53 protein-coding genes (2 of these 53 cut by a window edge) are annotated in these 57671 nt (G+C 48.0%); 22 read left to right on the top strand and 31 right to left on the bottom strand.

From position 1 onward, the window contains the following. From thrS to rplT, 4 genes are all read left to right on the top strand, one after another. Nucleotides 1-253, top strand: the final stretch of a protein-coding gene (gene thrS, locus BZG75_RS02060) for a threonine--tRNA ligase (RefSeq protein ID WP_077576016.1). The gene continues 1676 nt to the left of window position 1, outside the view; only the last 253 of its 1929 coding nucleotides appear in the window; the start codon falls outside the window, past its left edge; it ends in the stop codon at nt 251-253. A gap of 3 nt (nt 254-256) precedes the next feature. Continuing rightward, on the top strand, nt 257-802 hold the full coding sequence (gene infC / locus BZG75_RS02055) for a translation initiation factor IF-3 (RefSeq protein WP_077460504.1): 546 nt from the start codon (nt 257-259) through the stop codon (nt 800-802). Between the two features lie 95 nt (nt 803-897). Next, nucleotides 898-1092 (top strand): 50S ribosomal protein L35, encoded by a 195-nt coding sequence (rpmI, locus tag BZG75_RS02050; protein ID WP_025673304.1) that lies wholly within the window; start codon nt 898-900, stop codon nt 1090-1092. 36 nt (nt 1093-1128) lie between these two features. Next, complete coding sequence (gene rplT / locus BZG75_RS02045) at nt 1129-1482, top strand: 50S ribosomal protein L20 (protein WP_025673305.1); 354 nt, start codon at nt 1129-1131, stop codon at nt 1480-1482. Between the two features lie 146 nt (nt 1483-1628). Here rplT and BZG75_RS02040 read toward each other — a convergent pair whose 3' ends face one another. Next, nucleotides 1629-3017, bottom strand: a complete 1389-nt coding sequence (locus tag BZG75_RS02040; protein WP_077460505.1) for a peptide MFS transporter — start codon at nt 3015-3017, stop codon at nt 1629-1631. Between the two features lie 322 nt (nt 3018-3339). Further along, nucleotides 3340-4368, bottom strand: coding sequence for a lipoate--protein ligase (locus BZG75_RS02035; protein WP_077460506.1), 1029 nt, complete (start codon nt 4366-4368; stop codon nt 3340-3342). A gap of 310 nt (nt 4369-4678) precedes the next feature. Here BZG75_RS02035 and pheS point away from each other — a divergent pair, with 310 nt between their 5' ends. The 6 genes from pheS to BZG75_RS02005 all read left to right on the top strand — a co-directional run bounded on the left by pheS (nt 4679) and on the right by BZG75_RS02005 (nt 11878). Next, the gene (gene pheS / locus BZG75_RS02030) at nt 4679-5662 is read left to right on the top strand and encodes a phenylalanine--tRNA ligase subunit alpha (protein ID WP_025744396.1); all 984 of its coding nucleotides are present in this window, start codon (nt 4679-4681) and stop codon (nt 5660-5662) included. Between the two features lie 19 nt (nt 5663-5681). Further along, nucleotides 5682-8084, top strand: coding sequence for a phenylalanine--tRNA ligase subunit beta (gene pheT, locus BZG75_RS02025; RefSeq protein ID WP_077576015.1), 2403 nt, complete (start codon nt 5682-5684; stop codon nt 8082-8084). Between the two features lie 404 nt (nt 8085-8488). Continuing rightward, nucleotides 8489-8785 (top strand): integration host factor subunit alpha, encoded by a 297-nt coding sequence (gene ihfA / locus BZG75_RS02020; protein ID WP_077460508.1) that lies wholly within the window; start codon nt 8489-8491, stop codon nt 8783-8785. Between the two features lie 170 nt (nt 8786-8955). Next, nucleotides 8956-9987 carry a succinylglutamate desuccinylase gene (locus BZG75_RS02015; RefSeq protein ID WP_077460509.1) on the top strand — a complete coding sequence of 344 codons (1032 nt, stop codon included), beginning with the start codon at nt 8956-8958 and terminating at the stop codon, nt 9985-9987. 104 nt (nt 9988-10091) lie between these two features. Beyond that, nucleotides 10092-11075: a vitamin B12 ABC transporter permease BtuC gene (btuC, locus tag BZG75_RS02010; protein ID WP_077460661.1), complete on the top strand. Its 984-nt coding sequence runs from the start codon at nt 10092-10094 to the stop codon at nt 11073-11075. Further along, on the top strand, nt 11075-11878 hold the full coding sequence (locus BZG75_RS02005) for an ATP-binding cassette domain-containing protein (protein ID WP_077576014.1): 804 nt from the start codon (nt 11075-11077) through the stop codon (nt 11876-11878). The genes btuC and BZG75_RS02005 overlap by 1 nt, the downstream gene beginning before the upstream one ends. A gap of 13 nt (nt 11879-11891) precedes the next feature. On the opposite strand, the gene BZG75_RS02000 is transcribed toward BZG75_RS02005, so the two are convergent. Continuing rightward, nucleotides 11892-12356: a tellurite resistance TerB family protein gene (locus tag BZG75_RS02000; RefSeq protein WP_077576013.1), complete on the bottom strand. Its 465-nt coding sequence runs from the start codon at nt 12354-12356 to the stop codon at nt 11892-11894. 228 nt (nt 12357-12584) lie between these two features. On the opposite strand from BZG75_RS02000, the gene hrpA reads away from it, so the two are divergent. The 3 genes from hrpA (at nt 12585) to BZG75_RS01985 (ending at nt 18239) form a co-directional block, all read left to right on the top strand. After that, nucleotides 12585-16421, top strand: a complete 3837-nt coding sequence (gene hrpA, locus BZG75_RS01995; protein WP_077576088.1) for an ATP-dependent RNA helicase HrpA — start codon at nt 12585-12587, stop codon at nt 16419-16421. 181 nt (nt 16422-16602) lie between these two features. Further along, nucleotides 16603-17238, top strand: a complete 636-nt coding sequence (locus tag BZG75_RS01990; RefSeq protein WP_077576012.1) for a murein L,D-transpeptidase catalytic domain family protein — start codon at nt 16603-16605, stop codon at nt 17236-17238. A 149-nt stretch (nt 17239-17387) separates the two neighbouring features. Further along, complete coding sequence (locus tag BZG75_RS01985) at nt 17388-18239, top strand: DNA ligase (RefSeq protein ID WP_158009950.1); 852 nt, start codon at nt 17388-17390, stop codon at nt 18237-18239. 30 nt (nt 18240-18269) lie between these two features. Here BZG75_RS01985 and dld read toward each other — a convergent pair whose 3' ends face one another. Both dld and BZG75_RS01975 read right to left on the bottom strand, forming a co-directional pair. Beyond that, nucleotides 18270-20081, bottom strand: coding sequence for a D-lactate dehydrogenase (gene dld / locus BZG75_RS01980; RefSeq protein ID WP_077576010.1), 1812 nt, complete (start codon nt 20079-20081; stop codon nt 18270-18272). 99 nt (nt 20082-20180) lie between these two features. Next, entirely contained in the window at nt 20181-21872 is a 1692-nt protein-coding gene (locus BZG75_RS01975) for an L-lactate permease (RefSeq protein WP_077576009.1), read from the bottom strand. A 178-nt stretch (nt 21873-22050) separates the two neighbouring features. On the opposite strand from BZG75_RS01975, the gene BZG75_RS01970 reads away from it, so the two are divergent. Further along, nucleotides 22051-22953 (top strand): LysR family transcriptional regulator, encoded by a 903-nt coding sequence (locus tag BZG75_RS01970; protein ID WP_077460515.1) that lies wholly within the window; start codon nt 22051-22053, stop codon nt 22951-22953. Nucleotides 22954-23058: 105 nt separating this feature from the next. On the opposite strand, the gene BZG75_RS01965 is transcribed toward BZG75_RS01970, so the two are convergent. Continuing rightward, a complete protein-coding gene (locus BZG75_RS01965; RefSeq protein ID WP_077576087.1) occupies nt 23059-23766 on the bottom strand; it encodes a DUF3581 family protein in 708 nt (235 codons plus the stop codon). A gap of 191 nt (nt 23767-23957) precedes the next feature. On the opposite strand from BZG75_RS01965, the gene cobB reads away from it, so the two are divergent. Further along, a complete protein-coding gene (gene cobB, locus BZG75_RS01960) occupies nt 23958-24674 on the top strand; it encodes a Sir2 family NAD+-dependent deacetylase (RefSeq protein ID WP_077576008.1) in 717 nt (238 codons plus the stop codon). A 45-nt stretch (nt 24675-24719) separates the two neighbouring features. On the opposite strand, the gene BZG75_RS01955 is transcribed toward cobB, so the two are convergent. The 4 genes from BZG75_RS01955 to potA all read right to left on the bottom strand — a co-directional run bounded on the left by BZG75_RS01955 (nt 24720) and on the right by potA (nt 28549). Then, nucleotides 24720-25763 carry an extracellular solute-binding protein gene (locus tag BZG75_RS01955; RefSeq protein WP_077576007.1) on the bottom strand — a complete coding sequence of 348 codons (1044 nt, stop codon included), beginning with the start codon at nt 25761-25763 and terminating at the stop codon, nt 24720-24722. A gap of 62 nt (nt 25764-25825) precedes the next feature. Further along, entirely contained in the window at nt 25826-26596 is a 771-nt protein-coding gene (gene potC / locus BZG75_RS01950) for a spermidine/putrescine ABC transporter permease PotC (protein WP_077460517.1), read from the bottom strand. Then, entirely contained in the window at nt 26593-27447 is an 855-nt protein-coding gene (potB, locus tag BZG75_RS01945) for a spermidine/putrescine ABC transporter permease PotB (protein WP_077460518.1), read from the bottom strand. The genes potC and potB overlap by 4 nt, the downstream gene beginning before the upstream one ends. Further along, on the bottom strand, nt 27434-28549 hold the full coding sequence (potA, locus tag BZG75_RS01940; protein ID WP_025744391.1) for a spermidine/putrescine ABC transporter ATP-binding protein PotA: 1116 nt from the start codon (nt 28547-28549) through the stop codon (nt 27434-27436). The genes potB and potA overlap by 14 nt, the downstream gene beginning before the upstream one ends. Before the next feature lie 272 nt (nt 28550-28821). Here potA and BZG75_RS01935 point away from each other — a divergent pair, with 272 nt between their 5' ends. Together BZG75_RS01935 and BZG75_RS01930 are read left to right on the top strand one after the other, a co-directional pair. Further along, nucleotides 28822-29646, top strand: coding sequence for a membrane protein (locus BZG75_RS01935; RefSeq protein ID WP_021023198.1), 825 nt, complete (start codon nt 28822-28824; stop codon nt 29644-29646). A 29-nt stretch (nt 29647-29675) separates the two neighbouring features. Then, entirely contained in the window at nt 29676-30326 is a 651-nt protein-coding gene (locus BZG75_RS01930; protein ID WP_077460519.1) for a DUF2987 domain-containing protein, read from the top strand. Nucleotides 30327-30447: 121 nt separating this feature from the next. On the opposite strand, the gene ttcA is transcribed toward BZG75_RS01930, so the two are convergent. From ttcA to ccoN, 11 genes are all read right to left on the bottom strand, one after another. Beyond that, nucleotides 30448-31377 (bottom strand): tRNA 2-thiocytidine(32) synthetase TtcA, encoded by a 930-nt coding sequence (ttcA, locus tag BZG75_RS01925; protein WP_077460520.1) that lies wholly within the window; start codon nt 31375-31377, stop codon nt 30448-30450. 181 nt (nt 31378-31558) lie between these two features. Further along, nucleotides 31559-32506, bottom strand: a complete 948-nt coding sequence (uspE, locus tag BZG75_RS01920; protein ID WP_077576006.1) for a universal stress protein UspE — start codon at nt 32504-32506, stop codon at nt 31559-31561. 148 nt (nt 32507-32654) lie between these two features. Then, nucleotides 32655-33404, bottom strand: coding sequence for an FNR family transcription factor (locus BZG75_RS01915; RefSeq protein WP_077460521.1), 750 nt, complete (start codon nt 33402-33404; stop codon nt 32655-32657). Nucleotides 33405-33468: 64 nt separating this feature from the next. Then, the gene (locus BZG75_RS01910) at nt 33469-34143 is read right to left on the bottom strand and encodes a sulfite exporter TauE/SafE family protein (protein WP_077576005.1); all 675 of its coding nucleotides are present in this window, start codon (nt 34141-34143) and stop codon (nt 33469-33471) included. Then, a complete protein-coding gene (gene ccoS, locus BZG75_RS01905; protein ID WP_021023204.1) occupies nt 34130-34342 on the bottom strand; it encodes a cbb3-type cytochrome oxidase assembly protein CcoS in 213 nt (70 codons plus the stop codon). The genes BZG75_RS01910 and ccoS overlap by 14 nt, the downstream gene beginning before the upstream one ends. Before the next feature lie 10 nt (nt 34343-34352). After that, complete coding sequence (locus BZG75_RS01900) at nt 34353-36725, bottom strand: heavy metal translocating P-type ATPase (RefSeq protein ID WP_077576004.1); 2373 nt, start codon at nt 36723-36725, stop codon at nt 34353-34355. Nucleotides 36726-36727: 2 nt separating this feature from the next. Further along, complete coding sequence (locus BZG75_RS01895) at nt 36728-37213, bottom strand: FixH family protein (RefSeq protein ID WP_021023206.1); 486 nt, start codon at nt 37211-37213, stop codon at nt 36728-36730. Nucleotides 37214-37278: 65 nt separating this feature from the next. After that, nucleotides 37279-38259, bottom strand: a complete 981-nt coding sequence (gene ccoP / locus BZG75_RS01890) for a cytochrome-c oxidase, cbb3-type subunit III (RefSeq protein ID WP_077460524.1) — start codon at nt 38257-38259, stop codon at nt 37279-37281. Continuing rightward, the gene (locus BZG75_RS01885) at nt 38259-38441 is read right to left on the bottom strand and encodes a cbb3-type cytochrome oxidase subunit 3 (RefSeq protein WP_077460525.1); all 183 of its coding nucleotides are present in this window, start codon (nt 38439-38441) and stop codon (nt 38259-38261) included. Before BZG75_RS01885 ends, ccoP begins: the two co-directional genes overlap by 1 nt. A 12-nt stretch (nt 38442-38453) precedes the next feature. Beyond that, complete coding sequence (ccoO, locus tag BZG75_RS01880; protein WP_077460526.1) at nt 38454-39065, bottom strand: cytochrome-c oxidase, cbb3-type subunit II; 612 nt, start codon at nt 39063-39065, stop codon at nt 38454-38456. Between the two features lie 13 nt (nt 39066-39078). After that, entirely contained in the window at nt 39079-40506 is a 1428-nt protein-coding gene (gene ccoN / locus BZG75_RS01875) for a cytochrome-c oxidase, cbb3-type subunit I (protein WP_077460527.1), read from the bottom strand. Nucleotides 40507-40783: 277 nt separating this feature from the next. Between ccoN and BZG75_RS01870 the strand changes: the two genes are divergently transcribed. Continuing rightward, entirely contained in the window at nt 40784-41203 is a 420-nt protein-coding gene (locus BZG75_RS01870) for a hypothetical protein (RefSeq protein ID WP_077576003.1), read from the top strand. An 87-nt stretch (nt 41204-41290) separates the two neighbouring features. Here the strand turns inward: BZG75_RS01870 and BZG75_RS01865 are convergent, their stop codons facing one another. Beyond that, the gene (locus BZG75_RS01865) at nt 41291-41851 is read right to left on the bottom strand and encodes a hypothetical protein (protein WP_077576002.1); all 561 of its coding nucleotides are present in this window, start codon (nt 41849-41851) and stop codon (nt 41291-41293) included. A 144-nt stretch (nt 41852-41995) separates the two neighbouring features. Here BZG75_RS01865 and BZG75_RS01860 point away from each other — a divergent pair, with 144 nt between their 5' ends. Beyond that, nucleotides 41996-43186 carry an FIST signal transduction protein gene (locus BZG75_RS01860; RefSeq protein ID WP_077576001.1) on the top strand — a complete coding sequence of 397 codons (1191 nt, stop codon included), beginning with the start codon at nt 41996-41998 and terminating at the stop codon, nt 43184-43186. Between the two features lie 5 nt (nt 43187-43191). Continuing rightward, nucleotides 43192-45303, top strand: coding sequence for an ATP-binding protein (locus BZG75_RS01855; protein WP_077576000.1), 2112 nt, complete (start codon nt 43192-43194; stop codon nt 45301-45303). A gap of 282 nt (nt 45304-45585) precedes the next feature. Here the strand turns inward: BZG75_RS01855 and BZG75_RS01850 are convergent, their stop codons facing one another. Both BZG75_RS01850 and matP read right to left on the bottom strand, forming a co-directional pair. Further along, nucleotides 45586-45876: a DUF3634 family protein gene (locus tag BZG75_RS01850; RefSeq protein WP_021023215.1), complete on the bottom strand. Its 291-nt coding sequence runs from the start codon at nt 45874-45876 to the stop codon at nt 45586-45588. Between the two features lie 29 nt (nt 45877-45905). Further along, entirely contained in the window at nt 45906-46355 is a 450-nt protein-coding gene (matP, locus tag BZG75_RS01845; protein WP_077575999.1) for a macrodomain Ter protein MatP, read from the bottom strand. 187 nt (nt 46356-46542) lie between these two features. Between matP and BZG75_RS01840 the strand changes: the two genes are divergently transcribed. After that, complete coding sequence (locus BZG75_RS01840) at nt 46543-48198, top strand: AAA family ATPase (RefSeq protein ID WP_077575998.1); 1656 nt, start codon at nt 46543-46545, stop codon at nt 48196-48198. A 68-nt stretch (nt 48199-48266) separates the two neighbouring features. Next, nucleotides 48267-48782, top strand: coding sequence for a bifunctional 3-hydroxydecanoyl-ACP dehydratase/trans-2-decenoyl-ACP isomerase (fabA, locus tag BZG75_RS01835; RefSeq protein ID WP_077460553.1), 516 nt, complete (start codon nt 48267-48269; stop codon nt 48780-48782). A gap of 238 nt (nt 48783-49020) precedes the next feature. Here the strand turns inward: fabA and rmf are convergent, their stop codons facing one another. The 7 genes from rmf to BZG75_RS01800 all read right to left on the bottom strand — a co-directional run. After that, nucleotides 49021-49191: a ribosome modulation factor gene (gene rmf, locus BZG75_RS01830; protein ID WP_077460554.1), complete on the bottom strand. Its 171-nt coding sequence runs from the start codon at nt 49189-49191 to the stop codon at nt 49021-49023. Nucleotides 49192-49371: 180 nt separating this feature from the next. Further along, entirely contained in the window at nt 49372-51294 is a 1923-nt protein-coding gene (uup, locus tag BZG75_RS01825; protein ID WP_077575997.1) for an ATP-binding cassette ATPase Uup, read from the bottom strand. Then, nucleotides 51281-51535 (bottom strand): glutaredoxin family protein, encoded by a 255-nt coding sequence (locus tag BZG75_RS01820; protein ID WP_077460555.1) that lies wholly within the window; start codon nt 51533-51535, stop codon nt 51281-51283. Before BZG75_RS01820 ends, uup begins: the two co-directional genes overlap by 14 nt. After that, on the bottom strand, nt 51532-53664 hold the full coding sequence (rlmKL, locus tag BZG75_RS01815; protein ID WP_077575996.1) for a bifunctional 23S rRNA (guanine(2069)-N(7))-methyltransferase RlmK/23S rRNA (guanine(2445)-N(2))-methyltransferase RlmL: 2133 nt from the start codon (nt 53662-53664) through the stop codon (nt 51532-51534). Before rlmKL ends, BZG75_RS01820 begins: the two co-directional genes overlap by 4 nt. Before the next feature lie 647 nt (nt 53665-54311). After that, nucleotides 54312-54866, bottom strand: a complete 555-nt coding sequence (locus BZG75_RS01810; protein WP_021023222.1) for a cell division protein ZapC — start codon at nt 54864-54866, stop codon at nt 54312-54314. A 139-nt stretch (nt 54867-55005) separates the two neighbouring features. Further along, nucleotides 55006-56019, bottom strand: a complete 1014-nt coding sequence (pyrD, locus tag BZG75_RS01805; RefSeq protein WP_077575995.1) for a quinone-dependent dihydroorotate dehydrogenase — start codon at nt 56017-56019, stop codon at nt 55006-55008. A 66-nt stretch (nt 56020-56085) separates the two neighbouring features. Beyond that, on the bottom strand, nt 56086-57671 hold the 3' portion of the coding sequence (locus BZG75_RS01800) for an NAD-glutamate dehydrogenase (RefSeq protein WP_077575994.1). Its footprint extends 3235 nt past the window's final position; only the last 1586 of its 4821 coding nucleotides appear in the window; its start codon lies beyond the right edge, outside the window; it ends in the stop codon at nt 56086-56088.

The following is a 57671-nucleotide window of genomic DNA, read 5'->3' as shown; positions in this document are numbered from 1 at the left end:
GAAAAAACTGCAAAAAGCTGGATTTAGAGCCTCTGCGGACTTGAGAAACGAGAAGATTGGCTTTAAAATCCGCGAACACACTTTGAAGCGTGTACCGTATATGCTCGTTTGTGGTGACCAGGAAATGGAAGCTGGCGAAGTAGCAATACGTACCCGTAAAGGTAAAGATTTGGGTAAAATTAAGATTGATGACTTCCTTGCTCAATTGCAGCAAGAAGTGCAAGATCGAACACTCAATATTGTGGAGGAATAAGGTATTAAAGGCGCAAGAAAAGCCCCGGCAAAGAAAAACGCTCATCGTCTAAACAACGAAATTCGTGGTGTCAAAGAAGTTCGATTGTCTGATGACAGCGGCGAACAACTCGGTATCGTCCCTTTTGATGAAGCACTCGCCAAAGCAGAAGAGGCGACTCTTGACTTGGTTGAGATCAGTCCGAACGCTGAGCCGCCGGTTTGTCGTATCATGGATTACGGCAAATTCCTTTACGAGAAGAGTAAAGCTGCGAAAGAGCAGAAGAAAAAGCAAAAGACTATTCAGGTTAAGGAAGTTAAATTCCGTCCTGGCACAGATGTAGGCGACTATCAGGTAAAACTACGCAACCTGGTTCGCTTCATTGAAGAGGGCAACAAGGTCAAGGTCACTATCCGATTCCGCGGGCGCGAAATGGCGCACCAAAGCATCGGTGTTGACGTGCTGAACCGCTTGAAGGAAGACACTGCTGAAATCGCTTCAGTAGAAAGTTTCCCGACTCGCATCGAAGGCCGTCAAATGATCATGGTCCTGGCCCCAAAGAAGAAGTAATTCTGGCTTCCAAGTAACAAGCGGCTGCGCCTGTTAGGTGCAGCCGCTTTGTTCGCCAAATTGCTATATTATTAACACAATGCGGAGTTATCATCATGTCTAAGATGAAATCCAACAAAGGTGCTGCTAAGCGTTTCAAGAAAACTGCTGGTGGCTTTAAGTACAAGCGTGCAACCAAGCGTCATATCTTGACTAAACGTACTACTAAGAACAAGCGTCAGCTGCGTCCAAATGCTGTTCTGCCTGCGTGCGAAAACGCGCAAGTAGCTCGCATGCTGCCATACGCATAAGTTTTTAGTTTTATAATTTAGTTTAGGAGAGAGATAATGGCTCGCGTAAAACGTGGTGTACAAGCTCGTGCACGTCACAAGAGTGTAATGAAGCAGGCGAAAGGTTACTATGGTGCGCGTTCACGCGTCTACCGCGTAGCTTTTCAGGCGGTAACGAAAGCAGGTCAATATGCTTATCGTGACCGTCGCAACAAGAAACGTCAATTCCGTCAACTGTGGATCGCGCGTATTAACGCAGCGGCTCGCCAAAACGGTATGTCATACAGCCGTCTGATTAACGGTCTTAAAAAGGCATCTATCGAAATCGATCGTAAGATCCTTGCCGATATCGCGGTATATGACAAAGCAGCATTCTCTGTGCTGGTAGAAAAAGCGAAAGCTTCACTGTAAGTTTTACAGTAAAGAATTGCTAAAAAAGGAGAGCCTCGGCTCTCCTTTTTGCTGCCTAATTAGAGCTGGGGTTGATCATCGAAGGGGATGTGATATTAAAAAAGAGGCCAATCGGCCTCTTTTTGATTTAACTATCACCATAAAGGTTAGGCAATTTGTACTTGTTGTTGCTCGATTTCTTCACTGGGCGTGGCATTGGATTCAGCGCCGTGCATCCAACGGATCAGCGTACCGGATAGAGTCAGCAAGATCAGACCTGAAATCGCTGCTGTCGCGGCAATGCCACCGAAGATCGCCATGGCACCATAGTCACCCACATGCGAACCAATGATACCTGCAACATAGTTAGCAATCGCGTTAAAGCCAAACCAGGCGCCCATCATTAGAGAGGCCAAACGCAGTGGTGCAAGTTTGGTGACCAGCGATAAGCCAATTGGAGAGAGGCAAAGTTCGCCTAACGTGTGGAAGAAGAACGCGCCCACTAGCCAGAACATCGAGGTTTTCACCGTGGTGTCGCCGCCTTGCTCTAACACGGCCCCGATCATGCACAAAAAACCAAGCGCCAGCATAAATAACGCCATGGCAAATTTGACCGGTGAGCTAGGCTCTTTAGAACCCAGTCGCACCCACAATGATGCCGCTATAGGCGCACAGACAATGATGAAGAAGGGGTTGAGTGACTGGAACCATGCCGCTGGGATTTCAAACCCACCCACCATGCGATCCGTGTACTCCTGGGTGTAAATATTCATCAACCCGCCAGCCTGTTCAAAGCCAGCCCAGAAAATGATCACGAACAAACCCATCAATAAGATGACTTTAAGGCGATCGATTTCTTGCTTGGTCAATGGTGCATTGGTCTTAGAATGATTGGCATCTCGTGCTTGTTGTGCTGCGGGAACACGACCGATATTACCTAGCCAAGTGTTGGCCATGGTTAGCTGGATGATCAAGCTAATCACCATACCAATACCGGCAGCAAAAAAGCCATATTGCCAGCCGTAAGCGCTACTCACCGTGCCCGCAACAAAGCCGGCTAATAATGAGCCAATGTTGATGCCCATATAAAAGATGGTAAACGCACCATCACGACGATGATCGCCTTCATGATAAAGGTCACCCACCATCGTCGAGATGTTGGGTTTAAATAGGCCAGAGCCCGCAATCAGTATGGCTAAGCCAGCATATAAAGTGTGTACCGTATCTAAGCCATATTGGTGAGCAGGGAAAGCCAGAGTAAATTGACCAATGGCCATTAATGCACCACCTAGAATCACGGCTCGACGCTGACCGACAAAGTTATCGGCAAACCAACCGCCGATGAGTGGCGTGATATAAACGAGGCCGGTGTAATAGCCATACAGCTCTAGCGCGTCTTTGGTGGACCAGCCTAAACCGCCATTGATGGTTTGATCGGTGAGGTAAAGCACCAAAATCGCACGCATCGCGTAGTAGGAAAAGCGCTCCCACAGTTCCGTGCCGAAGAGTAAAAAAAGTCCCCGAGGGTGACCGAGTATTGTTTTTTGGTTTTCCATAACTATCTAATTATTCGTGAGTTTTGTTGGGCCTGCATTTCTTCAATCGGCGTGCAGTACATTGCCGAAACGTTTGTTGGAAAGATCACCTCGCTACAGTTTGTAACAAAATATGTAAAACTAGATTAATGCTTTTTTATCAAAATTAAAAACTATTATTCAAGCAATAATGCCGTCATTAATGATGGGTTTTATCCGAATGATGAAATTTTGTCGCACTGAACAGCTGTCACCTATAGTGACGTGACAGCTGAGTGCGTCTTTGCGTGGGATCAAAAAGAGAGGGAATTATGTGATGGGGGTCACTGTTAATGTGTGCCTATCAAGCGAGAGCGTGGCGCAGCCAAAGGGCAATATCCTGATACATGGCCTGGTGGCTTGGATCGACTTCTGCCTGATTGGTGACAAATTGATAGAGTGTTTCCGAGTGATAGGTTTGCCCGATCAACTGGCTTGCCAGTATTTCTATCGGCCCTGGCGTTAAGCTATCGGTGAATAGCTGACAGTCGGCTATTTCGCCATTTTTCACATCTAAATGCAGCTCAACGCCCCCCCATTCGAAGCGTTCATCAAACGTATGCATAAATTGTGGGCTCTTGCCAAAATTCCATTCCCAACTGCACTGTTTTTCATAGATGGCGTTAAAGCCTTCGACATCGGGTTTGACCTCAGGAGAAATGTATTCAATCTCAGCGGTATTGCCATAGTGGTTAAAGAATGCAGCTTTGATCGCATCACACAGAGCTTGGTGGGTGATCTCCGGGACATAATCGGAAATATTCGCTACTCGCGCGCGTACAGAGGTAATGCCCTTGGCTTGCAGCTTTTTGGGATCAGGGTTGAGGTAATCGCCCAGTCGCGACAAGTTGGCATTAATCAATAGGGTGCCGTGATGAAATCCACGATCTTTTGTCTCTTTGTAGGCTGACCCTGAGATTTTGCGAGCGCCTTCAGGGGTATCCATGGTGAGATCATTGCGTCCACTGGCCGTTGCCTCAATACCGAGTGTTTTCAGCGCATTCAACACAATTTGTGTTGATACCGACTTGTCATAACCGGGCTTGCCGGCCATAAAGGTAAAGTTAGTATTGCCGAGATCATGAAACACGGCGCCACCACCGCTTTGGCGTCGGGCTAACACAACGCCGTCTTGTTCCATTTTACGAGTGTTGCATTCGCGCCATGCATTTTGACCACGCCCGATCACCACCGTATTGTCGTTACGCCAAAGAAAGAGCACATTTTGCGCTGATGACATGGTACGGAAAATCGTATCTTCCACCGCCAAATTAAACCAAGGGTGGGTCGAGGTGGATACAAACACGCGTAAAGGATGATTGTTGTCTTGCATAGTGGCTCCAAATTCGTCGAGATCTCGGCTCGTAGCATAGCAAACTCTTCATCTATGCCAACAAAATGGATAAACCGGTAGCTGATGGCGAGGAAAAATGACTTAAATGCCGTTTAGCGTTTGGCATTAGTCGTGGCATTAATTAGTATGTAAGGTCAATTTATTACCTGTTCTCTCAGTCAATTGGCATTGAGGCGTATAACAAGACGACTCTGTCAGTTTGCTCAGACAATGGGTGAAACCATGATGTCAGCAGGTATTGTCATACACCTACCTGGTTTGGACTGCCCAACGGGTCGACGAGGAAACAATGCAACAATTAGAAGAAATTCTTGCGAATGCAACCAATGCGGTGGCCGATGCTGCCTCTGTGGCTGCATTGGATGAAGTCCGGGTAAAATACCTAGGAAAGAAGGGTGAGCTAACCGCACAGCTTCAGGCTTTAGGCAAATTGCCTCCTGAAGAACGCCGCGAAGCGGGTCAGAAGATTAATCAGGCTAAGCAAACCGTGCAGCAGACGATTGCTGAACGTAAGCAAGCACTAGAACGTGCTGAGCTAGAAGCCAAACTGGCCGCCGAAACCATTGATGTGAGCCTGCCAGGCCGCCGGATTGAAAACGGTGGATTGCATCCGGTAACGCGCACCATTGAGCGTATTGAGCAATTTTTTGGTGAGCTTGGTTTTTCGGTGGAAGCTGGACCGGAAGTGGAAGATGGCTTCCATAACTTTGATGCATTGAACATCGCAGCCGATCATCCCGCGCGTACCGATCATGACACCTTCTTCTTTAACCCTGATTTGATGTTGCGTACCCATACCTCGGGCGTTCAGATCCGGACCATGGAAGCCGGCAAACCGCCATTCCGTATTATTGCGCCAGGCCGTGTTTATCGAAACGATTACGACCAAACGCACACGCCCATGTTCCACCAAGTAGAAGGCTTACTGGTCGATAAAGACATTACCTTTGCCGATCTAAAAGGTATTTTGAACGACTTCCTTCGCAACTTTTTTGAGGAAGATCTCGAAGTACGTTTCCGTCCTTCCTATTTCCCGTTTACCGAGCCCTCAGCGGAAGTCGATGTGCGCCGTAAAGGTGGCAAATGGCTAGAGATCTTAGGTTGTGGCATGGTTCACCCCAATGTCCTGCGGTCGGTGAACATTGACCCAGAGGAATATCAAGGTTTTGCCTTTGGTATTGGGGTTGAGCGCCTAACCATGTTGCGCTATGGCGTGAATGATCTTCGTGCGTTCTTTGAGAACGATCTGCGCTTTTTGAAACAATTTAAGTAATCAGTGGGGCAAGGTAATAATGAAATTCAGTGAATCTTGGTTGAGAGAGTGGGTAAATCCAGCAAACGACACCAACGCGCTTGCCCACCAGATCACCATGGCCGGTCTTGAAGTTGACGAGATTGCCCCCGTGGCTGGCGAATTTAGCGGTGTGGTTGTGGGTGAAGTGGTGGAATGTGGTCAACACCCTGACGCAGACAAACTGCGGGTCACTAAAATTAATGTCGGTAACGATGAGTTACTGGATATTGTCTGTGGTGCGCCGAATTGTCGCCAAGGCTTAAAAGTGGCGGTAGCCATGGTTGGAGCGGTATTGCCGGGTGATTTTAAAATCAAAAAGGCTAAGCTACGCGGTCAGCCATCATTCGGTATGTTGTGCTCGTTCACCGAGCTGGGTATCGATGTGGAATCGGATGGGATTATCGAATTGCCCGCTGACGCGCCGATTGGTACTGACATCCGTGATTATCTTGCACTCAACGATGTCACCATCGATGTGGATTTGACCCCAAACCGCGCTGATTGTTTGAGCCTACGTGGCTTGGCGCGTGAAGTGGGCGTATTAAACCGCACCGATGTAACAGAGCCTACCATTACGCCTGTTGCTGCCAGCATTGAAGACAAAGTATCGGTGCGCATCGATGCGCCGCAAGCGTGCCCACGTTATCTGGGTCGTGTGGTAAAAAACGTTGATCTTAATGCGCAGAGCCCGTTGTGGATGCAAGAAAAACTGCGTCGCAGTGGTATTCGTTCTATCGATCCTGTGGTGGATGTCACCAACTATGTGATGCTTGAGCAAGGTCAGCCAATGCATGCGTTTGATCTTGGCAAGATTGAAGGTGGCATCGTGGTGCGTTTAGCCGAAGAAGGCGAAGCACTGACCTTACTTGATGGCAATGAAGCCAAACTAAATACGCAAACGCTCGTTATTGCGGATGAGAAAAAAGCGTTGGCGATGGTTGGCATTTTTGGCGGCCAAGAGTCAGGTGTGACCACAGAAACCCAAGATATTCTGTTAGAGTCAGCCTTTTTTGCCCCGGAAGCGATTCGTGGTCGTGCACGTAGCTATGGTCTACACACAGATTCATCTCACCGCTTTGAGCGCGGGGTTGATCCGGCACTGCAAGCCGCAGCGATGGAGCGAGCGACTGAGTTATTGCTGGCTATCTGTGGCGGCGAAGCGGGCGAGATTGTGACGGCTGAGTCTACTAACACCTTGCCAGTTCGTGACACTGTCACTCTTCGTCGTACCAAGCTCGATGGTTTACTCGGGCATGCTATTGACAACAAGGATGTCGACGCCATTTTGACCCGCTTAGGCTGTGCGGTGACGACCACCGATCAAGGTTGGGAAGCAACGGCACCAAGCTGGCGTTTTGATATTGCCATCGAGCAAGATTTGATTGAGGAAGTGGGTCGTATCTATGGCTACGACAATATTCCGACCCGTGCGCCGAAAGCTGCGCTCACCATGCGCGAATATAAAGAAGCGGCGATGCCACTCAAGCGTGTACGTGATCTTCTGGTTGACCGTGGTTTCCATGAAGCGATCACTTATAGCTTTGTTGAGCCCAAGCAACAGGCGTTGATTGTGCCGAATGTGGCGCCGTTAATCCTGCCAAGCCCCATCTCGGCGGATATGTCCGCGATGCGCTTAAGCTTATTACCTGGTTTGCTCAATACGGTGGCTTATAATCAAAAGCGTCAACAACCGCGCGTGCGTTTGTTTGAGTTTGGTTTACGCTTCACGCCTGAAGGTGATATGAGCGGTGACATACGTCAAGATAACATTCGTCAAGAGCGGATGCTTGCCGGAGTTATTGCCGGACCAAGTAGCGAAGAGCATTGGGATCTGACCAGCTCAACGGTTGATTTCTTTGACTTGAAAGGGGATCTGGAAGCGGTGCTTGAGCTAACCGGTCAGTTGAATGATTTCCGCTTTGTGTCAGCCTCTCATCCCGCGATGCACCCAGGCCAAACTGCAGCGATTGAGTTTGATGGCAATGTTGTCGGCCATATTGGTACGCTACATCCAGAGCTAGAACGCGAGTTTGGCTTAAATGGGCGCACCGTGGTGTTTGAGCTGGAATGGCAAGCGATTGATACGCGCTTTATTCCTGAAGCGGCCGGTCTGTCCAAGTTCCCTGCAAACCGTCGTGATATTGCGGTGATTGCCGATGAGTCGCTCGCATCAGGTGATGTAGTCGCTGCGTGTTTGCAAAGTGGTAATGCGCTGATTAAAGATGCACAACTTTTCGACCTGTATACCGGTAAAGGGGTAGAAGACGGGAAGAAGAGCTTAGCGATAGCACTTATTTTGCAATCGGATAAGCGCACCCTAGAAGAGGCCGATATCAGTGACGCGGTGTCGGGTGTCGTGAACAACCTCTCAGAAAAACTGGGCGTGGTCTTGCGAGATTAGCCCCATTTAAGTGAAAAAAGCAGCGGTAACGCTGCTTTTTTTATGCCTAAATGGCCTAACATCTATGCGTTTGAAAAACTGAATAAACTCGCTATATTTGTTTATTAATTGTTCAATTATTGATAAAAGCGTCTAATATCGACCACAGAGGTTGTCCATTTATAGACGTACCGGCAGATAAACGTGTAAGGTATTGGTTTAAAAGGTCAATTTTTTGGACATGGCGCTATTTTTTTTCATGTAAAAAAGTTGGCGCAAATCAGCCAGTTGGCATACACTTGTTTTTAAGTGGTTTTCGAATGTTCCTAAAATACAAGGGCTAAAGACGCGTAGACCACGTGTAGAATGGCGGTGTCGATACTGCGGTATTGCCAATATGTTAAACAATTCTTGAGGGAAAACCTATGGCGCTCACGAAAGCCGATTTGGCTGAGAACCTGTTTGAAAATATCGGGATTAGCAAACGGGACGCCAAGGATACAGTCGAAGTGTTTTTTGAAGAAGTACGAAAAGCGCTTGAAAGTGGCGAGCAAGTCAAACTGTCCGGTTTTGGTAATTTTGATTTGCGAGACAAGAATCAACGCCCCGGTCGAAACCCTAAAACAGGGGAAGATATTCCGATCACGGCGCGTCGTGTTGTCACTTTTCGACCCGGCCAAAAACTTAAAGCACGAGTTGAAAATGCAGAAGTTGAAAAGTAAGCCTACATCAACTTGTCGGTGGTGATAGCACCACAATAGAAAGCCGTGTGCCTTTGGTTCACGGCTTTTTAATTTGTCTATACATGATCACATTGTCAGGATAAAACACTGGGGTTATTGGTTATCTCGTTGTAACGTTTTGTTGTCTAGTTGTAATAAAAGGAAGCATTATGCTGACAGCACGCCCAGGCGCCTTTATTGATGCCGCCCTGACCGCGCCTCACGCGTTCCAAGCCGACCAATGGCATCAGTCGTCTCTGACCTTCACACACCACATGCCCGGTGTGGTGCGCATCCAACCTGACAACCCCACGGTATCGCGTTGCGTGGTCTTATCTGCGGGGATCCATGGCGATGAAACCGCACCGATTGAGCTGATTGACGGGTTGCTGGCCGATATTCTCAGTGGCGCATTGATTCCGACGGTGCCGTTACTGCTCATTATTGGTCATGCAGAAGCCATTAAAGCCCATACCCGGTTTATTGAAGATAACTTGAACCGTCTTTTTGGTGGCTGGAATCAAGAAAAAAACGAAGAACACCACTTGGCCAACCAGCTACAGCAAGCAGTCAGTGACTTTTTTGCGGCGCAGCCCGCGTCAATGCAGCGTTGGCACTTGGATTTACACAGCGCTATTCGCGACTCTTTCCACTATATGTTTGGCGTGATCCCCAAGACGTCTAAAGCGACGGATGTACGCCCACTGGCGGCCTTGCTCAACGATGCGCAAATGGATGCGAGTGTTCTGTCACAATCGCCATCCCCCACATTCAGCTGGTACAGCGCCAACCATCATGATGCCTTGGCGGCGACCTTAGAAATGGGGCGTGTTGCGCCACTGTATGAGAACGACATGCGTGAGTATGCACCGCTTAATCAGACATTACGCACGCTCCTTAGCGAGACTGCGTTGCCCTCGACACTGACACCCATGCGTTTTTATCGAGTAACACGCACGTTGACGAAACACACCGAGCAGTTTGCGCTGACGTTTTCATCCTCGGCGAAGAACTTTACGCCGTTTCAGCAAGGTGAATGCTTGGCCACGGATGAATGTATGAGCATTCATGCTGAGCAAGACGGTGAGGTCGTGATCTTCCCCAATGCGAATGTGCCGGTTGGCCATCGTGCTGGATTATTAGCCACGCCTTTTCGCCCTGATGCCGACCAGCCCTTGTATGTGAATACAACATCAGCGTAATTGCGTACTCTTGCCACACGCTGGGCGTTAGCGCTTTTCAACCGTTGATTCAGTCGGTAAAGTACATTGCATTATTATGTGCTGAATAGATGGTCGAACGACCCATGCAAGTGTCATCACTCACCGCCCGCCAACATATCCGTTGGCGGCGCGCGTTATGTATTTTTTCCTGTCTTTTGTTGTTAGCCAGTGGCGCGGCGCTGAGTGTGGGAGAGCTCTGGATTAATCCGCTCGCGCCCGATTCGCCATTGGCGCAACAACTGCTGATCCAGCTGCGTTTGCCTCGGGTGTTAGCTGCATTATTGATAGGAGCGTCGCTGGCGATGGCGGGAGCCAGCTTGCAAGTATTGCTGGGTAATCCTTTGGCTGAGCCGGGTGTGCTTGGGATCTCCGGTGGGGCGAGCATTGCGGTCGTCTTACTATTACTGCTTGCGCCTACGTGGGCATCGAGCTCGCATATGGCGATTGCTGCGATGCTAGGCGCCAGTGCCTTTACCTTAATATTGGTGATGTTGGCACGCCGGGCATTAGCCACGTCCCGAATTTTATTGGTGGGGGTTGCCCTGAGCATCTTAGCCGGCTCGGGAGTGACATTGGCATTTTATTTCAGCACCGACTTTAACCTACGCCAATTAATGGTTTGGTTAATGGGATCCCTATCGGGCATGCGTTTAGAGCATGTTGCGATATTGTCGATAACCTTACCTTGTATTGCGCTATTATGGCGCTACGGGCAAAAACTCGATCAACTCATGCTTGGCGACCAACAAGCACAGCAATTGGGACTTGATACTCATCGGCTGCGTTGGCAGTTGATTGTGCTCGTGAGCATACTGGTTGGGGTATCGGTTGCGACGGCCGGTGTGATCGGCTTTATTGGTCTAATTGTGCCGCATTATTTGCGCTTATGGTTGGGCAGCCGTAATAGCTACTTGTTGCCAATGTCGGCGCTTGCCGGCGCATTATTGCTCGTCTGTGCGGATACCATTGGACGGCTTATTATTCCCTCGGCGGAGTTACCTGTCGGCGTGGTAACCAGTGTGATTGGTGCACCTTTGTTTATTTGGATGTTAGTGAGGGCGGGGTAATGGTGGTTCATGCGCAAGATGTGAGTTTGCCGCCGCGGCTTTTCCCCCTTTCCCTATCCGTTGAAGCCGGGCAGGTGGTGCATTTAATTGGGCCTAATGGCAGTGGCAAAAGTACCTTGTTACAGCTTCTCTCGGGATTAGAGATGCCAGAGGCTGGCCACATCGCGATCAATAGCCAACGTCTCGGCGGTCAAACCCGGCAAACATTGGCGCAGTGGCGCGGCTACCTGATGCAGCATCAACGTCCGGCGTTCGTCATGGGGGTGTTTGAATACCTTAATCTGGTGCTTGATAGCTTACCAAGACCAAGCTTACAAGGACAAAGCTTACAGCGAATGGCTGGCAGCGCACGTGATGAGGCGGTGAATCATATCGCCTCGCGTTTAGCTGTTTCCGATAAACTCCATCGGCGCATTGATAGCTTGTCCGGAGGAGAGTGGCAACGTGTTCGTCTCGCCGGCGCTTTGTTGCAAGTGTTGCCGTCACTTAACCCTCATGCGTGTCTGCTATTACTGGATGAACCGGCAACTGGGCTTGATGTAGCACAACAAGAAATCATCTACCAAGAAATTAGCATGATGGCAGCGACTTATGGCATTGCGATTGTGATGGCGAATCACGATCTCAACCGGACATTGGTACATGCCGGTAAGGTATTATTGCTTAACCAGGGACGCCTTGTTGCCACTGGGCGCCCTGGGCAGGTGTTAACCGATCGCCAACTTTCAGAGGTTTTTGCGACCCCGCTTGAGCAAGTCTCCACGGTAAATGGCCCCGTGATTATGCGTGCGCGAACGAGTTAACTACCACGCGTTGCTAGTCACGTTCATCGTTGTCGATAACCGTTAATTTGGCGCGAATAAAGTCAGCATGATCGACATAAAGTAGCTCGGCCGTTTTTCGAATCACGGCTTCCTCTAAGGGGTCGATGTTTTCATCAGCGTAAGCCACCGACCACATAGCTTCGATAAGCAAAATCCGTGTGTGCGGGTCGAGATCACGTAATTTATCGGTATATTCATAGAGTGACGTTGCATGCTCACTGTGTTGTCGTGCTTGCTCAAGTAACGATTCAGCTTGCGTGGCCTCAAGCGATAACAGTTGGCAGATCCGTGCTTTCTTGGTCTCCTTCTCCCTTTCATCAATATCATGATCCGCCATGGCGACTTCACTGAGCAGGCCAGCCATCGCTTGATGCCGTGATAAGCCTGCCTGATCGCCCTGTTGCCCCAGATCGGCCGCAAAGGCAGATTCTAATTTACTAAATAGCTGTTTAAGCATGGCGCTTCTCCCTACTGCGAAGTCATTTCGGTCTGTCATAGAATACGGCGCGAATCCTATGCAGGTTTGATTCTTTTTACTTTGTGATAGGATGCGACACCAATCAACCTTATTTATCGGCTGTGACACTGATAAACGCCTTAAAAGATTAAGCAGTAAGCAGGAATCGCCTTGAGTTCACGTCATCACAACACGCCAGACACGCTATTTGCAGCCTTAAACGATTGTATGCTGCAAGACCGTTTTCGCTTTAAAAAACGCATTCACGGTGCGCAGAAAATCAATAAAAACGATGCCAAACAGGCCGTTTACGATCAAATCGCCGCGGATATGGCGCAAAGCATGCAGCGCCTTTTATCACGACAAACGAGCACGCCCACCATTAGTTATCCTGAGGCATTGCCCGTTAGTCAGAAAAAAGACGATATTGCCGAGGCTATTGCCAACCATCAGGTAGTGATTATTGCCGGTGAAACGGGATCGGGTAAAACCACTCAGCTACCCAAGATTTGTATGGAATTAGGGCTGGGTGTTGCAGGGACCATTGGTCATACGCAGCCACGTCGCTTGGCGGCGCGCTCTGTTGCTTCTCGCATTGCCGATGAGCTTGATGTCGAGCTTGGCCGTAGTATCGGCTATAAAGTGCGTTTTAACGACAAGGTGTCAGATGCGACTCAAGTAAAGCTGATGACTGACGGGATCTTGTTGGCAGAAATTCAGCATGATCGTTATCTCAATCAGTATGACTGCATCATCATCGATGAAGCGCACGAACGTAGCCTCAATATCGACTTTATTCTCGGCTATTTGCGCGAGTTGCTGCCAAAGCGTCCCGACTTAAAAGTCATCATCACCTCGGCGACCATCGACCCAGAACGTTTTTCTAAGCATTTCAACAATGCCCCCATGATTGAGGTGTCTGGCCGCACTTATCCGGTTGACGTGCGCTATCGTCCGTTGGCTGAAGACGATGAAAGCGACCGCGATCAGCTTGAAGCGATTAGCGAAGCCGTCGATGAGCTTTGCACCGAAGGGCCAGGCGACATTCTGATCTTTATGAATGGTGAGCGAGAAATTCGTGACACGGCCGATCACTTGCAACGTCGCCAGTTACGGGATACCGAGATTTTACCGCTCTATGCTCGGCTTTCTGCCGGCGAACAAAATCGTGTTTTTCAATCTCATTCTGGGCGACGGATTGTACTGGCCACCAACGTCGCAGAAACCTCGTTGACGGTCCCGGGGATCAAGTATGTGATTGATCCGGGTACGGCGCGCATTTCACGCTATAGCTACCGCACCAAGGTACAGCGGTTGCCCATTGAGCCAATTTCGCAAGCCAGTGCCAACCAGCGTAAGGGCCGTTGCGGGCGTGTGTCAGAAGGGATTTGTATTCGCCTTTATAGCGAAGACGATTTTTTAGGTCGACCTGAGTTTACCGATCCGGAAATTCTTCGAACCAATCTGGCGTCGGTGATTTTGCAAATGACGGCGCTTGGTCTGGGTGATATTCAAGCCTTTCCGTTTGTTCAGCCACCTGATAGCCGTCACATTAAAGACGGTGTGCGCTTACTCGAAGAGCTGGGGGCAATTAAATCCGGACAAGTGGCCTCCAAGCGTCAGCTGACGGGAGTGGGCAAAACCCTGGCCAAGCTTCCGATTGATCCGCGTTTAGCGCGCATGGTGATTGAAGCGCCTAAGTATGGGGCACTCAATGAAGTGATGGTGATTGCTGCCGCGCTGGCGATTCAAGATCCGCGTGAGCGTCCGGCGGACAAACAGCAACAAGCCGATGAGCAGCACCGCCGGTTTGCCGATAAAGAATCCGACTTTTTAGCGTATGTCAATCTGTGGGGCTACGTGAAAGAGCAGCAACAATTGCTGTCGAATAACCAGTTCCGCAAGCAGTGTAAAACAGACTACCTCAACTACCCGCGTGTACGAGAGTGGCAAGATGTCCACTACCAAATTACCCAGGTAATGAAAGAGCAAAACAGCGCATTTAACCAAGAGCCGGCAAACTATCAGGCTGTGCATATGGCTTTACTCGCCGGCATGTTGAGTCATATTGGTTTAAAAGACCAAGAGAAGAACGATTACCAAGGTGCCCGCAATGCACGTTTCCATATTTTTCCTGGATCGGGCTTATTTAAAAAACAGCCTAAATGGGTGATGGTGGCCGAGCTGGTCGAAACCTCCAAATTATGGGGGCGAATTGCCGCGCGGATCCAACCCGAGTGGGTCGAACCCTTGGCGCAGCATCTGATTAAGCGCACCTACAGTGAGCCGCATTGGTCTCGGAAGCAGGCGGCTGTCATGGCAAGCGAAAAAGTGACCTTATACGGGATCCCGATTATTGCCAGCCGCAAAGTAAACTATGGCCCGATTGATCCTGTGCTCAGCCGCGAACTATTTATTCGCTCGGCGCTGGTTGAAGGCGACTGGCAGACTAAGCACGCCTTTTTCCGTCAAAATCAAAAGCTGCTTGCAGAGGTAGAAGAGCTAGAGCTTAAATCGCGTCGCCGCGATATTTTGGCAGACGATGACACCTTGTTTGATTTTTATGATCAGCGTCTCGATCACAGCGTGGTCAGTGGTCGCCACTTTGATAGCTGGTGGAAAAAAGCCCGTCAGGACGATCCCGATTTACTGAATTTCGAAAAAGCCATGCTGCTGCAAGGTGATGCGAGCCATGTCACCGAGTTAGACTATCCCAACGTTTGGTATCAAGATAACGTCAAACTCAAGCTCAGTTATCAGTTTGAACCCGGGCAAGATCATGATGGGGTCACGGTGCATATTCCGTTACCGATTCTCAACCAGGTATCTGAAGAGGGCTTTGATTGGCATGTGCCGGGTCTGCGTCATGAGCTGATTGTCGCATTGATCAAATCCTTGCCTAAGCCGTTACGTCGTAACTTTGTCCCGGCACCCAACTATGCCGATGCAATCTTACAGCGCGTGACGCCACTAGAGGCGCCTTTGCTAGATAGTATGGAAAAAGCCCTTAAGCAGATGTCAGGGGTGACGATTGCGCGTGAAAGCTGGAACTTCAGCCAACTGCCAGAGCATTTGCGGATGCAGTTCCGCGTCGTCGATGATAAAAATCGAACCCTCGCGGAAAGCGAAGATCTGAACGCGCTTAAAGTGTCACTCAAAGATCAGGTTCAGGCCACCTTGTCGGACGTGGCAGATGATGACATTGAGCAGCAAGGGATTACGCAATGGCACTTTGGCCGTTTGCCATCGCGTTATCAGCAAAAAAAACATGGCTTTGAAGTCAAGGCTTACCCGGCGCTGGTGGATGAAAAAGACAGCGTCGCGATTCGCTTATTTGAAACGGAAGATCAGCAACTAAAAGCGATGCAGGCCGGACAGCGCCGGTTGATTTTACTCAATGTGCCATCGCCGATTAAATATCTTCATGCACATTTACCCAACAAATCAAAGCTGGGACTGTACTTTAACCCCTATGGGCGTGTGCTGGATTTAATCGATGATTGTATTGCTTGTGGCGTCGATAAATTAATTGCTCAGCACGGCGGCCTTACTTGGGAAGAGGCCGAGTTTGAGTCGTTAAAAGAAACCGTGCGTGCAGAGCTAGGTGATACAGTGGTCGACATTGCTCAGCACGTTGAGCAAATCCTGACGCATGCGTTTACTATCAACAAAAAACTGAAAGGCAAAGTAGATTTGTCGATGGCATTTGCTATGTCTGATATTAAAGCGCAATTGGAAGGCTTGATATACAAAGGGTTTGCCACCGACTGTGGTTGGGAGCGGCTGCCGGATATTTTGCGCTATATGAAGGCGATAGAACGTCGACTAGAAAAATTACCCGTCGATCCGACGCGCGATCGTAACCATATGCTCAAGATAGAGTCGGTCATGAACGACTATAAAACGCTGTATAACAAGCTGCCAAAAGGAAAGCCGGTGCCTGATGAGGTGAAGGCGATTCGTTGGATGATTGAAGAGCTACGCGTGAGTTACTTTGCTCAGCAATTGGGTACCCCGTCCCCGGTGTCTGATAAGCGGATCAAAAACGCAATGGCTGCGCTTTAATTGTGGCAACCTTCTGCCACCGTCGACTTGCGCGTGTACGTCGGTCTGCGGTGAGCTGATTAAATTACTTAACTATCAATAGCTAATGAAACCGTGTCTTTATGGCACGGTTTTTGTTTTTGTCAATACAGGCACGCTAACTAGATAGCCTGTATTGCAGTGGCAAAACAAGGAGCACATCATGATGCGATTCATTCTTCCCTATTGGGGACTTGGGCTGTTGGGCTTACTTACGTTGAGCATCTCTCATCCCGTATTGGCCAGCTTTAAAGATGACGTCAGTGGGCTATATCAATCCCTTCACCTTGAAGGAGAGGTGTCTTATCACGCTTTTGCCGATGCCTACCGTCACTTTTCCCAGCATCACAGTGCCAAACCTGTGATGACGTTAATTGATTATGGTAAGCCGTCGACCGAGAAACGCTTTTGGGTGATTAATGTTAAAACGCGTAATGTCCTTTTTCGTTCGTACGTCTCGCATGGCAAGAACAGTGGGAATCTGTATGCCAAGACGTTTTCTAATCGCGTCAATTCGCGACAAACATCCCTCGGCATTTATCGTGCTGCGGAAACGTATCACGGCAAACACGGCTATTCGCTACGCTTAGATGGCCTCTCTGAAGGTTTGAATGATAAGGCGCGTGAACGGGCAATTGTGATTCACGGTGCTGACTATGCCAATCCCGCCATGATTGAGCAAAGCGGTCGTCTTGGACGAAGCTGGGGGTGCCCGGCATTACCCACTGATTTATCATCTCGTGTGATTGATGTGATCAAAAATGGCACCTTCATCTATGCCTTTTCCCACCAGGCATAAAAAAGCCCGCGAGTCAGTTATCACGATGTATTGCAAACCTCACTACCGAACAATAACTGTTGCTAGCTTACTGCCAAAATCATCTTCCTTTTACCGCTTAGGCTTAGATTCTGGTTAGCCTTTAGCCTTATGCGATAAGGAGGACAATGATGCGATATATTAACCGGCTCAGTATTGGTTTGCTTTCTGCTTGTGTGCTATCCCCGGCCATATCATTGAGTGCTCCATCGGCACCGGCATTGATGCACGGCGTGGATGGGCAGTTAGCGTCACAAAGCTATCAAGGCTTTTGGGCGAGTGAGAAGCTAGACGGCATTCGGGCCTACTGGACCGGCACGGAATTGTTGACGCGCCAGGGGAATCCCATTCATGCACCGCAATCGTTTCTAGCAGCCTTGCCTAATGTGCCCCTTGATGGGGAGTTATGGGCTGGGCGCGGTGAATTTCAAACCGTATTGCGAACGGTGCTTGATAAGACGCCAAATGACAGTGATTGGCAACGTATTGGTTTTTACGTGTTCGATCTTCCACAGCATCCTGGCCCCTTCGCTGAGCGCTATCTGGCATTAAAACGCCTGGCCGAGCAAGGAGGCGACGTGATCCAGTGGGTTGAGCAGCAGCCGGTGGCCAATGACCAAGCGCTGGCCGATCGCTTGGCTCAAATCACCGACGCGGGTGGCGAAGGGCTGATGCTGCATCATCCAGAGAGTTTATACCTTGGCGCGCGCGTTGATAGCTTGGTCAAGCTTAAGGCGTACCAAGAAGTCGATGTGTCTGTGGTGGGAATGAATCCGGGGCAGGGACGTTTGAGCGGAATGATGGGATCACTCCAAGTGCAGATGGCGGATGGCACTGTGTTTAACGTTGGCTCTGGTTTTACCGATCAACAGCGTCAACGCCCGCCCGAGCAGGGGCAGACCATTGTCGTACGTTACAACGGCGTGACGGATAAAGGGATCCCACGTTTTGCCCGTTTTATACGAGAAAAAGTCGCGCTCTAGGCGCGACTTGACTCGCTTGTTGTTCGGCGGTTAGTGAGATGCGGTCGTCGATGAGCCGGACGTTGCTGTCTTGGTCGCGGTATCCGAGGTTGGGTGCCGCAATTGATGGTCAAGACATTGGCAATCGGTGCTGTACTTTTTCTTGCCGGTTTTTCCGATCCCAGGGTTGAAGCTGTTGGTTGGATCAAGTTGATGATAAAAGTTGGCTAAATCGGGCTCTGCCGCATAAAGGTGCCCCACATTATGTTCTGCCGGATATTTCGCGCCGCGGGTTTCTAATTGCGCCAGCATCTTAGCTTTGATTGCTGCCACGTCTGCGCCTTTTTTTATCACATAGTCTTGGTGAAACACATGACAGAAGAAATGGCCGTAATAGAGCTTTGTCACTATGTTTTGTTCAATCTCTTCGGGCAAGTGTTCTTGCCATTCGGTTTCATTACGTTTTAGTGCAATGTCGAGAGCCAAAATGTCTTCACTATCCCGGTGGTGCATAATGTGATAGCGGATCGCTGCACCGGCGGCGGCAAAACGATGCAACATCGCTTTTTTGGCTTCATCCGCATTACAGGCAAAATAGTCACTGTCTGGGTGCTCGGCAAAAAAGCGGCTTAAAAAGGCGGATATCTCATTAATGCCCTCGTCAGAGGCTTTCACGATCAAGTGATGCTCATATCGATCGCGAAATGCCAACATGCGTTTGGGTAAATGTTGAGGAAATAATTGACTGGCATACTGCATCACTTTGTCGGGTAAGGACTTAGGCAGCAGCGGTACTTTGTCTAACCAGGCGGTGATCTGGGCTTTTAAGGCAAACATCTTGGGTATTGAATCGGTACCCAGTTGCCCAATCGCGAGAAACACGTCTTTTCCGTAACGCTCGGCGATATTAAAGGCATCACGGTGTATGTATTCACCGACCTCTGGCAAATGCGACAATTCAGACAGTACACGTCGACGCAGCGTATTGAAGACACCTGGATCATTGGTACCCAGATAAAAAACTTGCTCGCGCTCGGGGATAGGATAGGTGTCTAGTCGCACAGCGAACACAGCGAGTTTACCGGCACACCCGCTTACTTCATGCAGGCGACGTTTATCTGCGTTATAACGAGCAGGGCTGTCGGCATCGATATCACGCAAGATGTGCTCATAGTCATGGGCGGAGGCTTTACGGTCGTCAAACACAACGTCTTCGCGACGGTAATCCCCTTTTTCAACGCGAGAGAGTATGGTTTCTGGGTCGTCACCCAGGGCAATACCTAAATGGTTGACCAGTACTAATTCACCGTGTTCAGTCAGTTGCGCGAACAGCGAATATTCCGTATAAGCTGGACCACGCTTCACTAGCGCTCCCCCTGAGTTGTTCGCCACGCCGCCGACTATTGAGGCACCAATACACGACGAGCCGATGACCGAGTGAGGCGCTCGATGGTGGGGACGCAACGTTTTCTCTAAGTGATGCAGTGTGGTGCCAGGGAAACTGATCACTTGCTTGCCATCATCAATCAATTGTAATCCGTCGAGGCGGGTGGTGTTGATAATAACGACATCACGATCATAGTCATCCCCTTTGGGCGTAGAGCCCTCGGTTAACCCCGTGTTAGCCGCTTGCATAATCATGACCACATCGGCTGCAACACAAGCTTGTAGCACGCGCCATTGCATCACTAACGAGGTTGGAAAGATCACGGCCAGTGCCGATCCGCCCCCAGAGCGCCACCCCATGCGATAGTGCTGGGTTTGGCTTTTATCGGTAAGGAGGTTGTCTTTGCCCACGATGTCCGTCAACGTCGAGAGAAAAGTTTGCTGCTGGGTTGACGACAAACGTGATGGGGTATTCATAAGCGTTCCTTTCCTTCATGTTTACAAAGGCTGGGGTCAGCCTAGCTGGCCCGCTTGTGGTGAGGCAGGCCGAGAGACGCTCGGCCTGATGGATTGAGATTACGCTACAGTAAGCACATCAGCAAATTGCAGTATGTTCACCAATATAATGCCAATAATGCCGGCCGCGACTAAATAATACAGCGTGGGTAAAATCGTTTTTCTGAGCGTCGCGCCTTCTCGCCCAAGTAAGCCAACGGTTGCAGAGGCAGCGACGACGTTGTGTATTGCAATCATATTGCCAGCGGCCGCGCCAACAGCCTGTAGAGCAATGACAACCACCGTCGATGCGCCCAGGGTCTGTGCGACTTCAAACTGAAATTGACTAAACATCATGTTCGAAACGGTGTTTGAACCGGCAATAAATGCGCCTAATGCGCCAATTGTTGCACTCAGCGCTGGGAAGCCATCGCCGACCAGATCAGCGGCAAATCGTGCGGTCATCACGGGCATACTGACGAGTTCGGCACCATTCACGCCTGAGTTAATAAAAATACGCACCATTGGAATCGTAAAGACCAAGACAAAGCCGGCGCCGATCAGTGTTTTACTCGACTCGCGTGCAGCTGTTATTAGTGGGGCCAATTGACGAGCTTGTAATAAGACGGCGAGTAAGGCCACAAATGCCAGAATGCCTCCAGGGAGATATAAAGGCTGAATGGCGGCATTGATGCCCGTTTCACCAAACAGAGTGGTGAAACTTAAGCTCACATCCGTGAGTGCGGTTTTAACGGTTGGGCTGACACGGCTAATCACTAAGAAGACAGCTAATAGTATATAGGGCGTCCAAGCCATTGCTATGCTCATGGGTTTATCTTGGATTTTAAGGTCCATTTTTAATGACCCTAGCCAATGTGTCGGCCACGTGGATTCATCATCAAAGTCCCACTGCGTCTTGGGAGCAAGAAATCCTTTCCGCGCGGCTATCGTGACCAGCACAATACCGACGAGCCCGCCGAGTAGTGATGGAAACTCCGGGCCGAGCAGCCAGCCGGTGAGCGCGTAGGGAACCGTAAAGGCTAAACCAGCAAAAATCGCAAAAGGCGCGACCGCCAAGCCTTCTTTCCAGCTTTTATTTTTTCCAAAAAAACGGGTCAGCATCATAGCCATGAGCAGCGGCATAAGGGTGCCGATCACCGCATGAATAAACGAGACTTGCGTGGTAATTGCCTGCAAGTAGGTGGCCCAATCGCTGCCGTTGGCGGTGAGGGTCTGACCAATAGCATGACTGTCTAATCCTTTATTAACCCCGACGATAATGGGGGTCCCCACGGCGCCGAATGACACAGGGGTTGACTGGATCATCATGCCGACCACTACCGCTGCAAGCGCAGGGAAACCGATGGCAACCAAGAGTGGCGCGGCAATTGCAGCAGGTGTCCCAAACCCAGATGCTCCCTCAATAAAAGAGCCGAAACACCAAGCGATGATAATGGCTTGTATTCGCCTGTCGTCCGAGATGGTGGTAAAACCATTTCGAATAACGGTGATCGCGCCTGTGTGCTTTAACGTGTTAAGTAAAAGGATGGCACCAAACACGATCCACAGGACAGCGGCGGTGATAATGAGTCCTTGGGCAATAGAGGCCGATACGCGCGCTGCGCTCATTTGCCACTGGAATAGTGCGATCAAGACTGTCATGATAAAGGCAACCGGCATCGCCTTTTTGGCAGGCCAGTTTAACCCCACCAGTAAAATAGCAGCCACCACAATGGGTGAGAACGCAACGAGGGCGTAGAGGGTATCTGTCATAAGTATTCCTTAGTTAGGCGTCTCTTCCGTTAAATCACGTAAAAAAGTGGCGTCACTCATGTGTTGTTATTTTGCTGACAGCTCGGTGACGTAATGTTAACAAGGTGTGACATTACGCGTTTACATTTCTCTGATATATGGAAATAATGAAAATAATTACTTCCATTACTGACACAATATGCCTAAAACAGATGATCTCGTTCTTTTTGCTCAAGTTGTTGAGTATGGCTCTTTTAGTAAGGTCGCGGAAATAAATTCCCTGACAAATTCCGTAGTTAGCAAACGTGTTAAAAAGCTTGAAGAAGGCTTAGGCGTGCAGCTTTTGTACCGTACAACGCGCAAACTGACCCTTACTGATGCAGGGCGTACCTTGTACCAAGGTGCAAAAACTGTGAAGCAGGCCGCTGATGAAGCATTTGATGCTGTTGCAGGACTTGGAGAAGCGATTACTGGGCAGATAAAGATATCCGTCCCGACAATCTCGGGTGAGTTATTGTTAGCCGAAGCGGTCGCTGAGTTTTGTGGTCAATATCCCGGCTTGAATATTGATATGTCTTTGAACAACCGCTTCGTCGATTTGATTGATGAAGGCTTCGATTTAGTGATCCGTACAGGGTACTTGGAAGACTCGAGTCTTATCGCTCGCCATATTCTCGATTCTCAGTGGGTCGTATGTGCAGCACCAGGCTATATTGCTCGCCACGGCAGGCCTCAGCACCCCATTGAGCTTAAACAGCATAACTGCTTGCAATACGCGTATCAGACCACAGGTGCGAGTGATTGGGAGTTTAAAGGCGAGGATAAAAATCAAGTCATCAAAGTGACAGGTAATCTGTCTACGGATAACCCGATTGCATTGCGCCAGGGAGCGTTGAGTGGTCATGGGATCGCTTATGTGCCGCGCTGTTTGGTGTATAACGATTTAATCGAAGGGGATTTGATTGATCTTTTCCCTGATCAAGTGGGGAAAAAACTTGGGATTTACGCGGTTTATCCGTTTACACGTCAACCGCCGAAAAAGGTACGCTTATTGATTGAGCATATTCGCAATAAGTATTTGGCCATTCAGCACTGCTTCTAGTTGGCACGGCTTCTAGGGAATCAGTATTCACTGGGCGATTTCATCACTGTGAGTGGCCCTGATTAGCGATACTTCAGGGCCGTAGGACACTAGAAAGTCACGGGGCTATGTGGTGCTGTAAGCATCTTTTCGCTGATTAAATCGCTCAACCAGGTCTTGAATTGCCGCTTCGCAATAGGGGCGTAATCCACTGGCTACCATGGTCTTGCATCCGTGACCGACTCGTTGGCCGTTAACGATAAAATCGAAGGCGAGCTCGACTTTTCCTCGTTTTCCGCTGACATGCATTGCTGAATCGGAGAGCTCGACTTGCGCAGAGGCAATCGATAAATCGTCGAATGCTAGGCTCATTTTTTCATACATCACCAATGGGCGATCGGTGTTTATCATCATCTGTTGCTCACGCATCAGTGGCACCATGATGTGGGGAAAGTTCTTGCCAGAAAACTGAACATAATGAGTAGCTATTTCGGTCGCCAATGCCTGATCATGACGCACCGCGCCGCGTCGAGTCATTGTTAGGTAGCGCTTTAGATCATCGTCGACGACAGTGACTTCCTCATCTGTTTCAACGATAGTTAAAGGGGTGTTGGCACTGATCATGCCATTAAACTGAATTTCAATTTCCTCACTGATCCCCGTTTTTGCGAGCAAAATAGAAAGGAGCAGATCCCCCGGCACACAAAATCGTGACGCATCGGTATCATGAATGGGGTTAAAGTCACCGGCAACGCGTTTCGCAAAGTCACTCGCTTGTTGGCGAGTAAAAATCAGTTTTCCATCTTGCTCAGAATAATAATGTTCTAAATTCATAGTGAGTAACAGATACGAGAAATAAGCGGCCATTGTAACCCAAGCAGTACCAAGCATTGGTCTAGCCAGTCGTTACATCGCTTATTTGTGAGTTATGTCAACGACTAAGGTCTAAAACCACAATGCTTCAATGGTAAAGGCGAGAGTGGTATAAATGGCGTAGGTTAATGAATTATCAAGGATAGGCGCGTATGACATTCCCTTATCAACACATCGTAATTTTAACCGGCGCTGGCATATCAGCGGAATCAGGGATAAAAACATTCCGTGATCAAGATGGCTTGTGGGAAGAACACCACATTGAAGATGTTGCAACGCCTGAGGGGTTTGAGCGCAATCCAACATTAGTGCAGCAGTTTTATAATGATCGCCGTCGACAATTACAGTCGGGAGTGAGCCCAAACCTTGCCCATAACGCCTTGGCTTACTTGGAAAAATCAACCCATGCCTCTGTGCTGGTGGTGACACAAAATATTGACGATCTCCATGAGCGAGCTGGCACCCATCATATTATTCATATGCATGGCGAACTATTAAAGGCACGCTGTAGTCACTCTCAGCAAACCATTGATTGGAAAGGTGATATTTCGGTTTCTGACCACTGTCACTGTTGTCAAATGCCTGCACCTTTGCGGCCTCATGTTGTTTGGTTTGGTGAAATGCCATGGGGCATGGGGAAAATCCATGAGGCGTTAAATAAAGCGGATTTGTTTATCTCTATAGGGACATCGGGGGCAGTGTATCCCGCGGCGGGCTTTGTGCATGAAGCGGCAATGCATGGCGCGCATACAATTGAAATCAACCTCGAACCCAGTGCGGTTGAGAGCGAGTTTGATGAACGGCGCTACGGCAAAGCAAGCACCTTAGTGCCTGAGCTGGTGGATGAGATACTGGCGCTTGAGCGATAAATCAGGGGCGTCTTTGCCCCTGACAGTCTAGTACAGCAAGCGGGATCACATACCGGCTTTTAAGCGTTGAAAATAATCTTCATAAAGTCGGTTGGCGTCACCTACATCGTTTTGCCATTCGCCGGCAGCCATCACCGACTGTGGTGGATAAATTTGCGGGTTATTTTTAAACGCGGCAGGCAATAACGGATAGGCGGCTTTCACTGGCGTTGGATAACCTATCTGCAGGGCAAGCTTAGCGGCGTTTTCCGGACGTAAGAGAAAATCGATCATTTTATGCGCGGCATCGACGTTTTTAGCATCCGCTGGAATCGCGAGGCTATCCATCCAAAAAATTGCGCCTTCTTCTGGCCACACCATGTCGATCGATGCGCCTTCTTGACGCGCCATGTAGGCACTGCCATTCCAAAGCATGCCTAGGGTGACTTCGCCCGCTAAAAACGGGTTAGCCGGAAAATCAGAATTAAAGAGCAATACATTTGGCATCAACGTTTTAAGTGACTGATAGGCCGCTTTTATTTCTTTCGGATCTGTGGTGTTGGCAGAGTAACCGAGTTTTCGCAGGGCAATATGAAATAGCTCTCTGGCATCATCCATCATCAACAGTTGGCCTTGCCATTTGGGATCCCATAAATCAGCCCAGCTCGAGACATCGGCTTTGTCCATAAAGTCGGTGTTAACGCCGATACCTGTCGCTCCCCAAATATAGGGCACAGAATAATCATTGTTAGGATCAAAAGGTTTGTTCAAGTTAACCGGATCCAGACCTGAAAAATGCTGGAGTTGCGATTTGTCGATTTTTTGTAGCATGCCTTGCTGACGCATTTTAGCGACATAGTAAGTTGACGGCACCACAAGATCATAGCCCTCAGGATGCGTTTTCAGTTTGGCATACATGGTCTCGTTTGACTCATAGGTGGAGTACATCACCTCAATACCCGTTTCATCGGTGAAATCTTCAATAACCGAATTAGGGATATATTCAGACCAATTGTAGAAATACAAAACATCATTGTTCGCGGCGGTCGCGGTAGACGTGAGTAATGCACCGAACAGGGTAAGCGCAAAAAAGGGGGACCATTTAACCATGGTGAGCTCCTCGTAACACAAAAAGGAGGGCGGCTGACCTGTCAACTGCCCTGGGGAATGGATTATTTTAGTCGATCTTTGGCTAGCCATTGTGAGCACATGACCAGTACGAGTGACACAATCAGCATAATGGTGGCAAGGGCGTTAATTTCTGGCGACACGCCGACTTTTACCATGGAGTAAACTTTGAGCGGCAAGATTTCATAACCTGGCCCGGTGACAAAAGAGCTGACGATGACATCATCCAGTGACAAGGTGAAGCTTAGTAACCAGCCCGCTGCAACCGCGGGAGCGGCAAGCGGTAGGATGATTTTGGTCAAAATAACCCATTCGCTCGCGCCTAAGTCACGTGCGGCTTCAAGCATTTTGACATCAAAACCATTTAAGCGGCTGTAAACCGTTACTACTACAAACGGCAGGCAAAAAGTAATGTGTGACAGCAGCAAGGTCAAAAATCCTAATTGTGCGCCCATTAAGATAAAGAGCGCCAACAGCGAGATAGCCATCACGATATCGGGCGACATCATCACCACGAACAGCATACCATTGACAAACTGCTTGCCGCGAAAGCGATAACGAAACAGTGCTACCGCGGTTAAGCTACCTATAATAGCGGCCGCACTAGCAGAAAAAATAGCAATGGTCAGTGAGTTCCCCGCGGCTTGCATCAGGCTATGATTATTTACAAGTTCCTCATACCATTGCCAAGTAAAGCCTTTCCAACTCATCCCAAACTTGCTCGCGTTGAACGAATTGACGATCAAAATCAGAATTGGGATATATAAAAAAGCATAAACCAAAGAGAGGAAACTGCCTTTAACAAAGCGATTCATGATAATGCCTCCTTACGATTCATCCATTTCCCCACACGCCAATAGGCAAATAGCAGCAGCCCCATGAGCACCGTCAGAGAAATACTGGCCGCGGAACCAAATGGCCAATCGCGAACATTGAGGATTTGGCTCTTAATCACGTTACCGATCAATAGGTTTTTCGCCCCACCTAATAAGTCAGAGACGTAGAACATGCCGAGGGCTGGAAGAATCACCAGTAAACTACCGGCAATAATGCCTGGCGTAGTAAGTGGTAAGATCACGCGCAAGAAGCATTGTAACTTGTTGGCGCCCAGATCGCGTGCCGCCTCTAAGTAGCTGTTATCAAGTTTTTCAATGCTGGAGTACAACGGCAGAATCATAAACGGCAGCAAGATATAAACGAGACCGATCATGACCGCATATTCGGTGTACATAATACGGATAGGGCGCTCAATGATCCCAAGCCACATTAGGCTTTCATTGAGTAACCCTCTCGTGCCCAGAAAGATTTTGAGGCCATATGTGCGGATTAATGAGTTAGTCCAAAATGGCACAATGACTAAAAAGAGCATCATTGGACGCATTTTTTTGGGCATCTTGGCAACAATAAAGGCAAACGGGTAGCCGATAAGCAGACAAATCAGCGTCGCTAACGCTGCCATGTAGAAGGAATGCCACACCACTTTAGCGTAGAGAGGATCGAGAAGTTTTGCGTAGTTACTCAGCGTGAACGTCATCTCGATAAGATTGGCGTCATCGCGGGTTAAAAAACTGGTGACGATGATCATTAGGTTGGGCAAAAAAACAAATACCAACAACCAGCCGACCACCAAACCAATAATGGCTGTTTGAAGATTAAGCTTTTTCATCGGCCAATACCACCTCCCAGCTCTCTACCCAGGTCAAGGTGACTTTTTGATTCAGAGAGTGATCAACATCTGGATCGTCTTCATTAAAAAACTCACTGACCATCACGGTTTGCCCTGACGGAAGCTCGAGTACTGAATCCAGGGTCATGCCTTTATAGTTACGCTCGCGTACGTAGCCGACAATACCGTTAGGCTCCGCATCATCGCTAATTTCTTGTAGGCGAATGTCTTCAGGGCGCAGCAATACCTTGACCTTATCGTCAGGCTTCACATCAAGCTTGCAGAATACCTCGCACTCACGGGATTCAATACTGGCCCAAATGCGGTTTTCATCGATGCGTTTGATCACGGTGGCATCAAAGACATTGATTTCGCCAATAAACCGGGCGACAAACAAGTTCTTTGGCTCTTCATAGATCTCACGTGGTGAGCCGTCTTGTTCGATTTCGCCTTCACGCATGACCAGTATACGGTCAGACATCGACAACGCTTCTTCTTGATCATGGGTGACAAAGATAAACGTAATGCCGAGTTTACGCTGAAGCTGCTTGAGCTCCATTTGCATTTGCTTACGCAGTTTATAATCGAGTGCAGAGAGCGATTCGTCGAGCAGTAAGACGCTTGGTTTATTCACCACAGCACGCGCAATCGCAATACGCTGCTGCTGACCGCCTGACAACTGGTGGGGCTTGCGTGAGGCATAGTGGTCCAGCTGCACCATGCGCAGTGCTTCCATCACACGTGGTTCGATCTCATTGCGGTTCACACCTTGCATACGTAAGCCAAATGCCACGTTTTCAAACACACTCATGTGGGGAAATAAGGCATAGCTTTGAAACACAGTGTTGACGTTGCGTTGTTCGGCAGGCAAATCGGTGACATCTTGACCGTCAATGATAACCTGGCCGCTGTCAGCGTCCTCAAGCCCCGCAATTAAGCGTAATACGGTTGTTTTACCACAACCCGAAGGACCGAGAATGGTGAGAAATTCACCGTCATTCACGCTTAAATTGAAGCGGGAAATAATTTCTTTGCCGTCGAAACTTTTGGTTAATGACGCCAGCTCGACAACCGGTTTGTGAGATAGATGGGTGTGATTCAATGGTTCGTTCTCTCTCTACCTGGCAAATTGTCTTGTACATACGTACCCATAAAACAGACGGCGCATAATAGACGCGCACAAGTCGAAGTTAAAGCAATTTTTCTCCCCATTTAATGCATTTCCTTTCATGACTGGCGTGGATAGCATCCTTGACGCTTTTCAGTGCTCACACAGACAACTTTGGGTTATTTTTCCCGGATCCGTCAGAATGATTTTTAGCTATGGGCGACAGTCAGATATACTGTGTGCATCAGTCATGATAGATAACGATTATGAGTCAACAAGAATACGATAATGCGATACACATGGGCGGGTCGATAGAAACCGCACTGAATGGCCGTTACCGCCTCGATCCGTTTGAGATCATTAAAGAGGCTTTCTCGCAGACCTTAAAACACTTCTGGTCTTTCTTACCCGCGGCGCTGGGCTTATTTGCGACTCAAATTGGTATTCTAATGCTAATGCTTGCTTTGTTGCTGGGCGCGCCCTCGCATTTGTTTGAGGCGCTTGTCGGGCAACGAGAGCTTACCACCGATATGATCTCCTCCGTGTGGCTAGCTAACTTCACGTCAGAGGTTTTGATTGCACCTTTATATGCTGGGGCAAGTTTGATGGGACTTAGCCATGCGATCGGCTTTCGTTCCAAGCCTCGTCATCTGCTAAAAGGGTTAGCTTTCGCATTACCCGTCACTGTGGTGATTTGCTTGTCCGCTACGCTGCAAAGTGTCGCGAGTTTGATTTTTCCGCTGCTTAGCCTTTATGTTGCGATGGTTTTTTCCATGGCGCCGTTATTAATTTGCGAGAAGCGTGTCACACCCATGAAAGCTTTGAGTGTGTCTTTCCGCGCGGTAAACAAAAAGCTGTTTCAGATGGCAACCATTTATGCGGTGGTGGGTGTGCTATTTCTCATTTCTTTTGCCACGGCTGGCTTTGCATTGGTTTGGGCGTTACCCTTCCTTTTCAATGTTAAAGGCGTGATTTACCGAGAAATGTTTGGCGTAGGGGTCGAAGTGACCGTGTCACCCAAAAGCGAGAATAATCCCGACAAATCAAACGCGTCATCACCCTCGTCAGGCCAGGATACATTTGATGCCTGAACCACGCTAAGCCCGTATGTGGAGTATCGATGAAAAAAGTAATCAGTGTATTGGCGCTATTGGGGATGATCAGTTTCCCTGCAAGTGCCGAGACATACCGTTTTAGTTATAGCAAACTCTTTACCCAACTAAAGCACAATACCGAAGAGGGTCACCCTGATATCGGTGTGGCGTACTTTATGGTATCAGCGGATTCTGGTCAGGTTTGTCCTATCTCACGAGCTTGGATGCGAAAAAAAGAGCATTATGAGGAATTTACCATTCCTGCCTCGCAAGCGTTGCCGTTGCCGTTGGATAACCAGCTGCGTAAAGTGAATCCCGATGTCTTTGTTGAAACACCGTCAACGCTAAATTGTGATATTTCATTCCAAGTGTTGGTGGATAAGCCGGTCGGAAAGACGCTAACCAGCCAACAAGTTCGCGACTGGCTACCACAAATGGACACCATGATGGAAAACCTGGGTGGGATGTTTGCCTCTTGGTTTATGCCTAAAACGCAGGGGGTGGTGATCCATTTTTCGCCCTCGGCGACAGGGAAAATAACCAGCAGTGAAGGGCAGGATTATACCATTGATGATCATCAAGCTATCATTGATGCTAGCGGCCTTGGGCAAGAGGTTAAATTAACTCTGCCTGAGGCGCCCATTAAAGTATCGCCTTGGCTCCCGAAAAACGGTTAACTGCTTGCTGATCTTAGAGGTTGTTAACGCTAAGAGCGGTTAAATTCGAACGATCAGGGAAAGAAAAAAGCGCTCACTAGACCAGTGAGCGCTTTTGTGATTCAGTGATCAAACTGTGATCTTATGCCTTGAGATTGACAATATCGAGAGATAATTCAGGGTCTACTTCAACGACCGCTTCTGAGTCAGGCGCCGGGTCAGTAAAGCTTTCCTTGTCAAATGCGGTATCGCCATCACCTTCATAAGCCATGCCTGCTGCGACTGATTTAAAGTCGAATAATGTCGCATCGGCAAGGTGTGAGGGCACCACGTTTTGCATCGCGCGGAACATGGTTTCAATGCGTCCCGGGTAACGTTTGTCCCAGCCCTGTAACATCTCTTTAATCACTTGGCGTTGCAAGTTAGGCTGAGATCCGCACAGGTTACAAGGAATGATAGGGAACGCTTTCTGCTCTGAATAACGTTCTATATCTTTTTCGCGACAATAGGCCAATGGACGAATCACAACGTGTTCGCCATTATCGGAGACGAGCTTGGGCGGCATGCCTTTTAGTTTGCCACCGTAAAACATATTTAAAAACAACGTTTCCAGAATATCATCACGATGGTGTCCAAGCGCTATTTTGGTAGCGCCTAACTCTTTCGCCGTACGGTATAGAATGCCACGACGCAGACGCGAGCACAGTGAGCACGTGGTTTTTCCTTCTGGCACTTTTTCTTTAACAATCGAGTAGGTATCTTCTTCGATAATCTTATATTCGACCCCTAATTCGTCTAAATACTCGGGGAGAATGTGCTCAGGGAAGCCGGGCTGTTTTTGATCCAAGTTAACGGCGATTAACTCGAACGAGACAGGGGCGCTTTTTTGCAGACTTTGCAACATATCAAGCAGGGTGTAGCTGTCTTTCCCGCCTGAAAGGCAAACCATAATGCGGTCGCCATCTTCAATCATATTAAAATCTGCAATGGCTTGGCCTGTATTCCGGCGAATGCGCTTTTGCAGTTTATTAAACCCGTATTTTTGTGCTTTGCTCAGCTCTTGCGTGCTCATAAGTACTATCGCGTTGTCAGGCAGTCTAAACGCATTAAGCTGCCAGTGTGCATGAATGGCGGGTATGATACGGATTTTGACTATAAATGCTAGTCACTATAAAGGCGGGATGAATATAAACAAGACAGCCAACAACAGGCGGTGAGCTGCACTGCCTGTTGTATGGGCGGGTGACAATGACTTAGTCGTTGGCTCGGGGATCGAGCGGGCTGATATATCCATCAGGCTTGATCGCAAGCAGATCGCAGTCGAGCTGATCAATCATATGCTCTGCTGTGTTGCCGATAAAGACAGCCGATAGTCCAGTGCGGCCAGTTGTTCCTAGGATCACCAACTCTGCATCTAACTCTCGTGCGATATTAGGAATGACATCCTCTGGCAAGCCTTCTTGAACATGGGTTCGCATCTCTTCGATGTGATGGCGCTGACGCAGTGCCTTCATGGCGGTGAGATGGTGGCCTCTGACGGCATCGGTATAAGCACTAGGATCAAAGTCAGGTAGCTCAATAGTAATATTCACCGGTGTTGCTGGGTAGGCGTTCGCAAGGTGTAGCTCAGCGCCCAGCATCGCACTCATCACGTTGCCTTCATCGACTAATTTGTCGTTGAGTTCGGCGTGGGTTTCTGTTTCTGAAGCCACGTGAACGGACGCGACAATTTTACCTTTATCCGGCCAACCATGCTCTTTTACCAATAACACAGAGCTGGGACATTTACGGAGTAAGTGCCAGTCCGTTGGGGTAAAAATCACTGAACCTAGCGTGTCGTGCTTGTGCGTCGCTTTGACGACAAGATCATGCTGATGACTGAGTACGCGCTCGACAATCGCTTCGTAAGGACGGTTGTGCCAAACGACGACTTTTTCAATCTCACAGTCTTGTGCATTGTGGGACTGAATGATCTCATTCATCCATTCTTCACGCTGGTGCATGACACCTTGACGCATGGCTTGTCGTTCATCAGACGAAAGCATCGAGGTCATTTCATAGGAAAAGTCGAAAATGGCGAGAAAGAGCGTAAGCTTAACCGCAGAATCACTGCGTTGGCTGAGCGTGACCGCACGTGATAACGCGGGTTGTTGTTCTTGGGAAGGATCAATAACGACGAGAAGGTTGCTGTACCTGGACATATCTGCCTCCTTTGCACAGATGCATCGGTTACTGTCACTTTAACCTAGTTGACCGGGTAGCGCGAAATAATTCATGGTTCCGATAGCAAAAAAGAGAAATGGCGCATTAAAGCGCCATTTATTAACAACTTATTTACCCAAAGAAGGCTTAAACCAAACACTCTTCGTCAGCAAGGCGTGCCAGCTCTTCTAAGTCTAACACTGTAATATATTTACCCTTTACCGCGAGAATCTCTGATTTTTGGAAACGGCCTAATAGACGACTAATGGTTTCCACCGTTAGACCCAGATAGTTACCAATGTCACCACGAGTCATGGTTAGTCGAAACTCACGCGGTGAAAACCCACGTTGTGCAAAGCGTTTTGAAAGGCTATACAGGAAAGCGGCTAAACGCTCTTCTGCTGTTTTCTTCGATAAAAGCAAGATCATGTCTTGATCACCTTTTATCTCGTTGCTCATTAGTCGCATGATTTGCTGACGAAGCTTTGGCATCTTGCCAGATAAATCGTCGAGCGTATCGTAGGGGATTTCGCAAATCATCGATGTTTCTAACGCCTGAGCAAAACTTGGATGCTCATTATCGTTAATGGCATCAAAGCCAACTAAATCGCCTGCGAGATGGAAAGCCGTAATTTGCTCATCACCTTGTTCAGTGATGGTATAGGTTTTAACCGTTCCTGAGCGTATCGCATAGAGCGCTCGAAGATTATCACCGGCTTTGAACAATTCTTGGCCTTTCTGAATAGGTTTTTTGCGCTCAATGATGCTATCCAGTTGATCCAACTCTTGCTCATTTAACGTAAAGGGAATGCAAAGCTGGCTTATACTACAATCCTGACAATGGATCGCACAGCCACCAGACTGAACCCGCCGAGTGATGATCTTATTCGACACCATACACCTGCCTGATTTTGAAAACGTCAATTAACATATTACACCATTATCGTGTGCTAGGTCGACCTTATATAAGGAGTTTCAATGCACCTTGTAAGGTGTAGAGGCCATAAACTGCCAACATTATGGCACATGTCAAGCGTACTAGACGATTATTCAGTATTGGTTTAATTCGTTCTGCAAACGCGCCAACCGTTAACATTGCCGGTAGCGTTCCGAGCCCAAACCCTAGCATAACTAATCCGCCGCCAGACGCACTTCCCGCAACGGCAGCCCAACTGAGTGCTGAATAGACAAGGCCACAGGGTAACCAGCCCCACACCACACCAAAAGGGTAGGCATAGAGGGGAGAGCGCAACGGCATCAACTTAGAAGAAAGAGGCGAAATATAGCGCCAGAGCTTGCTACCGATACGCTCAATATAACTCAGACCATTCCATAATTGCGCCATATAAGCGGCCAGCAATAGCATCATTACTGCGGCAAAAAGTCGCAATACGGCAAGGTGGTGAGTGAGGTCAGAGAGCGCGAGCAACGAGGCAACTGCGCCCCCAATGAGTGTGCCCGCTACGATATAAGAGGTTATCCGGCCTAAATTGTACAAAAGAATATAGGGCCATTTGGCACGCTCAGCAGGCACCCCGAAGGACATGGCCGCTGCGACACCGCCACACATACCGAGGCAGTGGCCAGCACCGAGCAAGCCAATCCCTAATGCACCGATAAAATCAACGTTTGTCATGATGTGACGAGTCAGTGTTCTCAGTGTCATTTGACTGAGGAGTGGGCTTTTTCTCTGGTTCTTCTTCATCGAAAAGAATAGAAGAGCCTTGACGCTCAAGATCTTCAAACTGATCGGATTTTACCGCCCAAATAAAGACGACGCCGGCGACACACACCAGCATGATCGCAATCGGAATCAAGATGTACAAACTAGCCATAACGCTATCCTTATTTTTTATTGAGCAGGCGCAGCGAGTTAGACACCACAATAATGGAGCTAGCAGACATTCCGACCACAGCAACATATGGCGCGACAAAGCCCATGACAGCCAAAGGCAAAATGGTCACGTTGTAGCCCAATGCCCAGGCTAAGTTTTCTCGAATGATCCGTCGCGTTTGTTGAGCAAGACGTCTTGCAGTTAGCAGTTTTTCTAAATCATCACCAAGAAGTACCATATCGGCGGATGACTTCGCGATATCGGTTCCGCCTCCCATGGCAACGGATAAATGGGCACCCGCTAAAACGGGCGCATCATTAACACCATCACCGATCATCAAGGTAATTGTACGACTATCAAGGCTTTGAAGATATGACAGTTTGCCTTGAGGAGACACGCCAGATACAACAGAGTCTATACCGAGCTCATCAGCGACTTGTTTGACATTGCGTGACTGATCGCCGGTTAACATTGTCGTTTGGATGCCCGCGTCCTTGAACGCGGCAAGTAATCTGGCACTACTGGGCCGGATGGGGTCGATAAGCGAGAATGCCGCGACCGGTTTGTTATCGCAGCTGAGTATGACCGGATACGATTGGTAGCTTTCAGCCCCGTCTGATAACGCGAAACTGGCTTTACCAATGCGCCAATATTGGCCATCGATAGTGCCACTCACGCCTTGCCCGATATGATTATCGGCAGCGCCGACGTTGACTTTTTCCGTGGCCCGAGCCTGAAATGCGTTCGCTATCGGGTGATTGGCGAACGCTTCCAGGCTGGCGGCAATATTGATCACCTGTTGCTCTGTCAACGTGTCGCTGTTGATCTCAATCGTACTGATCTGCACGGTGCCTTCGGTTAATGTGCCGGTTTTATCGACCACTAATCGATTCACTTTGGTTAACGTTTCTAAGACATGTCCTCGACGCAACATAATGCCGAGTTGACCAAATGTTGACGTCGAGCAGGTCAACGCGGTAGGTGTCGCTAACGACAGCGCACAGGGGCAGGTTGCAACGAGCACCGACAGCATGATCCAGAAAGCATCATCAGATCGAGAAAAGTGCCAATAGAGCCACGTCGATGCAGAAATAATGAGAATAGCAGCGACAAAATAACGCGCAATTTGGTCCGCCAAAACAGCGACTTTGGGCTTTGCCATCTGTGCTTCATCTTGCAGGCGAACAATGTGCGCGACGAGCGATTCTTTATGGTTATTAATGACGGTGATGTCGACATTGCCCTCAACATTCATGGTGCCGGCATACACGGTATCACCGCTTTGTTTGGTTTGTGGCAACGACTCTCCGGTCAACATGGCTTCGTCTACTGATGTTTTGCCTGACAGGATTCGCCCATCGGCGGGAAAAGGCTCTCCCGGTAACACCCGAACGTGGTCATCGACCTTTAAGCTGTTGGCCGGAACGGTTTCACCCGTAAGGTGACGTGCCATCTTCGGCACCAATTTCAATAAATTGGCACTGGCTGCTGCCGCTGTACGCCTGGCGCGCATTTCTAAAAAGCGCCCCAACAATAAGAAGAAGGTGAACATTGCCACCGATTCAAAAAAGACCTCACCTTTACCTGTTACCGTTGCGTATAAGCTCGAGAAATAGGCAAAGAGTAGGGCAATCGAAACGGGGACATCCATACCGAGCGTTCTGGCTTTTAGATTACGCCATGCATTAGTGTAAAAAGGTAAGGCGGAATACAGTAGAACAGGGGTGGCAAAGATAAGACTAATCCAGCGGAAGTAGTTGCGAAAGGTTTCATCCATATCGCCAAACACTTCGAAATACATTGCCACCGCTAACATCATCACCTGCATTGTCGCGAGGCCAGCAATCCCTAACCGATAGAGATATTGCTTCATATTACGATGGTATTGCTGCTCTTGCTTATCCGCTTCAAAAGGGGCTGCTTTATACCCAAGATGATGAATGCGCGTGAGTATTGTGCTCAGTGATGTTTCGCTATCATCCCAACGAACCAGGGCACGGTTGGTGGTGGTGTTAACTTGAATATGGGTAACCCCCTTGGTTCTCTGCAATTGTTTTTCAATCAGCCATGCACAGGCCGCACAAGAAACGCCATCTAATGAAAGGGGGACTTCTTTTTGTTCGGCAACATCACGAACAAATTCTTGTTGTATATCTTGGTTATCATACAAAGTCAGTGATTTAAGCTCTTCTGGCACCAACTCTGCTTTATCCGCGTTCTCGGTACGATACTGATAATAAGAGCTCAAACCACTGTCTACGATAGTGGTTGCCACAGCCTGGCAGCCAGGGCAACACATAAGGCGAGGTTTATCGAAGATCACGACTTGGAAGGTGTCGCCTGTTAAAACAGGATCACCACAGTGATAACAGGGAGTCGTCATGGTTATTGTTTACCGCTTAACGTCAGGGTATTCGAGAGAGGGAAATTAATACGACCGTTGACCTTCCACTGTTTGTCAAACGACGCCAGTTCTATAAACCAAGGGCCGGACATAGGCTCAGCCAAATCGATATGATAAATCCCAGCTTGATTTGGGTTTACCATGACATTCACGTCCTTACGCTCTAAGGTACGATGTTGTATGTGAACTTTCAGCGTCGGAAATGTATCAAGTTGCCCTTTATCAAGTGCGATGGCAATTGCGTCTTCAGTCGCTGACAGTTGCGCTGAAATACCAAGTTGGTCTGCGACTTTCAACTTCGATAAATCAAGGTTAATGGCTTTTCCTTTCTTGTAATAGTCTTCCGCAACAAGAGAAACCGCATTTTTTTGAAATAACGCAAAGGTAGATAGACTCGCGACGACGACAGTCGCTGGTAGGGCGATAAGGAACCAAGGCCAAAACTGCTTGTACCAGGGGGTTATCATCTGAAGCTCCTTGGGATGAGCATTAGGAAGCCCCTGCAAGCAGGGGCCTGTTTATACGTAAGTCTCTATTCTACTTCAGGATTACTCAAACGCCATACATAGGCAGAGAGTATCTGAATTTTTTCTTCGCCAAGATGTGCTTCCCATGCGGGCATAACACCTTGACGGCCACCACGAATGGTTTGTTCCACCGCTCGACGTGAGCCACCGTATAGCCAGATGTTGTCCGTTAAGTCCGGCGCACCGAAAGCAGGGTTACCTTTACCATCTGTTCCATGACAAGCGGCACATACCACAAATCGGGTTTTACCTTTTGCAGCCATTTGCGGGTCGACTTTACGGCCTGACAAACTTAACGCGTAAGCGGCAACTTCTTGGACACCCTCTTCGCCCATGGTATCTAGCCAAGCTGGCATGTTGCCTTTTCGGCCGTGGAGCAAAGTGGCTTTGATGGTTTCAGGTTCACCACCGTATAGCCAAGCATCATCCGTTAGGTTAGGGAAGCCGGCTTGACCTCGTGCATCCGACCCATGGCAAGCAGCACAGTTTTGGCTAAACAAGCGTTGGCCAACCTTTAAGGCTTCTTCATTGCGCGCAATTTGTGTTATTGGACGCAGTGACTTGCCATCTTCTTGATAAGCGAGTTGACGGAATGCCTCACCAAACACTTTGTCTGCAGCGTCGAGTTCCATCGCGTATTGGTTAATGTGCTGAGCTTCTTGTGCCTTCGCCATTAACTCGCGTGATTCATCAACGTTGCTAACATTTTGGTAAGAGCTCTTCCAACCTAATACGCCAGCAAAATTACCTAACCCCGGGTAAAGGGTGAGGTACCCCAACCCAAATACCAATGTGGCCCAAAACATGTATGACCACCACTTGGGAAGTGGGTTATTCAGCTCACGAATACCATCGTAGTCGTGACCCATGTCATCGCCCTCTGCGACGCCCATTTTATCTTTGGTCGTCCAAATGATAAGGGCAGCACAGCCAGCAATCGTGCCGAGTACGATGACTGTTACGAAGATACTCCAAAACGTACTCATTAGCGATTATCTCCTGTCTTGTTATTGGGCTTATCCTGACCCTTTTCTTCTTCGTCGAAAATCAGGTTAGCCGCTTCATCAAAGTGTTTTTTGCGACGTTTGCTATAAGCCCAAACAACGATCCCAATGAAGCTAACAAATAGGACCACGGTCCAAATACTATGAAAGGTGCCGATATCCATAGGCCCTCCTTATTACTTCATTGCGTGACCTAGTGACTGAAGATAAGCAATCAACGCTTCTATCTCCGTTTTGCCTTTAACCGCGGCTTCTGCGTTCTTAATATCTTCATCGGTGTATGGCACACCAAATTGATCGCGGAACACTTCAAGCTTCGCAGCCGTTGTCTCTCCGTCTAGCGTATTTTCTGCTAGCCATGGGAAACCAGGCATATTCGATTCAGGCACGACGTCACGTGGGTTAATCAAGTGAACGCGGTGCCATTCGTCAGAATACCGATCCCCAACACGGGAGAGATCAGGACCTGTACGTTTAGAACCCCATAAGAATGGATGCTCCCACACGCTTTCACCTGCAACGCCGTAGTGACCATAGCGCTCAGTTTCGGCCCGGAATGGACGAACCATTTGGCTGTGACAAACATTACAGCCTTCACGGATGTAAATATCACGTCCTTCCATCTCTAAGGCTGTATACGGACGAAGGTTATCAACCGGTTCAGTGGTTTGCTCTTGATAAATCAGTGGTGTGATTTCCACTAAGGCGCCAAAACTAATGGCGACAATGATTAAGATCGCGAGCAAGCCTGTGTTTTTTTCTACTATCTCGTGGCGATTTGAGCTCATTTAATCGTCCTCCTTACACCGCAGGCTCAAGCGATTTCAAGCTAGCTTCCGGCGCACGAATCGTTTTATATGCGTTGTAAGCCATCAAGAACATGCCTGATAGGAAAATTGCACCACCGATAAAGCGGACAAAATAGAACGGGTAGGAGGCTTCTAATGACTCCACAAAGCTGTACGTCAATGTGCCATCCGTATTCACTGCGCGCCACATCAAGCCTTGCATGACACCAGAAATCCACATCGCGACGATGTAAAGTACGGTACCAATGGTGGCTAGCCAGAAGTGTACGTTTACCAGTGAAACGGAGTACATACGCTCTTGACCAAACAGTTTTGGAATCAAGTGGTAGATAGAGCCGATTGACACCATCGCAACCCAGCCGAGCGCACCAGAGTGTACGTGGCCAATCGTCCAATCGGTATAGTGCGATAGCGCATTCACCGTTTTGATTGACATCATCGGCCCTTCAAACGTCGACATACCATAGAAGGACAGGGACACGATTAAGAAACGCAGAATCGGGTCATAACGTAGTTTATGCCATGCGCCAGAGAGGGTCATAATACCGTTAATCATACCGCCCCAAGAAGGCGCAAATAAGATCAGCGACATCACCATACCCAGCGACTGAGTCCAGTCAGGCAAAGCCGTATAATGAAGGTGGTGAGGTCCCGCCCAGATATACAGTGAGATCAGCGCCCAGAAGTGGACAATAGACAAACGGTAGGAATAAACAGGACGACCAGCTTGCTTGGGAACGAAATAATACATCATACCCAGGAAGCCAGCTGTCAATAGAAACCCGACCGCATTATGTCCATACCACCACTGTACCATTGCATCGACTGCACCGGCATAAATGGAGTAAGACTTCATCGGTGAAACTGGGATTGCCATGCTGTTAACGATATGCAAGACAGCAATGGTCAGAATAAAGGCACCGAAGAACCAGTTCGCAACGTAAATATGCGAGGTTTTACGCTTAATTAATGTGCCAAAGAACACGATAGCGTATGCCACCCATACCACCGCAATGGCGATATCGATTGGCCACTCTAGTTCAGCGTACTCTTTGGAGGTGGTGTATCCCATTGGCAACGAAATAGCTGCTGAAAGGATAATGGCTTGCCAACCCCAGAAGGTGAACTCTGCTAACTTCCCTCCGAATAACCGTGTTTGACAAGTACGTTGTGCAACATAATACGACGTTGCAAACAGCGCACTGGTGCCGAATGCGAAAATCACTGCGTTAGTATGCAGTGGACGCAAACGGCTGTACGTCAAATACGGAACATCAAAGTTCAGTGCAGGCCACACTAACTGAGCGGCAATAAGTACACCTACCGCCATGCCCACAATACCCCACAAAATGGTTGTTAGAGTAAATTGGCGGACAACGCGGTAGTTGTAGTCTTGTTCAAGCTGCTTAACTTGGCTCATATTGCATGCTTCCACTTTTGGTTAACTACACTCACGTTTGATACGGACGAAGCCTCCGCTTCGTCTATTAACATACCTTTTTTACGAAATCGCTCGGCTGCGTACGGTTTTTAACCGCTTTATACACTTCGTTGCTATTTCTTTGTAAAAATGGCATTTTCGACCAGAATCATACTGTAGATACTGGTTAAAAAACAGGGGCTAACCCACACACTTCGTGAGGCTTACCCCTCTTTCTGATAAAACTTTGACCTCTGTAACATGGAGAAAGCCACACATGGCAGCAGAAAAACTCACTCGCGGGCGATTAGCGCAAATTATCGTTATGCTTACACTTTTAGTGATCGCCTTCTTTTGGCGCACGGTCATTTATACGCCAGGACTGACAATTATAGATTGTAAGAATGCGACTGGTTTTTGTGGCACATCACAATCTCAAGAAAAAGTCGCGTATGAATGGATAAGGAAGAATGACACTATATATTTTTCTTTAGTTTCAGAGAGTAAACCTCACTCCGCGTACTGGGATCAAAAGGGGAAGCAATCACCTGAGCTAAGCATAAAACAGGTTCAAGAAGGGGAAAGATACCGGACTAATTGGCAATGGTCTCGTCATGATCTCCCTACCGATATGGGTATATTTAACGTTGTCTTTGATCAGTATCAATTTAAGTTTAATTACCCAGAAAAAGGATAAATAAGTGCGGTTTATATCGTATTTATCGATGTAGTGCTTTATTACTAAAGAAAACGCTTATTTATGATGGTTTTTATATTTACACCGTTAAAGTTTAACGCTAAAAACTTGATTATTAATGCGTTTTGATTCTTCTCCTAAAAGAAAGCAAACCAGTGGTGATAAAACTTCGCACTTTTCACGCACTGATAATGTTTCATCACCACTGTTAAAATTGTGATCCAACCAGAAAGTGACACTGTTAATCCGTTGCAAGAAGTTTGTGTCCGGTATGTCATCGAGACGGGGCTTTATTAGTCCCCCATGTGGAGAAATCATGACACACGCCGCGTCAGCTTGACAAAATTGATCTAAAACTGGATACCCCAACAGTCGCATGTACCGTTCACCGTCTTTGGCAACCTGAACTACGCCAGTTAGCGGTGCAAGTTGAGATACACTTTGCGATAAGGCAGCGGTAAGAGCGTCGACGGTAAGCGCCGGAACTGATTTAAATCGAACTCTAGGTTCATGAGCAACGATATCAAGTGCAGAGGCCTGATTGTGATCGATAATAATGGGGGTATAGCCTTGAGCGGCAAGTTGATAAGCAATCGTGGCGCCTAAAGTGCTCGCGCCACCCAATAGCGCAACGGGTCGACAATCCATGTTCAACGCTCAATTGATATAAAGGGCGTATAGGATACGTCAGTTTAGAATCTATTTCAGCCACCGAGAACAATGAATTGATCGCTTGATACATGTATCATTAGCACTGTCATACACTCATATTCCTATCAACGTAACGGTGACATGAAGATAGCAACGGCACGAACTCAAGCTGATGACGCAGTACAAGCCGCCTATGCATTGGCGCGCACCATCAAAACGCGTATCAGTACGCCTAAGCTTTTGATGATCTACTTTACTGAGCATTATGACGTTCAAGCGCTTCAACGTACCTTATATCGTCTTTTTCCTGGCGTACCACTCATCGGCTGTTCTACGTGTTATGGCGTGATGACCCAAAATGGATGTACCAGCGGTCCTGCGGCCGCTATCTGGGCATGCAGTGATGATAAAGGGAGTTATGGCTCAGCCTTGGTCTCCCATCAAGCACACCGCCATGTGCGCGACTCGGCGCGTATGGCACTGACTCAAGCGATTGAAGAAAGTGGGCGATGCGGCGAGTTACCCAAATTGATTGCGTTGCACAGCACGCCTGGTGAAGAAGAGGCAACCTTATCGGCAATCCGAGAAGAGCTAGGCGTATCTGTTCCCGTCATCGGTGGTTCGGCCGCGGCAGAAACAGTCGGTGGAAACTGGGCTATTTTCGATCATAAGCAAACAGCAACGTCCGGCATCGCGATCAGCGTTTTTTATCCCTCAGCTCGGGTCAGTTACTCGTTCCATTCTGGCTATGCACCGACTCAAAGGTATGCGACGGTGACGGATGTGCGTGGTCGCGCATTGGTGAGCTTAAATCATCAACCTGCTACCGATGTGTATAAACGCTGGTATGAGTCAGAAACTGGGTTGGCTCTTGATCCTACAGCATCACTTTTCTCTCAATCCACGCTTTATCCGCTGGGAACTCAAACCGGCACAATACATGGATTGCCTTACTATACACTGTCGCATCCAATGTCTATCAATGACGATGGCCATATGGAGTTGTTTTCACAGTTGGATATTGGCCAAACTGTCTATTTTATGTCGGGAACCAGCGAGGGGCTCATTTCGCGAGCCAGTCGAGTGGTGGAGTCAGCAAATGATCATGCACTGTGTCAGCCTGAGCCTCTGGGTGGATTAGCGATTTACTGCGCTGGATGCATGTTGCATGTAAAAGATCGCCTTGACCAAGTGGCTGAGAATATCAATACGGCCTTGTATAACGCTCCTTTTGTATGCCCCTTTACGTTTGGCGAGCAAGGTCTCTTTAAAGGGGGAGAGTTATCTCACGGTAACTTAATGATCTCGGCTGTGCTATTTCATAAGGATTAATCAAGATGTCGAAACGCTTATCGGCTTCTGAACGTTCAGACTCTGAATCGTTGCAAGAAACCTTATTTGAACTCAGCCGCGTTGAGGCCAGAGAAAAACGGTTAAGAGAAGAGAACGATGCAATTCTGTCTGCCATTTCTGCTATGGCAGAAGCCACATCGAAGACAGATATCTTTGCGTCATTGCTCGACGTTATTCATCGCTATGTGAATTTTGATAGTGCGGTCGCGCTGAGTCGCAATCGTGAAACGGAAGATGCGTTTCGCTGTTTAGTGTCTACGGAGCGATTGCTAGAAACGGTAACGTGGCAAACAGGGGACGTGTTTCACCGTTGTGTAAAAGGAGAGACGGTTGCCATTTATAAGCCAGGCATGATCAAAGAGCTTCACTGCTTAACCCATCAATATGCCAGTTATCTTCAAGGTACAGCACTGATCAGCGGCTTAACGGTCAATGATAGCGAAGTCATGTTGATTTTATTTTCACATCGTCGTGATTCGTTCAATAACGAAGCTCAGCAGGTCGTCGATCGATTTCGTCCATTGATCGAGCGGACCATTATGGATATCGACTATCGACACCGCTTGCATGCACTTGTCAGTAGCCGAACCCAGGAGCTTAATGCTAGTCGTCAACGCTTCCAGGATTTTGCACAAACAGCAAGTGACTGGTTTTGGGAGCTTGATAATGCGTTTCAGCTCACGTATCTATCTTCGCCTAATACAGATATCCATATTGATGCCGAGGCATTGCTGGCGAAAATAAAATCAGATAAAGAACTAAAAGCACGGCTTGAACAGCTTATATCCCGCGAAGAATCTTTTAGTGACATTGAGTGGCATATTGCATCTCGTGCGCATGACTACTGGGTGAGCCTCTCTGGCCGACCTTGCTACAATAAAAAAGGGCAATTGTCAGGCTATCGCGGCACCGCCAAAGATATTACCGCCACCAAGCGTCGCGTTGTCGAGCTGCAACAAGCGCGCCGTCAGGCTGAACTGGCCAATAATGCCAAATCACAGTTTCTTGCTGTAATGAGCCACGAAATACGGACGCCGCTAAATGCGGTATTGGGCTTGATTGATGCACTACAACATTCGCGGCTAACCTTAGAGCAAAAAGAGTGGGTAGGGCAGATGGATAAATCCGCTCAACTGCTATTGACATTAATCAGTGATGTGCTTGATTTATCTAAAATTGAGTCAAATCGCTTTTCCCTCTCTCCCTCGTTGATGAAGCCAAGTGACTGTGTCACTAACGTTTATCAACAGCTCATTGATCGTGCCGATAAAAAACGTATCCATTTATCCGCATCAGTGTCTCCCTCTGTTCCTGATACGCTTTATATGGATGAGAATCGCTTTACTCAGATTTTACTTAACCTAATAGCCAACGCGTTAAAGTTCACCGACCAAGGTGGTGTGACAGTGTCACTTAATACGGATGGTGATGTACTGATCCTGAGGGTAAAAGACACGGGAATTGGCATTGATGAAAGCCAGATTGGACGCATTTTCGATCCCTTTACCCAAGCAGACGGCAGCATTACTCGTCGGTTTGGTGGAACAGGCCTTGGTTTATCCATCTGTAAAAAACTGGTTGAGATGATGGGTGGACGTATCGATGTAGACAGTGAGCTTGGCCAGGGCACAGACTTTTGTGTTCGCTTGCCTATTGTTGCGACCCCACAAGATGCCGAAAAACATCAGCCAACGCCGGCGATACCGGCAGGCAATGTGCAACCTATGGTGATTTTAGTCGCTGAAGATAGCCGCGCCAATCAGATGGTTGTGCGTTTGATGTTAGAAAAGCAAGGCCACACTGTGGTGCTTGCATCAAACGGCGAAGAAGCGCTAGAGCATGTAAAGCAGACTGAATTTGATATTGTTTTAATGGATATGTCGATGCCAGTCATGGATGGCATTGCCGCAACAAAAGCGTTACGCGCATCTGGCTTTAAGCAGCCGATTATTGCTTTAACTGCCAATGCCATGGACGAGGACAAGCAACGCTGTGTTCGGGCTGGCATGAACGACTTTGTCACTAAGCCAGTGCGAGCAGCGAGTCTGAGTGCGGTGCTTTACACGCATCAGCCGTTAACGCTTTCTGATCACTAATTACCGCTGAGTTGAATCGAATTAGACCAAACGTGTTGGAATAATGACGATTAAAGGAAGTAGTAATTAGCTATTTTATGGTAAATAGCTAATTACGTTCAATGGCAACCAAAAAGAGCAGTGCGCGATAGCATGACCCCACATAGAAACCTTATCTAATACTATATTTAACATAATCAATATAATACGCACTGATGTTGGGAGTGTAAATGAGTCATTTAGTCATGTCTAGTTTGAGCCATTCACGCCGTATCGCCTCGATGCTCAATGTGTGCATTGTGATTATTTAAATGACTGATGCGGGAACACATTTTTAATTCGTTGCTGAGTACGATGATCAATACTGCGCGACAGCACGACTTTTGCGGGCTTAAACCGATTGCTATATACCTTTACTGTCCCCGTAAACGGATGACGTTTAGCGATATCTTGGCAATCATGTAAAAAACCTTTCGGTACTTTGCCTTTATGACGCACTAATTGGCCATCCTTAAACGCTATCACCAGCAATGGCCGGTCGATCAACATAAATGCGAGAAATATGGCAAAAGAAATCAGTAAAAAGTAGCCCATACTGCATGCTCACTTATTGATAAAAGGTTTTACATATCCAGCAAGTTGCTAAGATCTTGCTTTAGCGTATCCACTTGCTTATTGGCACTTTCTGAGCGGTTAGCCTCAGACAACAAATATTCAATCGTGTCAGACAAGGTCGCATCAAGCTCATGGGCCTTTTGCGACAGCTTTTCCCATACGCGATAGTCTAAATCGATCGACTTTTTACGCGTTTGCTCTTGCTCAGCATTAAAGTGGCGTTTTCGCTTGGCACGAATGGCTTGTTTGAGTTTTTTATCTAATGATGGCGCCATGTGCTTGTCAATCCACTGTTCAACTCGCGCGGGTTCATGCTCAAGGGCCAGCAACGCATTAACGGCAGTATTTGCCTCGTCTGCGTCGATGTATTTTGTGACAGCGTCACCATCTTTCCATTTTTTTACCAAATAGGCCCATTTCCAGCCTGCTTCAAGGTTTTCGAGTTGTTGATATTTCATATGCCAAGCTTCAGTCACGCCAATGAGTGACAGCGTAACACTAACTCGCTGCCTGTTCAATTATCACACACCTAGATACGCACCCTACCCGTTGGTTATTTATCCCTTCGTTATGGCGCCATTTTATTACCGTAGTGTGTTATCCTTTATGCTTTAACCATTCTAATCTTAGTCAGTAATCATAGACATGCATGAAGTTGATTGGCGTGATGCCAAACCACATTATTCTCAGTTTTCCCCAGACATCGCACAGTTTGAGTATTTAGAGGCCGCCACGCTACTGTCGCTGCAGTCACGTTTAACCCAGGCTCTGCAGTGGTTGATGTCATCTTCGTGCCCGACACGTTGCCTGACCGTCATGTCTGCTGATCTTCCACACTATCTTAATGCATATCGGGATGAGCTAGTCGCAAAATGCCCGAGTTCGCCTGTTTTAATTGGTGAGGCCGTTACAGAGTCGACGCTATTCGGGTTTGCTTATGATAATAATAAAAATGTGACAGCGTCACAAAAAAAATTGGGCTTACTCCATCAAGCCAACGGTGGCGTTTTAATTTTAAAAGTTGCCGATATTTTGCAACAACCTCGTGTTTGGGTGCGTCTGAAGCAATTTTTGTCGACAGGTAATCTGGCTTGGCAAACAGCGCGTCCCGATCAAATAACCGAATTACCCGATGAAAGCCTTGATGTTCGACTGGTATTGGTTGGCGATAGGCAGTGGCTGGCCGATTTTGAAACCAACGAGCCTGACCTTTACGATGGCTTATCTGCTTATGCTGAGTATGAACAAGACATTGAGCTCAACGCAAGTAATATCACGCCCTACTTTTCTTGGTTAAAAGGTATTGTCACCACACTGACCGCTTTAAGTGTCTCCGACTCCGCGCTGGTGCGTTTACTCCAAGCGGGTGCACGAGAAAGTGAAGATCAGTTACGTATGCCACTTTGTCCTATTTGGTATCATCAATTATTGGCTGAATCACTGATGACGGTCGATGAGGTATTAGACGGCAATGCGATTGATGCGGCCATTACGCGCCGTTATCAGCGAGCTGCGTATTTGCCAGAGCGTGCCATTGAAGACATACACAAAGGACAAGTTTTTATTGATACTCGCGGTGAACATATTGGTCAAATCAATGGTCTCACTGTGATTGAGGTGCCCGGTCATCCATTGAGCTACGGCGAGCCAGCTCGGATATCATGTGTGGTTCACTCTGGCGACGGTGATATTGCCGATGTTGAGCGCAAAGCGGAATTAGCCGGCAATATTCACGCCAAAGGAATGATGATTATGCAAGCCTTTGTGAGCGTGGCCCTAAATCTTGATGATCCCCTGCCTTATTCGGCATCCATTGTGTTTGAGCAATCTTATAGCGAGGTCGATGGAGACAGTGCGTCATTGGCCGAACTGTGTGCTTTTGTCAGCGCCCTTTCTCAACAACCGATTAATCAAGCCATTGCGATAACGGGAGCCGTCGATCAATTTGGTCGCGTTCAGGCCGTTGGCGGAATCAACGAAAAAATTGAGGGATACTATCAAGTTTGCGCACACCGAGGATTAACTGGCCAGCAAGGTGTGGTGTTGCCGAAAACGAATCTATCATCCCTTTGTTTACGCAATGATGTCGTTGAAGCCATTAAAGCTGGACAGTTTCATATTTGGGCGGTAGATGATGTCGAGCAGGCTCTACCTCTTGTGACGGGTCTCCCATTCTCAGGAGAAGAAGACGAGACATTACTAAGAAAAATATCTAATCGAATAAATCATTTTCATACTGATGAAAAACAAAGCTGCAACAGTTTGTTTAAACGCGTAAAAAACTGGTTTGGCCAGTACTGATCCGAGTTGTTTGGCGTACACGTGTACGCTAAACTGCTCGCAATTGAATAAGGAGCAGTTTAGATATAATGAAACGCCAAAATTCCTATAATCGCGATGATCTACTCGCATCGAGCCAAGGTGAGCTTTTTGGTCCAGGACGTCCACAGCTTCCTGCCCCTAACATGTTGATGATGGACCGTATCACCAACATTACCGATCAAGGCGGTGACTTTGATAAAGGCATAATTGTCGCTGAATTGGATATCAATCCCGATCTATGGTTTTTCGATTGTCATTTCCCTGGTGACCCTGTTATGCCTGGTTGCCTGGGTTTGGATGCGATGTGGCAGCTGGTTGGCTTTTTCTTAGGCTGGATCGGTGGCGAAGGCAAAGGCCGAGCCCTCGGGGTTGGCGAAGTAAAATTCACAGGCCAAGTTCTCCCTACTGCTAAACGCGTTCGTTATGAGATTCATATGAAGCGTGTAATTAATCGCAAACTGGTAATGGGTGTTGGTGATGGCCATGTCTTTGTCGATGATAAAGAGATTTACGTCGCTAAAGATTTAAAAGTCGGTCTATTCCAAGACACATCGGCATTCTAAGCGTTTCAGTAAGCCGGTGCCTTCGCCGGCTTTACTTTTATTTGTTCTCCCCCGTTAATTTTCCCTTTCCCTTTCCCTTTCCCTTTCCCTTTCCCTTTCGAGACCTACGTTAACGTGATAATGATTTTAGAATTTTTATATAGGTAATTAATGAAANTATTTATAAAGTTATAGTGCGTTAGGTAACTATTAAAAAGGCCTTATCATAAGATAAGGCCAAACATATTACGGAAATGGACTACTTCATCATCTCTGATTTACTTGTTCTGCCTTCGCGCCATCCGCCAAGCCAGTAGCTTCTTGCATCAGTTTGTTGGTAAGGACATATCTCAGACGATCGACCGTTTACTCCCGCTTGAAAGCCTTTTGACTGTGCGCGTTCCAAACGATCTCGCTTCTGTCTTTTCATAGGGTCGCCCTCTTCATTCCATCTTGTTCAATGCTGCGCTTGCTATTCGCAAGAATGCTCCCGTCCATGACGTTTTTATGAAGCATCAACTACAGCTTCGATCATGAACATTTTTTAATCAAGCACTATCGCTGCTGTAAAAGACAAACTGTGAGTCATCTCCATTCAAAAGTGACGCCGTCACTCACTCTCTTGTTGCATAGCCTCCAAGGCTTCCCAACGTTCAAACGCTTGCTCAAGCTCGTGTTCCGCCTCTGCCAATCGAGTAAGTTTAGGCTGAGTAATCTCCTGACTTTTCGAGAAAAACTCAGGATCATTCATCTCTGATTGCAAGACTTCAATTTCGTTTTCTAATGCTTCAAGCTGCGCAGGTAAACCTTCCAATTCACGCTGTAATTTGTACGAAAGCTTCCGCGGTTTACTTTTCGGTTTTGCCGTCTTTTGTTCCGTATCAGCGTGACGGTTTGATGGGGTACCTTTATCATTTGGGGTAATCGCTTTGAGGTATTGCTCACGTTGTTGCTGCGCATCGTGATAGCCACCCACAAACTTATTGATCGTGCCGTCCCCTTCAAATATCCAACTGTGGGTCACCGTATTATCAACAAACTGTCGATCGTGACTGACTAACAACAAGGTTCCTTGGAACTGAGAGAGTAAGTCTTCCAGCAGCTCTAACGTCTCAATGTCCAAATCGTTTGTTGGCTCATCAAGCACTAAGAGATTCGCAGGCTTGAGGAAAAGTTTGGCTAACAGTAAGCGATTTTTCTCTCCTCCCGAGAGGGCTTTTACCGGGGTTTGTGCACGTCGTGGATGGAATAAGAAATCTTGCAGATACCCCATCACGTGGCGCTTACGCCCACCGACTTCCACTTCTGTTTTTCCTCCCGCCAAGTTATCAATCACGGTCTTTTCCGGATCGAGTTTTTCGCGGTATTGGTCAAAGTAGGCCACATCCAGCTTGGTGCCAACATGTAAAGAGCCACTGTCGGGCGTCAGCGTCTCTAGCATCAGTTTTAGCAGTGTGCTTTTTCCGCATCCGTTGGGGCCGATTAGCGCGATGCGATCACCACGCATCACCGTAAAGCTCAGCGGTTTAATTAACGGTTCATCTTGATAAGTGAATGTCACGTTTTCAGCTTCAAAAACAATTTTTCCTGAACGCGTTGCATCATCCAGTTGCAAGTTGGCGTTACCTTGTAACTCTACGCGGTTAGCGCGCTCTTGACGTAACGCTTTCAGTTCTCGCACCCTTCCCTCATTACGAGTACGACGTGCTTTAATACCTTGACGAATCCATGATTCTTCTTGGGCCAGTTTTTTATCAAACTCAGCGTTTTGCTCAGCTTCAACCCGTAGTGCCTCTTCTTTACCATCAAGGTAGGCTTGATAATTCCCCGGCCAGGATGTCAGCTTACCACGATCTAAGTCGACAATGCGTGTTGCCATGGCGCCGATGAACGAACGATCGTGTGAGATAAATACGATCGCGCCCCGAAAGTCTTTCAAAAATTGCTCTAACCACAGAATGGTCGATACATCAAGATGGTTAGTCGGCTCGTCGAGGAGCAACACATCGGGCTCGCAAACCAGTGCCCGGGCTAATGCTGCCTTGCGCTGCCAGCCACCTGACAACGCGTTGAGCGCGGTATTACCATCCAGCCCAAGGGCACCAAGAACCACCATAATTTGGTTATCAAAGCGCCATGCATCGGCATGATCTAGCGCTTCTTGTACCTTTGCCAGCTCGGCGATGTTTCGATCGCTAGGATCGGTTTCGATCGTTGCGATCAGTTGATGGTATTGCTTAAGCTTATCGCCCGCATCGGCAAGCCCTTCCGCGACATAGTCAAACACGGAACCTGGGCTATCTCGAGGTGGATCTTGCTCAAGTCGTGAGACTTTAAGCTCGGATTGACTTTGAATAGTGCCATCATCAAGTTGCACTTGTCCGTCGATGACCTTCATCAACGTAGACTTGCCTGCGCCATTACGTCCAACCAAACAAACACGCTCTCCGGGCTGGAGAATGAAGTCTGTTTTGTCTAACAATGGATTGTCGCCATACGCTAACTGCGCAGCGGTAATTTTAATTAATGCCATGTTGCGATAACCAAGCTTGTAGTTGTATGTGATCAAACGGCCAGCCTAACTCTGCGCTCACCTCTCCTGCTTGATTGCGAATTGCAATCACCGGAATAGTGACGCCGTAACGCTCAAAGAGCGTATCGTCAAAGGCAATATCTTGGGTTGCAAGTGGCGTTTGATAACCGAGTGATTGATAAAGTGACCAGGCTTGCTCACACAGATGACAGCCTTCGGTACTGAATAACACGAGTGTCATGCAACCACGTCCTGATGCTGAATAATCCAACAATTGTGAATATGGGGATTACGTGCAAAGTCTTCTGGGATCGAACGCTTACTCATATTTTCTGCATAAAGTCCGGCATCGGCCAATCGCTCAAGATCCATCTTAAAGTGGCGTTTGTTATTAGAGAAAATAATTTCGCCCCCTTGACGCAACCGTGCTTTGAGAGCCAATAGTAAATCGATGTGATCGCGTTGCACGTCAAAGGTTGTCTGCATCCGCTTCGAGTTAGAGAAAGTCGGTGGATCAACAAAAATAAGATCAAATTGTTGGTCCGATTGCTCTATCCACTGCAAGCAGTCGGCCTGTTCAAACTGATGCTGACGCCCGACCATTCCGTTAAGCTTCATATTGCGCTCAGCCCACGCAAGATACGTTTTCGACATATCCACGGTGGTCGTTGACCGTGCACCACCGACCGCTGCATGTACCGATGCACTTCCCGTATAAGCAAACAGGTTAAGTACATCTTTTCCAGCCGCTTTCTCGCCAATTAGTCGACGCGTGTAGCGATGATCGAGAAACAAGCCGGTATCGAGGTAGTCATAAAGATTAACCTCAAGTGTTACACCGTATTCCTGTACGGTCATAGTATGCGCGGCACCTGACAGCTTTTGGTATTGATTATTCCCTTTTTGCTTCTCACGCGTTTTGAGCACAACTTTATTCGCATCAACACCTGTGACAGCAATGGCAGCACGCACCATATCCAGCAATCGCCGACGTGCCTTTTCTGGGGCGATCGTCTTAGGTGCCGCATATTCTTGGATCACTAAAAAGTCGCGATAGCGATCAATCGCGGCTTTGTAATCCGGCAGGTCAGCATCATAGAGTCGATAACACTCGATGGCCTCTTTTTTCGCCCATTTATCCAATTTTGTCATGTTTTTACGGAGCCGATTAGCAAAGTCAGGAGCAACGTCAACCGTCGGGGCTGCATCTCCTGCCTCTTTCACGCCACGTGCGGTAATGGCATACGTTTTCATTACACAATCAAGTGCACCATTGCGTAGTGCAAACTTGTCATCGGCACGCATCCGCAGACAACTAAGCAGCTCGTCCGAGCCGGAATATAAGGAGACAGTGTTACCTGCAAACGCGTGCTTAAGATGGTCACCTAGCTGCGTGTACAACGCAATCAGTCCAGGCGTCGTGCCTAAACGCTCACCGTAAGGGGGGTTTGAGATAATATGCCCTCCGGTGAAGTCTTCTGGCGGGACCACCTCAGTGGCATCTGCGACATTAAATTCGATCAATTCTGCGACACCCGCGCGTCGGGCGTTTGCCCGGGCCGTCTCAATCATACGTGCATCATTATCTGTCCCATAAAAACGCGTTTGGCATTGGCTCACCCCGCGTTTAGCTTTAACGCTCGCCTCTGCTTTGATCGTTTTAAAAGCCTCGTCATCAAAACCAAGCAGTGATTCAAAGCCCCAACGTTTGCGCTTAAGCCCAGGAGCGACATTCGCGGCAATCATCGCCCCTTCAATCAGAAGCGTTCCGGAACCACACATGATATCCATCATAGGTTGCCCGCTTTGCCACCCACTGCGTAACACTAACGCTGCTGCATGGGTTTCGCGTAAAGGAGCCGCCCCTGCCTGAGTACGATATCCTCGTTGGTGCAAACCACTGCCAACCATATCAATACCGAGCACACCTTTATCTTTCGACAAGCGCATATGAATGCGTAAGTCTGGTTGCTCACGATCAATACTTGGCCGTGGCAGATTGGCTTTTTCAAATTTATCGACAATCGCATCTTTGACTTTTAGGGCACCATATTGGCTATTGCGAATCTCTTGGTTAGTACCGTTAAAGTCAACCGCTATCCGCTGGCTGGAATGGAAATGATCCGGCCAATTAATCGCCGTAGCACCAAGGTATAAATCCATATCATCGCGAACCGCGAACTCACCCAGCACCAGCACAAAACGGGATGCAACCCGACTCCACAAACAACATTGATAAAGCGTGGAATCGTCGGCTTTAAATTTTACACCAGCATGGACTTGCTTAAGGCTGGATGCACCAAGCTGTTCAAGCTCCTGAGCCAACAAATGCTCGAGACCTCGAGCGGTTATAGCGAGATAGTGTTTCATTGAGTCTCTACACCCTCTGGGCGTGGTTGTCATAATGGCGCCGATTATACATCAATCTGACCCGCCCCGTTGACCCAAGGCGAAACAATCTCCGTTGAATGGTGAATTAATCGCCACCCCACTGTTTCTGTAAAGAATCAATCACCCGATGATTATTGTTTCCCTCAGGAATCCTATCTCAGCAAACCCTGACTGACTACGTTTCCTGGTGGAAACACGACCTAATCAAGGCGCGCCACGTCTAGCATGAAGTGTTAGAAAATATAACGTGTAAGCATTCACTTTGCCTTGAGAGGCGAGTTATGGCGGGTTGATAGGTGTGCAGAATTCGATTATTTCCCGCTAGGAATTAGGTTAGCCTCTAAAAACTGGTATATACCAGGAAGCGATTAAGGAAAGGATTATTGCTGTAAAACAGGAAAAAGCGGTAAAGATTTACCGTTAAAGCGGATAAAAACGCGACGAAAATACCCAATTTTAGACATTATTGGTGCACGTTTTTTGCTCAAACGTGAAGAGAGATCACAGGTTTTAGACGCACCTGTTTGGTATCAGAAACATTAATCGCGCAAAAAGAAGCGGGAATAGTGACGTCAAATCTAGGGGAAAGGTTGGATAAAAGAAAACGTGAGCTGAGTGAAAGCCACTCAGCCCACTAACGCAAAGCGACCTTTTTGGCTATTAGTTTGGTGTTTAGATTGCGATAGCCGGTCGTTCATTACTTTAATCGCACCACAAAACGCCATGGTTTTATTTGCGCTCAGTTCAAAATCGGCTTCGCGAGCGAGCATGCATAGCGAGGCTGAACCGGCGTTTTCTATAATAATAAATGGCGCCCTGTCCCCGGTTTGGCTCGTGAGTTCGACAATCTGCCCCCACTCGGGTGCGGCGATCGTTTCTTGTTGCGTCTCAAAAAACCAACTTTTGGGTAGCACAGGTTTGTGGAAGCGATGGGCTGCCACTGCGTTCAAAGCGAGCTCTGCCCGGCGCGGCCCGGACAGTGACAGTAATGACAGAGGATCTGTCAGATACTGAAAAAGCGATGCGTCCTCAACTGAAAATGGGGATGTCGAGAACGCATCAGGGATGAGATGTTTGGCATTGATAGCCACGCGAAAAACCATGTCATCACCCAAATCGAGCATCAGTGATGTCGATGCATCATCGAAATACCATCTCCATGCATTGTTAGGTTTTAACATACTTCAGCTCCCGCGAAGACTTAAAAACTGGGGGTCTGGCGATATCACGACTGCCATTGACTGAAGTGTAATGGGTTGAGGGCAAAAAAAAAGGGGAAGAAACCCTCCCCCTTTTCGCCTTAAGACTTTATTTTTTAAATTAAATATGACGAACGATTTGCTTCACTAAGCCTGGACCTTGATAAATAAGTCCTGAATAGAGTTGCACTAAATCAGCTCCAGCCTCCAACTTTTCACGTGCCGCTGTCACTGAGTCAATACCGCCAACGCCAATGATCGGCATTGCTCCATTGAGTGCGCGATGAAGTTGACGAATCACTTCCGTACTTTTCAACTGTACCGGCCGGCCACTTAATCCACCAGCTTCACGGTAGTGCGGCATCCCATCCACCAGCGAACGCTCTAACGTCGTATTGGTCGCAATCACGCCATCAATGTTATGGCGAACCAAACTATCAGCGACGTGTTGGATCTCATCACAACTTAAATCAGGTGCAATCTTCACTGCAAGGGGGACATATTTGCCGTGTGTTTCGGCTAATTGACCTTGTTCCTTTTTTAACGCACTGAGCAACTCGTCAAATATGTTGCCATATTGCAAAGTTCGTAATCCGGGAGTGTTCGGTGAGGAAATGTTAACCGCAATATAATCAGCATACGGATACACTTTTTGCATGCAGGCAATGTAGTCATCGGTGCCCTGCTCAATGGGCGTATCTTTATTTTTGCCTATATTAATACCGAGCACACCCGTAAAATTTTTCGCCTGTTTCACGTTTTCAATCAGGGCCTCAACACCATGATTGTTGAAGCCCATTCGGTTAATAATTCCTTCCGCCGCTTTAAGGCGAAAGAGGCGCGGTTTATCATTACCTGGTTGGGCGCGTGGGGTAACCGTCCCCACTTCCACAAAGCCAAACCCCATGGCGCCAAACGCTTCTATACACTCACCATTTTTATCTAACCCTGCGGCTAAGCCTACTGGATTGGTAAAATGCAGTCCCATGACAGTCACTGGGCGAGGAGGAAGATGCTGAGAGTATAAAAAGCGAAGCGGTGTGTGATGGAAACGGGAAAGCGTTTTGATGGTTAAGTCGTGTGCTTTTTCTGGATCTAACTGAAAGATAGCCGGTCTGGCGAGGCGGTATAGCATTATCCCTCCTAATAAAAAAGCCCCGTTATAAACGGGGCTAGATTATTGCGTTATTGGCGCACTAATTCAATTTAAATTTAGTAACGACAATTCACGCAGCGCGACAGAGAACTTGGCAAACTCATGCATAGAACCGACTTTGAACTCATCGACAATGCTTTGCCAACGGCTCAGGATTACAGCATGATCATCCATCCACTGCGTTAACCCTGTCTCGGCATCGTGTTGTGAATCCATCTCTGAAACGATGCGAGCGGTCAATAAGCGCTGTTGCCAGTCAAGATCTTCACGGAACGAGGCGCGGGCAAGCGCTTGCCAGTGGTTATCAACCGGCTGGTTATTGATTTGCTTCAAGAACCAGTGCAGTGATAAACGATCACCCAGTACATAGTACAAGCGCGCCACTAGCTCGAATGGCTTGTCGAGTTGTTCTGACACTTGGGCAAGATCTAATCCCGAGAACACGCTCGTCAGGCGACAAACCTTGTTCGCAAGCGCATCAGGTACACCCGCTTTTATCAATGCCTCCGCTTGTTGATCATGCTCGGTGATCTCACCCTCAACCAAATACTGATCGAGGTGATCCACCAAGTTTTGCAATGCGGGACGATAAAAGCCAACTTGAGCCTCAATACTCTCTCCTTTGCGTTTGTTACGTAACATCCAACGGGTTGCACGGCGTAACATTCGGCGACAGCGGAATATGATGTCATACTGCACTTTGGCGCTCACATGATTATCGAGCTCGCGCACATCATCAAATAGCTGCTCAAAACCAAACACCTCTCTGGCAATGGCATAAGACTTAGCAATATCACTCACACTGGCGCCGGTCTCATCTTGCATGCGGGTCACAAAGTTAAAACCCATGTCATTCGACATTTGATTCGCCAGTGCGGTGGCAATGATCTCACCACGCAGTGGATGAGATTCCATCTCGCCTCTATAGTGACGTTGTAACTCTTTAGGGAAGTAACTAGGGAGTAGCTGTCCGAAGTGAGCATCTTGCGTGACATCATCAACAACCAGCTGCTCTTTGAGAACCATTTTGCCGTAGGCAACCAATACAGCAATTTCTGGGCGCGTTAAACCGGTGCCACGCAAGTTACGTTCAGACAAGGTTTCATCGTCTGGCAGATATTCAAGCGCCCGATCGAGCTTACCCTCTTTCTCTAAATAGTGAATAAACCGAATCTGCTCTTTTAACAAAGCGGCCTGCTGGTTATGGGTGACAGAGATCGACTCACTTTGACTATAAGCATCCTCGAGCACGATGTCAGACACTTCGTCTTCCATTCGCTCCAGCAACTCATTGCGCTTTTTCATGGTCAGATCACCGGCTGCCACCAGTCCATTAAGCAGGATCTTGATGTTGACCTCGTTATCCGAGCAATCGACACCACCGACATTATCAATAAAGTCGGTATTCACTCGACCGCCGTTAAGCGCATACTCAATTCGCCCTAATTGGGTCATGCCAAGGTTACCGCCCTCACCAATGATACGAGCACCCACTTCATTGCCGTTGACACGCAAACCATCATTAGCACGGTCACCTACCGAGGTATGGGTTTCGCTCGATGACTTAACATAGGTGCCGATACCGCCATTCCAAAGCAGATCAACCTTGGCTTTTACGATCTGTTTAATCA

Origin of the sequence: Salinivibrio sp. AR640, from assembly GCF_001995405.1 — a bacterium.
GTDB lineage: Bacteria > Pseudomonadota > Gammaproteobacteria > Enterobacterales > Vibrionaceae > Salinivibrio > Salinivibrio costicola.
The sequence above is the reverse complement of the archived record's forward strand: the minus strand, read 5'-3'. Positions and strand labels throughout refer to the sequence as shown.

Bases quoted from the DNA above. Each gene is read 5' to 3' on its own strand.
- potC (WP_077460517.1), bottom strand. From the start codon at position 26,596: ATGAATCGCTTTGTTAAAGGCAGTTTCCTCTCTTTGGTTTATGCTTTT.
- BZG75_RS01935 (WP_021023198.1), top strand. From the start codon at position 28,822: ATGAGTCAACAAGAATACGATAATGCGATACACATGGGCGGGTCGATA.
- pheS (WP_025744396.1), top strand. From the start codon at position 4,679: ATGCAACAATTAGAAGAAATTCTTGCGAATGCAACCAATGCGGTGGCC.
- rplT (WP_025673305.1), top strand. From the start codon at position 1,129: ATGGCTCGCGTAAAACGTGGTGTACAAGCTCGTGCACGTCACAAGAGT.
- uup (WP_077575997.1), bottom strand. From the start codon at position 51,294: ATGGCATTAATTAAAATTACCGCTGCGCAGTTAGCGTATGGCGACAAT.
- ccoO (WP_077460526.1), bottom strand. From the start codon at position 39,065: ATGAGCTCAAATCGCCACGAGATAGTAGAAAAAAACACAGGCTTGCTC.
- uspE (WP_077576006.1), bottom strand. From the start codon at position 32,506: ATGTCCAGGTACAGCAACCTTCTCGTCGTTATTGATCCTTCCCAAGAA.
- pheT (WP_077576015.1), top strand. From the start codon at position 5,682: ATGAAATTCAGTGAATCTTGGTTGAGAGAGTGGGTAAATCCAGCAAAC.
- BZG75_RS01865 (WP_077576002.1), bottom strand. From the start codon at position 41,851: ATGGATTGTCGACCCGTTGCGCTATTGGGTGGCGCGAGCACTTTAGGC.
- BZG75_RS02000 (WP_077576013.1), bottom strand. From the start codon at position 12,356: ATGCTTAAACAGCTATTTAGTAAATTAGAATCTGCCTTTGCGGCCGAT.
- BZG75_RS02015 (WP_077460509.1), top strand. From the start codon at position 8,956: ATGCTGACAGCACGCCCAGGCGCCTTTATTGATGCCGCCCTGACCGCG.
- ihfA (WP_077460508.1), top strand. From the start codon at position 8,489: ATGGCGCTCACGAAAGCCGATTTGGCTGAGAACCTGTTTGAAAATATC.
- potB (WP_077460518.1), bottom strand. From the start codon at position 27,447: ATGAAAAAGCTTAATCTTCAAACAGCCATTATTGGTTTGGTGGTCGGC.
- BZG75_RS01810 (WP_021023222.1), bottom strand. From the start codon at position 54,866: ATGTTAAAACCTAACAATGCATGGAGATGGTATTTCGATGATGCATCG.
- rpmI (WP_025673304.1), top strand. From the start codon at position 898: ATGTCTAAGATGAAATCCAACAAAGGTGCTGCTAAGCGTTTCAAGAAA.
- ccoN (WP_077460527.1), bottom strand. From the start codon at position 40,506: ATGAGCCAAGTTAAGCAGCTTGAACAAGACTACAACTACCGCGTTGTC.
- BZG75_RS01910 (WP_077576005.1), bottom strand. From the start codon at position 34,143: ATGACAAACGTTGATTTTATCGGTGCATTAGGGATTGGCTTGCTCGGT.
- ccoS (WP_021023204.1), bottom strand. From the start codon at position 34,342: ATGGCTAGTTTGTACATCTTGATTCCGATTGCGATCATGCTGGTGTGT.
- BZG75_RS01915 (WP_077460521.1), bottom strand. From the start codon at position 33,404: ATGGTGTCGAATAAGATCATCACTCGGCGGGTTCAGTCTGGTGGCTGT.
- ttcA (WP_077460520.1), bottom strand. From the start codon at position 31,377: ATGAGCACGCAAGAGCTGAGCAAAGCACAAAAATACGGGTTTAATAAA.
- rmf (WP_077460554.1), bottom strand. From the start codon at position 49,191: ATGAAAAGACAGAAGCGAGATCGTTTGGAACGCGCACAGTCAAAAGGC.
- ccoP (WP_077460524.1), bottom strand. From the start codon at position 38,259: ATGAGTACGTTTTGGAGTATCTTCGTAACAGTCATCGTACTCGGCACG.
- dld (WP_077576010.1), bottom strand. From the start codon at position 20,081: ATGAATACCCCATCACGTTTGTCGTCAACCCAGCAGCAAACTTTTCTC.
- rlmKL (WP_077575996.1), bottom strand. From the start codon at position 53,664: ATGAAACACTATCTCGCTATAACCGCTCGAGGTCTCGAGCATTTGTTG.
- BZG75_RS01975 (WP_077576009.1), bottom strand. From the start codon at position 21,872: ATGACAGATACCCTCTACGCCCTCGTTGCGTTCTCACCCATTGTGGTG.
- BZG75_RS01970 (WP_077460515.1), top strand. From the start codon at position 22,051: ATGCCTAAAACAGATGATCTCGTTCTTTTTGCTCAAGTTGTTGAGTAT.
- hrpA (WP_077576088.1), top strand. From the start codon at position 12,585: ATGCTGCAAGACCGTTTTCGCTTTAAAAAACGCATTCACGGTGCGCAG.
- BZG75_RS02035 (WP_077460506.1), bottom strand. From the start codon at position 4,368: ATGCAAGACAACAATCATCCTTTACGCGTGTTTGTATCCACCTCGACC.
- BZG75_RS01860 (WP_077576001.1), top strand. From the start codon at position 41,996: ATGAAGATAGCAACGGCACGAACTCAAGCTGATGACGCAGTACAAGCC.
- BZG75_RS01930 (WP_077460519.1), top strand. From the start codon at position 29,676: ATGAAAAAAGTAATCAGTGTATTGGCGCTATTGGGGATGATCAGTTTC.
- btuC (WP_077460661.1), top strand. From the start codon at position 10,092: ATGCAAGTGTCATCACTCACCGCCCGCCAACATATCCGTTGGCGGCGC.
- cobB (WP_077576008.1), top strand. From the start codon at position 23,958: ATGACATTCCCTTATCAACACATCGTAATTTTAACCGGCGCTGGCATA.
- matP (WP_077575999.1), bottom strand. From the start codon at position 46,355: ATGAAATATCAACAACTCGAAAACCTTGAAGCAGGCTGGAAATGGGCC.
- BZG75_RS01895 (WP_021023206.1), bottom strand. From the start codon at position 37,213: ATGATAACCCCCTGGTACAAGCAGTTTTGGCCTTGGTTCCTTATCGCC.
- fabA (WP_077460553.1), top strand. From the start codon at position 48,267: ATGAAACGCCAAAATTCCTATAATCGCGATGATCTACTCGCATCGAGC.
- BZG75_RS01820 (WP_077460555.1), bottom strand. From the start codon at position 51,535: ATGACACTCGTGTTATTCAGTACCGAAGGCTGTCATCTGTGTGAGCAA.
- BZG75_RS01985 (WP_158009950.1), top strand. From the start codon at position 17,388: ATGCGATATATTAACCGGCTCAGTATTGGTTTGCTTTCTGCTTGTGTG.
- BZG75_RS02005 (WP_077576014.1), top strand. From the start codon at position 11,075: ATGGTGGTTCATGCGCAAGATGTGAGTTTGCCGCCGCGGCTTTTCCCC.
- BZG75_RS01990 (WP_077576012.1), top strand. From the start codon at position 16,603: ATGATGCGATTCATTCTTCCCTATTGGGGACTTGGGCTGTTGGGCTTA.
- BZG75_RS01965 (WP_077576087.1), bottom strand. From the start codon at position 23,766: ATGAATTTAGAACATTATTATTCTGAGCAAGATGGAAAACTGATTTTT.
- BZG75_RS01955 (WP_077576007.1), bottom strand. From the start codon at position 25,763: ATGGTTAAATGGTCCCCCTTTTTTGCGCTTACCCTGTTCGGTGCATTA.
- BZG75_RS01885 (WP_077460525.1), bottom strand. From the start codon at position 38,441: ATGGATATCGGCACCTTTCATAGTATTTGGACCGTGGTCCTATTTGTT.
- BZG75_RS01850 (WP_021023215.1), bottom strand. From the start codon at position 45,876: ATGGGCTACTTTTTACTGATTTCTTTTGCCATATTTCTCGCATTTATG.
- BZG75_RS01840 (WP_077575998.1), top strand. From the start codon at position 46,543: ATGCATGAAGTTGATTGGCGTGATGCCAAACCACATTATTCTCAGTTT.
- BZG75_RS01900 (WP_077576004.1), bottom strand. From the start codon at position 36,725: ATGACGACTCCCTGTTATCACTGTGGTGATCCTGTTTTAACAGGCGAC.
- BZG75_RS02040 (WP_077460505.1), bottom strand. From the start codon at position 3,017: ATGGAAAACCAAAAAACAATACTCGGTCACCCTCGGGGACTTTTTTTA.
- pyrD (WP_077575995.1), bottom strand. From the start codon at position 56,019: ATGCTATACCGCCTCGCCAGACCGGCTATCTTTCAGTTAGATCCAGAA.
- BZG75_RS01855 (WP_077576000.1), top strand. From the start codon at position 43,192: ATGTCGAAACGCTTATCGGCTTCTGAACGTTCAGACTCTGAATCGTTG.
- BZG75_RS01870 (WP_077576003.1), top strand. From the start codon at position 40,784: ATGGCAGCAGAAAAACTCACTCGCGGGCGATTAGCGCAAATTATCGTT.